General features: G+C 49.4%; 60 protein-coding genes, 2 tRNA genes and 3 pseudogenes (1 of these 65 running past the window's edge). 22 read left to right on the forward strand and 43 right to left on the reverse strand.

Annotated features, from left to right (window positions below):
* The 3 genes from topB to N7E69_RS21740 form a co-directional block, all read right to left on the reverse strand.
* Positions 1-532, reverse strand: the 5' portion of a protein-coding gene (gene topB / locus N7E69_RS21730; protein ID WP_001235866.1) for a DNA topoisomerase III. 1,418 nt of this gene lie to the left of the window's left edge; the window shows 532 of its 1,950 coding nt (coding positions 1-532); the start codon lies at positions 530-532; its stop codon lies off the left edge, out of view.
* A 4-nt stretch (positions 533-536) separates the two neighbouring features.
* A complete protein-coding gene (gene selD / locus N7E69_RS21735) occupies positions 537-1,580 on the reverse strand; it encodes a selenide, water dikinase SelD (RefSeq protein ID WP_001294900.1) in 1,044 nt (347 codons plus the stop codon).
* A 117-nt stretch (positions 1,581-1,697) separates the two neighbouring features.
* Positions 1,698-2,249, reverse strand: a complete 552-nt coding sequence (locus tag N7E69_RS21740; RefSeq protein WP_000339313.1) for an NAD(P)H nitroreductase — start codon at positions 2,247-2,249, stop codon at positions 1,698-1,700.
* A gap of 173 nt (positions 2,250-2,422) precedes the next feature.
* Here N7E69_RS21740 and sppA point away from each other — a divergent pair, with 173 nt between their 5' ends.
* The 3 genes from sppA (at position 2,423) to pncA (ending at position 6,074) form a co-directional block, all read left to right on the forward strand.
* Entirely contained in the window at positions 2,423-4,279 is a 1,857-nt protein-coding gene (sppA, locus tag N7E69_RS21745; protein WP_001259860.1) for a signal peptide peptidase SppA, read from the forward strand.
* 95 nt (positions 4,280-4,374) lie between these two features.
* Positions 4,375-5,391 carry an asparaginase gene (gene ansA, locus N7E69_RS21750; RefSeq protein WP_001170141.1) on the forward strand — a complete coding sequence of 339 codons (1,017 nt, stop codon included), beginning with the start codon at positions 4,375-4,377 and terminating at the stop codon, positions 5,389-5,391.
* Positions 5,392-5,417: 26 nt separating this feature from the next.
* The gene (gene pncA, locus N7E69_RS21755; RefSeq protein ID WP_000184708.1) at positions 5,418-6,074 is read left to right on the forward strand and encodes a bifunctional nicotinamidase/pyrazinamidase; all 657 of its coding nucleotides are present in this window, start codon (positions 5,418-5,420) and stop codon (positions 6,072-6,074) included.
* A gap of 102 nt (positions 6,075-6,176) precedes the next feature.
* Here pncA and N7E69_RS21760 read toward each other — a convergent pair whose 3' ends face one another.
* The 8 genes from N7E69_RS21760 to N7E69_RS21795 form a co-directional block, all read right to left on the reverse strand.
* The gene (locus tag N7E69_RS21760; protein WP_000389924.1) at positions 6,177-7,535 is read right to left on the reverse strand and encodes an MFS transporter; all 1,359 of its coding nucleotides are present in this window, start codon (positions 7,533-7,535) and stop codon (positions 6,177-6,179) included.
* Positions 7,536-7,670: 135 nt separating this feature from the next.
* A complete protein-coding gene (locus N7E69_RS21765; RefSeq protein ID WP_000719104.1) occupies positions 7,671-8,429 on the reverse strand; it encodes a DeoR/GlpR family DNA-binding transcription regulator in 759 nt (252 codons plus the stop codon).
* A gap of 129 nt (positions 8,430-8,558) precedes the next feature.
* Complete coding sequence (locus N7E69_RS21770; protein ID WP_000782139.1) at positions 8,559-9,542, reverse strand: aldo/keto reductase; 984 nt, start codon at positions 9,540-9,542, stop codon at positions 8,559-8,561.
* Between the two features lie 9 nt (positions 9,543-9,551).
* The gene (locus N7E69_RS21775; protein ID WP_000343334.1) at positions 9,552-10,499 is read right to left on the reverse strand and encodes a sugar kinase; all 948 of its coding nucleotides are present in this window, start codon (positions 10,497-10,499) and stop codon (positions 9,552-9,554) included.
* A 4-nt stretch (positions 10,500-10,503) separates the two neighbouring features.
* Positions 10,504-11,340 carry a ketose-bisphosphate aldolase gene (locus N7E69_RS21780; RefSeq protein ID WP_000878874.1) on the reverse strand — a complete coding sequence of 279 codons (837 nt, stop codon included), beginning with the start codon at positions 11,338-11,340 and terminating at the stop codon, positions 10,504-10,506.
* Between the two features lie 21 nt (positions 11,341-11,361).
* Complete coding sequence (locus N7E69_RS21785) at positions 11,362-12,405, reverse strand: NAD(P)-dependent alcohol dehydrogenase (protein WP_000798080.1); 1,044 nt, start codon at positions 12,403-12,405, stop codon at positions 11,362-11,364.
* A 10-nt stretch (positions 12,406-12,415) separates the two neighbouring features.
* Positions 12,416-13,795, reverse strand: a complete 1,380-nt coding sequence (locus N7E69_RS21790) for an MFS transporter (protein WP_000435324.1) — start codon at positions 13,793-13,795, stop codon at positions 12,416-12,418.
* 26 nt (positions 13,796-13,821) lie between these two features.
* Positions 13,822-14,898, reverse strand: coding sequence for a zinc-binding dehydrogenase (locus N7E69_RS21795; protein ID WP_000645184.1), 1,077 nt, complete (start codon positions 14,896-14,898; stop codon positions 13,822-13,824).
* Between the two features lie 295 nt (positions 14,899-15,193).
* On the opposite strand from N7E69_RS21795, the pseudogene N7E69_RS21800 reads away from it, so the two are divergent.
* A pseudogene (locus N7E69_RS21800) lies at positions 15,194-15,616 on the forward strand (glycosyl hydrolase family 18 protein); the annotation flags it as partial.
* A gap of 175 nt (positions 15,617-15,791) precedes the next feature.
* Here the strand turns inward: N7E69_RS21800 and N7E69_RS21805 are convergent.
* Together N7E69_RS21805 and msrB are read right to left on the reverse strand one after the other, a co-directional pair.
* On the reverse strand, positions 15,792-16,070 hold the full coding sequence (locus N7E69_RS21805; protein WP_001046864.1) for a YeaC family protein: 279 nt from the start codon (positions 16,068-16,070) through the stop codon (positions 15,792-15,794).
* Positions 16,071-16,111: 41 nt separating this feature from the next.
* Positions 16,112-16,525, reverse strand: a complete 414-nt coding sequence (msrB, locus tag N7E69_RS21810; protein ID WP_001519539.1) for a peptide-methionine (R)-S-oxide reductase MsrB — start codon at positions 16,523-16,525, stop codon at positions 16,112-16,114.
* Between the two features lie 341 nt (positions 16,526-16,866).
* Here msrB and gapA point away from each other — a divergent pair, with 341 nt between their 5' ends.
* Both gapA and N7E69_RS21820 read left to right on the forward strand, forming a co-directional pair.
* Positions 16,867-17,862 carry a glyceraldehyde-3-phosphate dehydrogenase gene (gene gapA, locus N7E69_RS21815; RefSeq protein ID WP_000153505.1) on the forward strand — a complete coding sequence of 332 codons (996 nt, stop codon included), beginning with the start codon at positions 16,867-16,869 and terminating at the stop codon, positions 17,860-17,862.
* A gap of 328 nt (positions 17,863-18,190) precedes the next feature.
* Complete coding sequence (locus tag N7E69_RS21820; RefSeq protein WP_000608660.1) at positions 18,191-19,075, forward strand: D-hexose-6-phosphate mutarotase; 885 nt, start codon at positions 18,191-18,193, stop codon at positions 19,073-19,075.
* Positions 19,076-19,173: 98 nt separating this feature from the next.
* Here the strand turns inward: N7E69_RS21820 and N7E69_RS21825 are convergent, their stop codons facing one another.
* From N7E69_RS21825 to N7E69_RS21835, 3 genes are all read right to left on the reverse strand, one after another.
* A complete protein-coding gene (locus N7E69_RS21825) occupies positions 19,174-20,031 on the reverse strand; it encodes an aldo/keto reductase (protein ID WP_000843751.1) in 858 nt (285 codons plus the stop codon).
* A 96-nt stretch (positions 20,032-20,127) separates the two neighbouring features.
* Positions 20,128-21,324 carry an anaerobic sulfatase maturase gene (locus N7E69_RS21830; protein ID WP_000029247.1) on the reverse strand — a complete coding sequence of 399 codons (1,197 nt, stop codon included), beginning with the start codon at positions 21,322-21,324 and terminating at the stop codon, positions 20,128-20,130.
* 289 nt (positions 21,325-21,613) lie between these two features.
* Positions 21,614-22,360, reverse strand: a complete 747-nt coding sequence (locus N7E69_RS21835; RefSeq protein ID WP_000163762.1) for a MipA/OmpV family protein — start codon at positions 22,358-22,360, stop codon at positions 21,614-21,616.
* 426 nt (positions 22,361-22,786) lie between these two features.
* Here N7E69_RS21835 and yeaG point away from each other — a divergent pair, with 426 nt between their 5' ends.
* Together yeaG and N7E69_RS21845 are read left to right on the forward strand one after the other, a co-directional pair.
* Positions 22,787-24,721, forward strand: a complete 1,935-nt coding sequence (gene yeaG, locus N7E69_RS21840) for a protein kinase YeaG (RefSeq protein ID WP_001518010.1) — start codon at positions 22,787-22,789, stop codon at positions 24,719-24,721.
* A 122-nt stretch (positions 24,722-24,843) separates the two neighbouring features.
* Positions 24,844-26,130 (forward strand): YeaH/YhbH family protein, encoded by a 1,287-nt coding sequence (locus N7E69_RS21845; protein ID WP_000219715.1) that lies wholly within the window; start codon positions 24,844-24,846, stop codon positions 26,128-26,130.
* A 144-nt stretch (positions 26,131-26,274) separates the two neighbouring features.
* Here N7E69_RS21845 and N7E69_RS21850 read toward each other — a convergent pair whose 3' ends face one another.
* A complete protein-coding gene (locus tag N7E69_RS21850; RefSeq protein ID WP_016705258.1) occupies positions 26,275-26,475 on the reverse strand; it encodes a hypothetical protein in 201 nt (66 codons plus the stop codon).
* Positions 26,476-26,769: 294 nt separating this feature from the next.
* Here N7E69_RS21850 and dgcJ point away from each other — a divergent pair, with 294 nt between their 5' ends.
* Positions 26,770-28,263, forward strand: a complete 1,494-nt coding sequence (gene dgcJ / locus N7E69_RS21855) for a diguanylate cyclase DgcJ (RefSeq protein ID WP_001751652.1) — start codon at positions 26,770-26,772, stop codon at positions 28,261-28,263.
* Positions 28,264-28,312: 49 nt separating this feature from the next.
* Positions 28,313-28,831 (forward strand): YbaK/prolyl-tRNA synthetase associated domain-containing protein, encoded by a 519-nt coding sequence (locus N7E69_RS21860; protein WP_162138165.1) that lies wholly within the window; start codon positions 28,313-28,315, stop codon positions 28,829-28,831.
* Here the strand turns inward: N7E69_RS21860 and yoaI are convergent.
* Positions 28,828-28,935 (reverse strand): small membrane protein YoaI, encoded by a 108-nt coding sequence (gene yoaI, locus N7E69_RS21865; protein ID WP_000272244.1) that lies wholly within the window; start codon positions 28,933-28,935, stop codon positions 28,828-28,830. The genes N7E69_RS21860 and yoaI overlap by 4 nt on opposite strands.
* Positions 28,936-29,140: 205 nt before the next feature.
* On the opposite strand from yoaI, the gene N7E69_RS21870 reads away from it, so the two are divergent.
* Positions 29,141-29,587 carry a DUF441 domain-containing protein gene (locus N7E69_RS21870; RefSeq protein ID WP_000460698.1) on the forward strand — a complete coding sequence of 149 codons (447 nt, stop codon included), beginning with the start codon at positions 29,141-29,143 and terminating at the stop codon, positions 29,585-29,587.
* On the opposite strand, the gene N7E69_RS21875 is transcribed toward N7E69_RS21870, so the two are convergent.
* Entirely contained in the window at positions 29,567-30,361 is a 795-nt protein-coding gene (locus N7E69_RS21875; protein WP_000579790.1) for an AraC family transcriptional regulator, read from the reverse strand. The genes N7E69_RS21870 and N7E69_RS21875 overlap by 21 nt on opposite strands.
* 100 nt (positions 30,362-30,461) lie before the next feature.
* On the opposite strand from N7E69_RS21875, the gene N7E69_RS21880 reads away from it, so the two are divergent.
* Positions 30,462-31,646, forward strand: a complete 1,185-nt coding sequence (locus tag N7E69_RS21880) for a CynX/NimT family MFS transporter (protein ID WP_000205346.1) — start codon at positions 30,462-30,464, stop codon at positions 31,644-31,646.
* Between the two features lie 118 nt (positions 31,647-31,764).
* Positions 31,765-32,112, forward strand: a complete 348-nt coding sequence (locus N7E69_RS21885; RefSeq protein WP_001222530.1) for a DUF488 domain-containing protein — start codon at positions 31,765-31,767, stop codon at positions 32,110-32,112.
* Here the strand turns inward: N7E69_RS21885 and N7E69_RS21890 are convergent.
* Together N7E69_RS21890 and N7E69_RS21895 are read right to left on the reverse strand one after the other, a co-directional pair.
* Positions 32,098-32,409 (reverse strand): hypothetical protein, encoded by a 312-nt coding sequence (locus tag N7E69_RS21890; RefSeq protein ID WP_000487129.1) that lies wholly within the window; start codon positions 32,407-32,409, stop codon positions 32,098-32,100. The genes N7E69_RS21885 and N7E69_RS21890 overlap by 15 nt on opposite strands.
* A gap of 68 nt (positions 32,410-32,477) precedes the next feature.
* Positions 32,478-32,729, reverse strand: a complete 252-nt coding sequence (locus tag N7E69_RS21895; RefSeq protein ID WP_000673491.1) for a DUF333 domain-containing protein — start codon at positions 32,727-32,729, stop codon at positions 32,478-32,480.
* Between the two features lie 195 nt (positions 32,730-32,924).
* Here N7E69_RS21895 and N7E69_RS21900 point away from each other — a divergent pair, with 195 nt between their 5' ends.
* Positions 32,925-33,023 (forward strand): YoaK family small membrane protein, encoded by a 99-nt coding sequence (locus tag N7E69_RS21900; RefSeq protein ID WP_001589065.1) that lies wholly within the window; start codon positions 32,925-32,927, stop codon positions 33,021-33,023.
* 138 nt (positions 33,024-33,161) lie between these two features.
* On the opposite strand, the gene N7E69_RS21905 is transcribed toward N7E69_RS21900, so the two are convergent.
* From N7E69_RS21905 to N7E69_RS21930, 6 genes are all read right to left on the reverse strand, one after another.
* Positions 33,162-33,410: a GlsB/YeaQ/YmgE family stress response membrane protein gene (locus tag N7E69_RS21905; RefSeq protein ID WP_000512149.1), complete on the reverse strand. Its 249-nt coding sequence runs from the start codon at positions 33,408-33,410 to the stop codon at positions 33,162-33,164.
* Positions 33,411-33,723: 313 nt separating this feature from the next.
* The gene (locus tag N7E69_RS21910; protein ID WP_039507104.1) at positions 33,724-34,365 is read right to left on the reverse strand and encodes a hypothetical protein; all 642 of its coding nucleotides are present in this window, start codon (positions 34,363-34,365) and stop codon (positions 33,724-33,726) included.
* A 229-nt stretch (positions 34,366-34,594) separates the two neighbouring features.
* Positions 34,595-34,777, reverse strand: coding sequence for a DUF1869 domain-containing protein (locus tag N7E69_RS21915; protein WP_000513733.1), 183 nt, complete (start codon positions 34,775-34,777; stop codon positions 34,595-34,597).
* A gap of 2 nt (positions 34,778-34,779) precedes the next feature.
* Positions 34,780-35,142 carry a DUF1971 domain-containing protein YeaR gene (yeaR, locus tag N7E69_RS21920; RefSeq protein ID WP_001248993.1) on the reverse strand — a complete coding sequence of 121 codons (363 nt, stop codon included), beginning with the start codon at positions 35,140-35,142 and terminating at the stop codon, positions 34,780-34,782.
* A gap of 173 nt (positions 35,143-35,315) precedes the next feature.
* Positions 35,316-35,954, reverse strand: a complete 639-nt coding sequence (gene leuE / locus N7E69_RS21925; RefSeq protein WP_000457190.1) for a leucine efflux protein LeuE — start codon at positions 35,952-35,954, stop codon at positions 35,316-35,318.
* Positions 35,955-36,150: 196 nt separating this feature from the next.
* Positions 36,151-36,696: a chorismate mutase gene (locus tag N7E69_RS21930; RefSeq protein WP_000617985.1), complete on the reverse strand. Its 546-nt coding sequence runs from the start codon at positions 36,694-36,696 to the stop codon at positions 36,151-36,153.
* 82 nt (positions 36,697-36,778) lie between these two features.
* Here N7E69_RS21930 and N7E69_RS21935 point away from each other — a divergent pair.
* Together N7E69_RS21935 and N7E69_RS21940 are read left to right on the forward strand one after the other, a co-directional pair.
* A pseudogene (locus N7E69_RS21935) lies at positions 36,779-36,933 on the forward strand (hypothetical protein).
* Between the two features lie 78 nt (positions 36,934-37,011).
* Positions 37,012-37,260, forward strand: coding sequence for a biofilm/acid-resistance regulator YmgB/AriR (locus N7E69_RS21940; RefSeq protein ID WP_000208086.1), 249 nt, complete (start codon positions 37,012-37,014; stop codon positions 37,258-37,260).
* Positions 37,261-37,513: 253 nt separating this feature from the next.
* Here N7E69_RS21940 and N7E69_RS21945 read toward each other — a convergent pair whose 3' ends face one another.
* The 6 genes from N7E69_RS21945 to N7E69_RS21970 all read right to left on the reverse strand — a co-directional run bounded on the left by N7E69_RS21945 (position 37,514) and on the right by N7E69_RS21970 (position 41,236).
* Complete coding sequence (locus N7E69_RS21945; RefSeq protein ID WP_000190259.1) at positions 37,514-38,362, reverse strand: MerR family transcriptional regulator; 849 nt, start codon at positions 38,360-38,362, stop codon at positions 37,514-37,516.
* Between the two features lie 68 nt (positions 38,363-38,430).
* Entirely contained in the window at positions 38,431-39,024 is a 594-nt protein-coding gene (locus N7E69_RS21950; protein ID WP_001675568.1) for a helix-turn-helix domain-containing protein, read from the reverse strand.
* 144 nt (positions 39,025-39,168) lie between these two features.
* Positions 39,169-39,957 carry a cryptic aminoglycoside nucleotidyltransferase ANT(3'')/ANT(9) gene (aadA, locus tag N7E69_RS21955; protein WP_000175795.1) on the reverse strand — a complete coding sequence of 263 codons (789 nt, stop codon included), beginning with the start codon at positions 39,955-39,957 and terminating at the stop codon, positions 39,169-39,171.
* A gap of 108 nt (positions 39,958-40,065) precedes the next feature.
* Positions 40,066-40,713: a metal-binding protein ZinT gene (gene zinT, locus N7E69_RS21960; RefSeq protein ID WP_001574476.1), complete on the reverse strand. Its 648-nt coding sequence runs from the start codon at positions 40,711-40,713 to the stop codon at positions 40,066-40,068.
* A 111-nt stretch (positions 40,714-40,824) separates the two neighbouring features.
* Positions 40,825-40,901: transfer RNA gene (locus N7E69_RS21965), tRNA-Arg, on the reverse strand.
* Between the two features lie 8 nt (positions 40,902-40,909).
* The gene (locus tag N7E69_RS21970; protein WP_001183699.1) at positions 40,910-41,236 is read right to left on the reverse strand and encodes a four-helix bundle copper-binding protein; all 327 of its coding nucleotides are present in this window, start codon (positions 41,234-41,236) and stop codon (positions 40,910-40,912) included.
* Between the two features lie 193 nt (positions 41,237-41,429).
* Here N7E69_RS21970 and N7E69_RS21975 point away from each other — a divergent pair, with 193 nt between their 5' ends.
* Positions 41,430-42,563: a mechanosensitive ion channel family protein gene (locus tag N7E69_RS21975; RefSeq protein ID WP_000456072.1), complete on the forward strand. Its 1,134-nt coding sequence runs from the start codon at positions 41,430-41,432 to the stop codon at positions 42,561-42,563.
* Positions 42,564-42,644: 81 nt separating this feature from the next.
* Here N7E69_RS21975 and N7E69_RS21980 read toward each other — a convergent pair whose 3' ends face one another.
* From N7E69_RS21980 to N7E69_RS22000, 5 genes are read right to left on the reverse strand one after another with little or no spacing between them, the layout of a single operon-like run.
* Positions 42,645-43,235: an ATP-binding cassette domain-containing protein gene (locus tag N7E69_RS21980; RefSeq protein ID WP_000947460.1), complete on the reverse strand. Its 591-nt coding sequence runs from the start codon at positions 43,233-43,235 to the stop codon at positions 42,645-42,647.
* Positions 43,229-44,026: an ATP-binding cassette domain-containing protein gene (locus N7E69_RS21985; RefSeq protein ID WP_000950212.1), complete on the reverse strand. Its 798-nt coding sequence runs from the start codon at positions 44,024-44,026 to the stop codon at positions 43,229-43,231. Before N7E69_RS21985 ends, N7E69_RS21980 begins: the two co-directional genes overlap by 7 nt.
* A complete protein-coding gene (locus N7E69_RS21990; protein WP_000966641.1) occupies positions 44,020-44,832 on the reverse strand; it encodes an ABC transporter permease in 813 nt (270 codons plus the stop codon). Before N7E69_RS21990 ends, N7E69_RS21985 begins: the two co-directional genes overlap by 7 nt.
* Positions 44,822-45,796, reverse strand: coding sequence for an ABC transporter permease (locus tag N7E69_RS21995; RefSeq protein ID WP_001520270.1), 975 nt, complete (start codon positions 45,794-45,796; stop codon positions 44,822-44,824). Before N7E69_RS21995 ends, N7E69_RS21990 begins: the two co-directional genes overlap by 11 nt.
* The gene (locus tag N7E69_RS22000) at positions 45,796-47,430 is read right to left on the reverse strand and encodes an ABC transporter substrate-binding protein (RefSeq protein WP_000946094.1); all 1,635 of its coding nucleotides are present in this window, start codon (positions 47,428-47,430) and stop codon (positions 45,796-45,798) included. The genes N7E69_RS21995 and N7E69_RS22000 overlap by 1 nt, the downstream gene beginning before the upstream one ends.
* Before the next feature lie 681 nt (positions 47,431-48,111).
* On the opposite strand from N7E69_RS22000, the gene N7E69_RS22005 reads away from it, so the two are divergent.
* Together N7E69_RS22005 and N7E69_RS22010 are read left to right on the forward strand one after the other, a co-directional pair.
* Entirely contained in the window at positions 48,112-48,426 is a 315-nt protein-coding gene (locus tag N7E69_RS22005) for a TRL-like family protein (protein ID WP_000182479.1), read from the forward strand.
* A gap of 148 nt (positions 48,427-48,574) precedes the next feature.
* Positions 48,575-49,105, forward strand: a complete 531-nt coding sequence (locus tag N7E69_RS22010) for a cytochrome b (RefSeq protein ID WP_000929980.1) — start codon at positions 48,575-48,577, stop codon at positions 49,103-49,105.
* Positions 49,106-49,187: 82 nt separating this feature from the next.
* Here N7E69_RS22010 and N7E69_RS22015 read toward each other — a convergent pair.
* The 3 genes and pseudogenes from N7E69_RS22015 to N7E69_RS22025 form a co-directional block, all read right to left on the reverse strand.
* Positions 49,188-50,232: pseudogene (locus N7E69_RS22015) on the reverse strand (sialidase family protein).
* Between the two features lie 338 nt (positions 50,233-50,570).
* On the reverse strand, positions 50,571-51,038 hold the full coding sequence (locus tag N7E69_RS22020) for an Hsp20 family protein (RefSeq protein WP_001218120.1): 468 nt from the start codon (positions 51,036-51,038) through the stop codon (positions 50,571-50,573).
* A gap of 152 nt (positions 51,039-51,190) precedes the next feature.
* Positions 51,191-51,463 (reverse strand): hypothetical protein, encoded by a 273-nt coding sequence (locus N7E69_RS22025; protein ID WP_000927827.1) that lies wholly within the window; start codon positions 51,461-51,463, stop codon positions 51,191-51,193.
* 702 nt (positions 51,464-52,165) lie between these two features.
* Here N7E69_RS22025 and N7E69_RS22030 point away from each other — a divergent pair.
* Positions 52,166-52,510, forward strand: a complete 345-nt coding sequence (locus N7E69_RS22030; protein WP_000977725.1) for a c-type lysozyme inhibitor — start codon at positions 52,166-52,168, stop codon at positions 52,508-52,510.
* 754 nt (positions 52,511-53,264) lie between these two features.
* On the opposite strand, the gene N7E69_RS22035 is transcribed toward N7E69_RS22030, so the two are convergent.
* Both N7E69_RS22035 and pagC read right to left on the reverse strand, forming a co-directional pair.
* Positions 53,265-53,341: transfer RNA gene (locus N7E69_RS22035), tRNA-Arg, on the reverse strand.
* A gap of 390 nt (positions 53,342-53,731) precedes the next feature.
* On the reverse strand, positions 53,732-54,289 hold the full coding sequence (gene pagC / locus N7E69_RS22040; RefSeq protein WP_000789466.1) for a virulence membrane protein PagC: 558 nt from the start codon (positions 54,287-54,289) through the stop codon (positions 53,732-53,734).
* Between the two features lie 811 nt (positions 54,290-55,100).
* On the opposite strand from pagC, the gene pagD reads away from it, so the two are divergent.
* Positions 55,101-55,364, forward strand: a complete 264-nt coding sequence (gene pagD / locus N7E69_RS22045; RefSeq protein WP_001535993.1) for a virulence protein PagD — start codon at positions 55,101-55,103, stop codon at positions 55,362-55,364.
* A gap of 131 nt (positions 55,365-55,495) precedes the next feature.
* The gene (gene cspF, locus N7E69_RS22050; RefSeq protein WP_001537306.1) at positions 55,496-55,708 is read left to right on the forward strand and encodes a cold shock-like protein CspF; all 213 of its coding nucleotides are present in this window, start codon (positions 55,496-55,498) and stop codon (positions 55,706-55,708) included.
* Positions 55,709-55,995: the final 287 nt, after the last annotated feature.

Raw genomic sequence — 55,995 nt, forward strand, 5'->3', positions numbered from 1 at the left:
GGGTCATATTAATGCCATACAGCCAGTCCGCTCGCGCTCGCGCCAGCGCGGAGACGCACAGCGGCACGAAGTCGCTGTTCGCCCGCAGCCTGTCAATAGCACGCTCGACCGCCTGCGGGTTAAGGTCGTTTATCAGACAACGCCGCACCTGCTGGCGCTTTTCGGCAGGAAGCTGGAGATAATCCAGCACTTCATCAACCAGAAGCTGCCCTTCGCGATCCGGGTCGCCGGCGTGAATAATTTCACCGGCTTGATGCAAAAAGCGCTTAATCACATTGAGCTGTTTGGTGACGGAAGGACGAGGCTGAAGCTGCCATTTTTCCGGCACAATAGGCAGGTCAGCCAGATTCCAGCGCGCATAACGGCTGTCATACGCATCCGGCTGCGCCTGTTCCAGCAAATGACCAATACACCAGGTGACGACCTGCCCGTTTCCGCACTCAATAAAACCATCGCCTTTACGGTGCGGTTTTGGCAGCACATCCGCAATGGCGCGCCCCAGACTCGGTTTTTCGGCAATAAACAACCGCATCAGGTTAACGAATCTCAACCATAGCGCGACCGCCGCGGGCCTCGACCAGTTCGCCAATCGCGGTCAGATCGATACCAAATTCCGCCGCGGTGGCTTTAACATCGTCTTCGGCGTCCGGCGTTACCGCCAACAACAGACCGCCTGACGTTTGCGGATCGCACAGCAGGCTACGAACTTCACGCGACATGTCGCCCATCAGATGACCATAGCTGGCGAAGTTGCGCTCTGTGCCGCCCGGTACGGCGCCCAGAGCAATATACTCTTCCACGCCCGGCAGTTTAGGGATGTCCTGATAGCAAAGCAGCGCCTGCACGCCTGCGCCCTGGCACATCTCGCTCAGGTGCCCCAGCAGGCCAAAACCGGTAACGTCAGTCATAGCTTTTACGCCGTCGATATTGGCAAACGCCGCGCCAGCAACGTTCATCCGACACATGACTTCCGTCGCCAGCCCCTGATGTTCAGGTTTAAGCAGCGATTTTTTCTCGGCGGTGGTCAACACGCCAATCCCCAACGGTTTGGTCAGAAAGAGTTTGCATCCCGCCTGCGCGGTACTGTTTTTCTTCACCCGTTCGGTCGGCACTACGCCTGTGACCGCGAGACCAAAGATCGGCTCCGGGGCGTCAATAGAGTGTCCGCCCGCCAGCGCGATACCGGCCTGACGGCAGGCAAAGCGCCCCCCCTCGGTCACTTCACGCGCAATATCGGGCGACAGGGTGTTAATCGGCCAGCCAAGGATCGCGATCGCCATAATCGGTTTGCCGCCCATCGCAAAAATATCGCTGATGGCGTTTGTTGCCGCAATGCGGCCAAAATCAAACGGGTTGTCGACTATCGGCATAAAGAAGTCGGTGGTGCTGATGATACTGGTGCCATTACCCAGATCGTAAACCGCCGCATCATCGCGGGTTTCATTACCCACCAGCAGGTTCGGGTCGACGAACTTCGCCTGCTCGCTATGCAGGATAGTCTCCAGCACTTTAGGGGAAATTTTACAACCGCAACCAGCGCCGTGGCTGTATTGCGTTAAACGAATGGCTTGCTCGCTCATGGACATCTCCTGTCATTGCATTCGCGCTATGGTAGCGCTCATTCCCTGATGTGGTAAGTATCACTGTCTGAATTACCGCGCCTTTGCTCAGAATCCAGACAGTTTTATCCCTCAGCGTCAGAAATAACGCACAAACGGCGTGGGGTCGGGGGTACTGATCGTCGTTGACGCTTTGAGCTGCGGCGTGCCGAGATAGAGAAAACCAACAATTTTATCCTGCGGGCGGCACTCAAAGGCTTCCCGCACGATAGCGCTCTCCGTTAATGCGCCGCTACGCCAGATACCATTAAACCCTTGCGCAATCGCCGCCATTTGCATCGCCATCACCGCGCATCCGGCAGACATCTCCTGTTCCCACACCGGAACCTTATGGTTTTCTTCGCATTTCGCCACCACGGTAATGATCAGCGGCGCGCGAAACGGCGCATTACGCGCTTTTTCGATCGCTTTCTCATCGCCCCCGGCAGCGACAGCGCCTTGTTCAAGCACGGCGCTGAAGCGGTCGCGCCCCTCTCCTTCAATCACAAAAAAACGCCACGGCTGTAGAGATTTATGATCGGGAACACGCATTCCCGCCCGCAGAATGTTCTGTAATTGCTCTCCGACAGGCGCCGGTTCTGCGAGACGAGAGGCGCTACGACGGTTGACCAGCAGTTCTAGTGCATCCATTTGATTAACTCCAGCAATGATATTTATTCACAAAATTAACACGGGAGCGGATTTTGTTACAGCGCAGGCAGTGATTCCTGCTGACAACTGCCTGATGGGTCATTACGATAGCCACATCTTAATGCTTTATCCTCACCAAGGTATAAGCGTTGTTACTCAGATAGGGAGAATACATGCGAACCCTGTGGCGATTTATTGCCGGATTTTTTAAATGGACGTGGCGAGTGTTGAACTTCGTCCGTGAAATGGTACTCAACCTGTTCTTTATTTTTCTGGTCCTGGTGGGCGTTGGGATCTGGATGCAGATCGGTAACGGCAACAACAGTGAGCAAACGGCGCGCGGCGCTCTGCTGCTGGATATTTCCGGCGTCATTGTGGATAAACCCTCCACCAATCACCGTCTGGGCGCGCTGGGTCGCCAGTTATTTGGCGCCAGCTCCGACCGTCTGCAGGAAAACTCCCTGTTTGACATCGTCAACGCTATTCGTCAGGCGAAAGATGACCGTAACATCACGGGTATCGTTCTGGATCTGAAAAACTTCACCGGCGCCGATCAGCCGTCAATGCGCTATATCGGTAAAGCGCTGCGCGAATTCCGCGACAGCGGCAAACCGGTTTTCGCCGTGGGTGAAAACTACAGCCAGGGTCAGTATTACCTCGCCAGTTTCGCCAATAAAATTTGGCTTTCCCCACAGGGTCAGGTAGATCTTCACGGCTTCGCTACGAATGGCCTGTACTACAAAACGCTGCTGGATAAGCTGAAAGTCTCTACCCACGTTTTCCGGGTCGGCACCTATAAATCCGCCGTCGAGCCGTTTATCCGCGACGATATGTCGCCCGCCGCCCGCGAGGCCGACAGCCGCTGGATAGGCGAACTGTGGCAGAACTACCTGCATACCGTTTCCGCCAATCGCCAGATTTCGCCGCAACAACTCTTCCCCGGCGCGCAGGCTATTATCGACGGGTTAACTAGCGTGGGCGGCGACACCGCCAAATATGCGCTCGACCATAAACTGGTGGACGCCCTCGCCTCCAGCGCAGATGTTGAAAAAGCGCTGACGAAGCAGTTTGGCTGGAGCAAAACCGAAAATAACTATCGCGCGATCAGTTATTACGATTATTCGCTGAAAACGCCTGCGGATACCGGCGGTACTATTGCGGTTATTTTCGCCAATGGCGCGATTATGGATGGCGAAGAAACACCAGGGAATGTCGGCGGCGACACTACGGCATCGCAGATCCGCGACGCACGCCTTGATCCTAAAGTGAAAGCGATTGTGCTGCGCATCAATAGCCCAGGCGGTAGCGTCAACGCCTCCGAAGTTATCCGCGCCGAACTGGCGGCGGCAAGAGCGGCTGGCAAACCGGTGGTGGTCTCAATGGGCGGTATGGCGGCCTCCGGCGGTTACTGGATCTCTACGCCGGCAAACTATATCGTGGCCAGCCCCAGCACGCTGACGGGTTCAATTGGCATCTTCGGCGTCATCAATACGGTAGAAAACAGCCTGTCGTCGATTGGCGTACACAGCGACGGCGTTTCCACCTCGCCGCTGGCGGATATTTCGATGACCAAAGCGCTGTCACCGGAAGTGCAGCAGATGATGCAACTCAGTATTGAGTACGGCTACAAACGCTTTATCACGCTGGTGGCAGACGCGCGTAAGCGTACGCCGGAGCAGATTGATAAAATCGCGCAAGGCCATGTCTGGACCGGAGAAGACGCGAAAGCCAATGGTCTGGTGGACAGTCTCGGCGACTTTGACGACGCCGTCGCCAAAGCGGCGGAGCTGGCGAAACTGAAACAGTGGCATCTTGATTACTATCAGGACGAACCGACGGTCCTTGATATGGTCATGGACAGTATGACCGGATCAGTACGCGCCATGCTGCCGGAGGCCATTCAGGCGATGCTCCCGGCGCCGCTCGTTTCCGCCGCCAATACGGTGAAGGCCGAGGGGGATAAACTGGCGGCATTTAACGATCCGCAAAACCGTTATGCGTTCTGTTTGACTTGCGCGAACGTTCGCTAATGCTTCATCAATAGCCATACCGGATGGCGGCGTCTGCTCATAGCCGCCATCCGATAATCATTAATACGTCCTTCGCGACACGACTGAACATTATCATGCAAAAGAAATCAATTTACGTTGCCTATACCGGCGGTACTATCGGTATGCAGCGCTCAGATAAAGGGTATATCCCGGTGTCCGGGCACCTTCAGCGCCAGCTGGCGCTGATGCCGGAATTCCACCGCCCGGAGATGCCGGATTTTACCATCCATGAATATGCCCCGCTGATGGATTCATCAGATATGACGCCGGAAGACTGGCAGCATATCGCTGAAGATATCAAAGCGCACTACGATGAGTATGACGGTTTTGTTATTCTGCACGGCACCGACACGATGGCGTATACCGCATCGGCGCTCTCTTTCATGCTGGAAAATCTGGGTAAACCGGTTATTGTGACAGGGTCACAAATTCCGCTGGCTGAGCTGCGCTCCGACGGGCAAATTAATTTGCTGAATGCGCTTTATGTCGCCGCCAACTATCCTGTTAATGAAGTAACGCTGTTTTTTAATAATCGTCTGTTCCGCGGCAATCGCACGACCAAAGCCCATGCGGATGGTTTTGACGCTTTTGCCTCTCCTAATCTGCCGCCCTTGCTGGAAGCAGGAATTCACATTCGCCGTTTAAATACGCCTCCCGCGCCCTACGGTTCTGGTGAATTAATCGTTCACCCTATTACGCCGCAGCCGATAGGCGTAGTGACGATTTATCCGGGGATTTCCGCCGAGGTAGTACGTAACTTTCTGCGTCAGCCGGTAAAAGCGCTGATTCTGCGCTCTTATGGCGTAGGCAACGCGCCGCAAAATAAAGCGTTTTTACAGGAGCTGAAAGAGGCCAGTTCGCGCGGCATCGTGGTGGTTAACCTGACGCAATGCATGTCAGGGCGAGTCAATATGGGCGGGTACGCTACCGGTAATGCGCTGGCGCACGCTGGCGTGATTGGCGGTGCCGATATGACCGTCGAAGCCACCTTAACCAAACTGCATTATTTGTTAAGCCAGGGTCTGGACACTCAGGCGATTCGTAGCGCGATGGCGCAAAACTTGCGTGGTGAATTGACGCCGGATGATTAAAAAATCCCGACGACAAGGAGAAGATAATGACAAACCGGGCCTTATTACTGGTCGACTTGCAAAATGACTTTTGCGCCGGCGGCGCGCTGGCTGTAGCGGAAGGCGACAGCACCATCGACATCGCCAACGCTCTTATTGACTGGTGCCAGCCCCGGCAGATTCCGGTGCTGGCCAGCCAGGACTGGCATCCCGCGCAGCATGGCAGCTTCGCCAGCCAGCATCAGGCGGAACCCTATAGTCAGGGAAAGCTGGACGGGCTGCCGCAAACGCTCTGGCCGGATCACTGCGTTCAACATACCGACGGCGCGGCGTTACATCCCCTGCTTAACCAACATGCGATTGACGCCTGTATCTATAAGGGTGAAAACCCGCTGATTGATAGCTACAGCGCGTTTTTTGACAACGAACATCGGCAGAAAACTACCCTTGATACCTGGCTTCGCGAGCATGACGTTACCGAGCTTATCGTGATGGGGTTGGCGACCGATTACTGCGTAAAATTTACGGTGCTGGATGCGCTAGAGTTGGGCTATGCCGTTAACGTTATCACCGATGGCTGTCGCGGCGTGAATATTCACCCGCAGGATAGCGCACACGCGTTTATGGAGATGGCGTCGGCAGGCGCGACGCTGTATACGCTGGCAGACTGGGAAGAGACGCAGGGCCAGGCTGTCGCCAGGTAGCGGAGCAGGTATCGTATCCGGTCAATACATCACGCAACGGTGAGACCATTGCATAGATCTTTGGGCCGGATACGTCACGTCAGCGCCGCTACCAGGCAAAGCTCAACGCAGGCTGGAGAGCGCTTCTAACGAAACTCTTCTCGTTTCAATGCCAAAACAAAATAATATCAGCGCGCACGCCGCCAGCAGCATACCCAGCACAACAAAAACGGTGACAGATCCATACCGGGTCAGTAAAACCGCCACGCCGTAGGGGGTAAAGACAGCGACGATCCGCCCTACCGCATTCACAAAACCCGATCCACGTAGTCTAAGGTGCGTAGGCCATAATTCGGGAACGTAAACCGCCGAGGCGAAGCAGACGTACATATACAGAAAGGAAATCATGACTAGTCCATAAACTAGAATGGCCCATTCCTCAGTCTGTATTGAGTAAAAATATCCTACTACCGCAATAACGATAAGCAACAGCGAACCAAATAACCGTCTGGGGAAATGATCAATAATGAGCGCGGCGATAAATATGCCCACCGGCGCGCCAATCATAATGATGGCGGTCATGAAAATGGATTTTGTAACATCAATTCCTGAATTAACAAAAATTGTCGGGATCCATACCGTAATGGTATAAAGCGAAATGTTCATCGCAATCAATACAGTGATCGCCACTAACGTGCGCCGCAACATTTGTCCTTTGAATAAGAGCCAGAATGTACCGTTTTCAAAGCGCGATTCCGTGGATTTATTGCTTTCCTGATGCGGCGGCAAAACAATACTTTTTTCTTTTTCTATTTGCGATTCAATCATGAGAAGCTGCTGTTCAGCCTCGCGTTGCCGCCCTTTACCTGCTAACCACCTGGGCGATTCGATAAAGTACTTCCCCGAAAGAGACCACGCCAGCAGCATCCCTATCCCACCAAGAAGAAACATCATCCGCCAGCTTAAAAACGCAATGACCACTACGCCAATTCCCGCAGACAGCATCGGTGACCAGTTCCCTACAAAAGAGAGACGCGCGGACCATTTTCCTCGTACAATGGGAGGGATAAACTCGGTAAAAGAAGCATATCCAACCATAATCAATGCCCCCATGCCTGTCCCCATCAGACAACGAAAGAAAATCAGCCAGTACATATTGGGAACAAATGCGGCAGCCGTTGCGGAGATGCCCACAAGCAACAAATTAATGCGAAACGCTTTTCGACGCCCCAGGTAATCCCCAATAAAACCGCCGGTAAGCGAACCAATAAAATAGCCAAGCATCAGTGCCGATGTGAACGCGGCATTAAGATAATTATTCGACCAGCCATTGTTTATCAATTTGGCCAGAACCACATTTCCTGAATAACTCAAAAACCCCGTTAATAGCAGGCCAAAACTAATTATTCCAAAAATACGAAAATGAAACCGGGATAACGGTAAGCGGTCTAGTCTGGCGCCGATATGATCATTGTCTTCCATCTGGATGGCCTCTAACGCAGCAAAATAATAAATTATTGTCTCGCGGCAAAGGGGTATTTGCCGCACTTGCTATCATCTGCCGTTTTTTTTGGCATAATCCAGGCGAAAACAATCCAGGCAAGGATAATCTATCGATTAATAGACAAGCTGGATATTATTTTTATCGCAAAATGCGATCCATTCATCACCTGGCGTTTTATTCGTTATCAGGTAATGGATATGACTAAAATCGACCAACCGCACGAACGCTTTACGATCAAATTTTGAGTGGTCCACCAATAACGCCACCTCTGTGGCCTGGCGAATCATCGTTTTTTTGATTTCAGCTTCCGCCTCGTTAGAATCAAGCGCCCCGCTCGCCATATCCAGCCCTTTACAACTCATTACCATAATATCAACATGATAACGGCTGATTATTTCTTTAGTGATACGCCCCTGCAGCGATAGCGTATTTTTATTTAACTCACCGCCCGTAGAAACAAGATTAATGTCCGATTGCGCCAGTTCATGGAAAGCTTCCGCTGAGTTAGTTAACAAAGTAAGATCGTTTCGGTCTTTCAGGAGTTTTAGCAATTCCATTACCGTACTGCTGGAGTCGGCGGCCATCGTTGTTTTGTTTTTAATAAACGGAAGCGTATTACGGGCTATAATTTGCTTCTCTTCATAGAACGATTTTGCACGCTTATAAAAATGGATATTGTCAGCCAGCACCGCCGAATTTAATACCGCACCGCCATAAGTTCGAGTCAAAAAGCCTTCATCTTCGAGTTTTTCCAGATCGCGTCGAATTGTCTCTTCGGTTACCTGAAAAATTGAACTCAAGTTAGAGACTGTTACTTTTTTATCATTAGCGACCATTTGTTTGATCGCCTGAATCCTGTCTTTCGCCGCCACGATTACACCTCTGTTTTCGACGTCATGATAAACGTTGAGTATCTCACAGACTATGTTTACTTTCAAAATAAGCCGTTCGAATAACAGATTTTATCTGCATTTCGCCAAAAAAGAGGTGTAATGTATTGCTTATGGATTGTCCAGCGCTTCCGCCATTTGTCTCATCAATAACGCATCGTCATCCGTTAAGGTGATGGACAGCGCAGCGATATTCTCTCGTACCTGCTCCGGCGACGTGGCGCCGCTCAGTATCGAAATCAGCTCGCTTTGTCGCAATATCCACGCCAGCGCCAGCGTCGGGACGGCGCAATGGTATTTGTCGCACAATGGCTGCCACTGCTCCAGCATATCAATAACCCGCAACATATTCTCACGCTGGAACCAGAGTTTATTCGCGCGCGCCCCGCCGGGAACATAGTCACGGGTAATGGTGCCGGTTAACAATCCCTGCTCCAGTGGCGAATAAACCTGTACCACGATGCCGTGCTCGCGGCATAGCGGCAGCAGCTCCGTTTCCAGCGCCCGGTCAAGAATGCTGTATTTCGCCTGTATGATGTCCAGCTCGCCATGTTTAAGGTATTCGCGGATATGGCTGACATCTACATTCGCCGCCCCGATAGAACGGATTTTCCCCTCTGCTTTCAGAGCATTGAGCACGCCAACGGTTTCCGCAATCGGCGTAAAAAACGGCGGTACCGACTGCCAGTGGGTCATATAGATATCGATATAATCAATCCCTAGTCGCTGGAGACTGGCATCGACTTCTTTACGAATAGAGTCCGGAGAAAGATTTTTATAGAGCTGGCGATCGCCGACTTTATTGAACAGACTCCCTTCCCGCTCCCAGACGATCCCGCATTTGGTCTCCACCACCATCTCGTTACGCGGTAATTTTTTCAGCGCCTGGCCGACAATCACTTCGCTATTGCCAAAGTTATAGCCCGGCGCCGTATCAATCAGGTTAATACCACAACGGTGCGCCTCAACGATAGTATCGATGCAGACCTGCATATCGAGGTTGCCATTCCATGCCGGACCGCCGCCGATAGCCCAGGTGCCGAGTCCCATACGGGAAAGCGCTATATCTGTATTACCTAAAGGTATCATTTTCATCTGCCGCTATTACCCTTCGTATTCATTCAGGAGTTGTTCCACTAGCATTCTGTTTTTCACGCCCGTTGTGGCGCCCACGCTGAGTACCGATATCGCGGCCGTCGCATTGGCGAACCGTGCGCATTCACGCAGCGTTTTTCCCTCCAGTAGCGCGGCGATAAATCCCGATGCAAAATTATCACCAGCGCCAATAGTGTCGATGGCGGTAATGCCTGACACCGCAGGCACCTCCATTTTTATATCGGCGCTTTTGATAAAGCAGCCTTTCTTGCCAGTTTTAATCACCACTGTTTTTACGCCACATTGCAAAAAACAATCGGCAATATCATCCAGCGTCTCTTTCCCGGTCAGCTTTTTGGCTTCATCAATATTAGGAAACAGATAATCGACAAAACTTAGCGCTTCGCGAATATCGTCCAGAGTTTCATTCAGCCGCGGTTTGATCATGTCAGCGCAGATAACCAGTTGATGCGCTTTCGCCTGCGTAAAAATAGCCGTTAATGCTTTGCCATCCAGCAGCGGGCTGTTAAAGATACTTGCCAGTGATAACAGCCTGACCTGAGAAAAACGGTCAAAATCGACATCGTTAATATTTAGCTTCCACAGGCTGCCGTTACGGTTAGTGACAAAGGTGCGCTCACCATCATCAGTCACCAGCCCAACATTAATTGAGGTATCAATATCCGCATCCTGCTTCAGGCTCTGAATATCGATATTCTCCTTCCGACAGTGGTCGAGAATAAAATATCCTGCCGCATCGTCGCCAACGCGACTCATTAGCGCAGTGCGATGCCCGAGACGCGAAATAATCGTGGCTTCATTAATCGCATCTCCCCCTGTGGTCATGGCAATTCGTTCTAATGGATACGAATCGACATCAAAGATATTTTTACTAACCGGTTGCAAAGGAATGTCGACAATGGCCGCCCCTATGCAAAGAACTTCGATTTCGTCCATATCATCATTCCGCTTTACCATCTGAACCAAACAGTTTGATTTTTTCCAGCGCACGGGCTTTTACCGCTTTGCGTACTTCGCGTTCCAGATGCAGGAACGGCTGATCCTGATTCTCTTTTACCGCTACCATCGCGGCCTGACACAGTTCGGTGTGGATATTGATTTTCGAGATGCCCAGCGAAATGGCTTTTTTGATATCCGCGTCGCTAATACCGGAAGCGCCGTGTAACACTAGCGGTACGGAAACTGCCTGGCGCACGCGCTCCACGACCTCAAAATTCAGTTTTGGTTTAGAGGTATACACGCCATGCTGGTTGCCGATGGCGACCGCCAGCGAGTCACAACCGGTGCGCGCTACAAATTCCGCCGCCTGATCCGGGTCGGTATAGTGATACCCCGCCAACGCCTCTTCATACACCGTTTCGTTCCCTACGTGTCCTAACTCCGCCTCTACCGGAATACCCAGCGGATGGAAGAAATCCACGGCTTCTTTGGTCAGGCGAATATTTTCTTCAAAATCAAAGGAAGAAGCGTCACGCATCAGCGAGTTCATGCCGTGCGTCCAGGCATTATGGATAATGTCCATGCTACGTCCATGATCCCAGTGGGTAATTACCGGCACAGTGGCTTTTTTAGCCATGGAAACCATCATATGAGAGAAGTCTTCAAATGAAGTATTGCCCACAAATCCGGTACCAAAGGAGATAATAACCGGCGAATTTGCCTCTTCCGCCGCATCAATCACTCCCATCAACATTTCCGCATTCCACACATTAAAGTGCGCAATCGCGTAATGTTTATTTTGTGCATCATTTTCCCAATATTTTATATCTGCCAACATCGCTGTTTCTCCCGTTTTTCATTAATCGCAAACTTTAATAACGCCTTTAATAATGTCGCGTTTGTTATTCACCGACTCTTCAAATGCACGTTGTACGTCTTTGTAATCGTAAATATGCGTCACCATTGATTTCACATCGAAACGCCCGGAGGAGATGGCATCAATAGTCACCGGATAGCGGTTGGCATAGCGGAATACCGTCTGGATGGAGACTTCACGGTTAATTTTGAGGAAATTAATCGCTGAATCTCCTGCGACAGTGCCAACAATCATGATCTTCCCGCCGCGCATGACCAGATACGGCGCTTGCTGAGTTGTGACGGCGGAACCGGCGGTTTCAAACACAATATCGGCGCCCATATCGTCGGTGAACTGCTGGCAGAGCGCGACAGTATCTTCTTTCGCCCCATTGATAACGGTTGTCGCGCCCAGTCGTTCAGCCATTGCCAGCCGTTTTTCCAGCACATCCACTACCGCGATATTGGTCGCCCCCAGACACTTACACGCTTGCAGGGTCATTAAACCAATGCAGCCCGCGCCGAGAATGACGATTTTCTTACCCGGTTTAACATCCGCCAGCATTGCCGCGTGCATTCCAACAGCAGCAGGTTCCACCAGCGCACCTTCCATAGTGTCCATATTGTCCGGAAGCTTGTACGTAAAACTTTCCGGATGGCACAGATAGTGCGTTAAGGCCCCGCGATAATTCGGCTGCGTCGCCATAAAATCAACATCCGGACAAATATTGTATTTTCCTTCCAGACAATAGCGGCAGTGGCCGCACGGCACGCCCGGCTCGATATTAACCCGATCGCCTGGCTTAAATTTGCTTACCCGATTGCCGACCGCAACGACCGTACCAGCACACTCATGACCGAGACCAATTTCCTGATTTGGATCCTTCGGCGGAATGAATGGCCCGGATTCAAAACCGTGAACATCTGAACCGCAAATACCGACATATTCCACTTTGATCAATACTTCGTTTTCTTTTGGTACTGGAATATCAGCCGCTATAATTGTCATGGTGCCCGGCGTTTTTAGTATCGCTTTTGAATTTTTCATTTTTATTCCTTTATTTACTCGTGACCTTATCAATGCTCAGACTTTCAACCGAAACACCCTTGGTCTCGATTCCGATAGTCGCTATTGCGACGGCGACGATAATCGAGACAGCGCCCAGCAGGACGAAAACGCCCGTCACGCCATAACCGTTGAGTAATACCGCCACCGCATAGGGGGCAGCGATACCGCTGATTCTGCCGACAGCGTTCGCCAGGCCGGAACCGCGAAGTTTCGCTTCTGTTGGCCAGATCTCCGGCACATAGACCGCCGAGGCATAACAGACATACATATAGACAAAGGTAATCAGGAAAAAGCCAATTAAGGTGATAAGCAACATGCTGGTTTGCAGCGAATAAATATATCCCAGCACGGCAATCAGAATTAATAAACCGACACCCATGGTTTTGCGCGGAATTTTATCCATTACCAGCATAGCGATAAATATGCCAAACGGTGCGCCGAACATACTCATGGTATTTAAAACGATCGAATCTTTGAGGTTGATGCCCTGTGTCATAAAGATGGTGGGCAGCCAGTTAATTAACGTGTATTGCACAACGTTCATGGCAATCAGCACGCAGGAACCCAAAATAACGCGTTTCAGTAATACGCCAGTGAGCAACGCTGAATACGGTACGGAACGCGGCGGCTTGCCGCTGTTTTCAATAACAACCGGCGGCAGCGGTTTTCCTGTCTGACGTTCGATGCCTGCTTCAATGGCCTGCATAACCTTTTCGGCTTCCTGATAACGCCCGCGCGATTCCAGCCAGCGGGGAGATTCAGGGAAGTATCGCCAGGCAAGCGCGGTAGCAATCAGCGACAGCACAGCCGGGATCAGTAACTGCACGCGCCAGTTCCATTCCGCGCTAATTAGCGGCGTCAGCCCCATTGCAATCAGGGAACACAATGGATATGACCAGTTGCCAATAAACGAAACGCGACTCGACCAGGTTCCCCGGTTTCTGCCGGGCATGTACTCGGTAAATCCGGCGAACAGCGTGACCAGTAGTGCCCCTAATCCCACGCCCATCACAAAACGACAGGCAATCAGGAACATCATATTCGGTGAAAATGCGCCCACGACCATCGAGGCAATGTGAATCGCTTCATAAAGAATAAAGGCGTTCCTGCGTCCGGTTTTATCGCCGATAATGCCGCCCACCAGCGCGCCGAGAAACATCCCCGCCGTGGTAATGGCGGAGAAGGTGGCTGTCGTGGAATTATCGGTCCAGCCTAACTCCTTGAGCTGGGCAAGAATTAATCCGCCGACGGCATTACTCCAGCAAACAAGCAGACCAAAGGCGACGACGGCAAACATTGATGAATGCCAGCGGCAATCCGGCAGGCGATCCAGCCGGGCGCCGCAGTGCGGTTTTGTTATCTGTTCCATGCGATAACGTTCCTTTAGCAGAAGGGTTATTCATCAAAGTCGTAGGTCATGATCACTTTAATGGCTGTTTTATCGACCATTGCGTCAAACCCTTCGCGCCACTGAGAAAGACCGATACGATGGGTGATCATCGGTTTTACTTTGATAGCGCCGCTGGCAAGCAGGCGAATCGCATTGCGCCAGGATGTGGAGTCATAGGCCATATGCCCAATGATGCTTTTGTTCCAGGAAGTAATGTCGTTAATGGAGAAATCGAGCGGCTTAAACCCCATACCGACGCGAACCACTTCACCATTTGGCCGCAGCATGTCGATGGCCTGTTTAAGCGCAATGTTGGCACCGGAGCATTCGATCACCAGACCGAGGTTGTCTTTGCCGCAAATCTCCCGGCAGCGTGCGACGACATCTTCCGTGGAGCCGTTAACAAACGCCGTCGCGCCGAGTTCTTTGGCCACAGGGAAACGGACAGGAACATCCTCATCCAGGCCAACCACCACGATATTTACCGCCCCCATAATGCGGGCCATTTGGACCGAAAACAGACCTAACGGACCGGTGCCGATGACTACCACGTCCTGGCCGGGTAAAAATTTGGATTGCTGGGCGATAGATTTATAGGCGTTGCAGATAGGGTCCAGTACTGCGGCTTCCTCGTAATCCACGCCTTCCGGGATCTCCCACAGGGCATGGCGATGGATTTTCAGGATTTCTCCCGGAACCAGGCAGTATTTGGAAAATCCACCGCCCCAGGTGTTGTTATCCAGACCCAGATTCACTTTTTCTGTACAACACAGAAAATCGCCTTGTTCACAGGCAGGGCAAACGCCGCAAACGTGTCCGCTGTTGTCAGAAACCACGCGCTGGCCGACTTTCCAGTCTTTCACTTTTTCGCCCACCCGCGCGATACGTCCGGCGAATTCATGACCGCGAACGGAGTTAAATTCGTCGGACCCGCTGTCAACGTTATAGTGCTTCATATCCGCGCCGCAGATCGCCGCCGCTTTGATTTCGATAATCACGTCTTCCGGACCGCATACCGGCTCCGGGACATCAATCATTTTGTAGCCGCCAAAGGCCTTGCCAAATCTCGCCAGTGCTTTCATTGCATCTTCCTTTGTGTTTGGTGTGCATCAATGCTCATCATACTTAACCATAAAATCTTTAAGGTCAACGATAAATCTTTAAAACACAGATAATGATCTGTATTTACCAACCAAGATCACAAACTCAACGAAACAAACGGCGATAAAACCAAAAAGATGGAAGCCGTATCGCGAAAGACGGCGTGAACGCCTGCGCAGGTTTCCATGGATGAAGATGCTAATCTGCTGCGGTTATTTTTTCGCCACTCCATTCTGTGGCGTGTTTCTGTTTTAGATGTCGAAGAGGATCGTTAAAGAAGCCTGTGCGGTGTTTATTCAACCGGCGCAGAAGATTGTCGACAAATATGGTCTCGATGGGATCGATCTTGACTGGGAATATTCGTTTAACGTCGCATTTAAAAGCGCTTCGTCAGCTAATGGGCCAATGGGTCACCCTCGTCGTCGGCGCGAATGCGGAAAGTCCGAAAAGCTGGCTGGACGTGAAAGCTATAGCCCCGTAGCTCGATTTTATCAATCTGATGACTTACGACATGGCCCTATGGCACACAGTATTTCAACGCCAATACGTATGACTCAAACGCCTGACCTGCTGCTGTCAGTGAAGTCTGCCGGAGGAAGGCACTGCTTGCCCTCTCTTATGAAAATCCGCGCTCGGTGGCGATCGATCAACGCGGACCAGATTAAAAAGCGCGGACTGGCCGGCGCAATGTTCTGGGAATAGGCCGCCGATGACAATAATCAGTTAGCGAAACAGTTGGCGGACTCGCTGGACATTAAGCGTTAATGGGTAAAAATATGGCGGGCCTGTGCCTGACAGCAATGAGCAGGCCCGGTAAGCACAACGCATTGGCAATGAAACCGCCGGATGGCGGCTACCTCTTATCCGGCTGCCGTTACTGCATTTTCAATGTCGCAATCGGCTTTGACGTAATACCGAAATCCGCTTTGAGCTGCTGCTTGCTTTTCATCACCATCTGACCGTGAGTATCGATCGTCATATGTTGCGCTTCGGTATTGTGCCGCGCCTGCCATAGCATCACCAGTTGCAGGCTGTTTTCTTTCTGTTCCGGCGTCAACGCCACGCCATCCGGCCATTTACCCAGCTCAACGGCGGTGGATAAACGTTGATACACTTCCGGCGTCATGCTGTTAATGATCTCATCAAGATTCATGATGTGTCCGCTCCTGTGGAATAATTTGCTGAATCGTTTTTTCAGCCTTTCAGTTGATCGCCGTTTTTCTCGTCAGAAAAGGCCAGCGAGGCCGAGTTAACGCAATAGCGCTCACCGGTTGGCTGCGGCCCGTCCGGGAAAACGTGTCCGAGATGCGCATCGCAGTTACCGCAACGAATTTCGACACGCTGCATGCCATGAGAAAAATCGTCTATGTAACGAATCGCCTCTTCGCTGACAGGCTGGTAAAAGCTAGGCCAGCCGCAGCCTGAATCGTATTTGGTGTGGGAGTGAAAAAGCGGCGTATCACAGACCAGGCAGTGATAAACCCCATCGCGTTTATTATGTAGCAGGCGTCCGGTAAATGGCGGTTCTGTGCCACGATCCTGCGTCACGTAGAATTGCATTTCGGACAATTTTTTCTTGAGTTCTTCTGCTGAAGGTTGGTTAGCCATTTGCTCACATCTCACTTTAAACGTGCTCACATTGCCTGACCGATTCTAACAAAACATTAACACCTCAGTACCAACTTTTGTTCTAAACTTGATCATTGCGAAATGGCGGCTCACGAATCGTGACTGATATCACATTATTATCTCGGTTGCCCTTTAAAATTCGGGGCGGCGCCCCCATGTGGTTTCAAGCCGAAAGGAAGAGTGAGGCGAATCAGCCGCGCAAAGGTTGTGCAGAGGATTGATTTGTCGCAATGATTGACACGATTCCGCTTGACGCTGCGTAAGGTTTTTGTAATTTTACAGGCAACCTTTTATTCACTAACAAATAGCTGGTGGAATATATGACTATCAAAGTAGGTATCAACGGTTTTGGCCGTATCGGTCGCATTGTTTTCCGTGCTGCTCAGAAACGTTCTGACATCGAGATCGTTGCAATCAACGACCTGTTAGACGCAGAGTACATGGCATACATGCTGAAATATGACTCCACTCACGGCCGTTTCGACGGTACTGTTGAAGTGAAAGACGGTCATCTGATCGTTAACGGTAAAAAAATCCGTGTTACCGCTGAACGCGATCCGGCTAACCTGAAATGGGACGAAGTTGGTGTTGACGTAGTGGCTGAAGCTACCGGTATCTTCCTGACTGACGAAACCGCGCGTAAACACATCACCGCTGGCGCGAAAAAAGTGGTTCTGACGGGTCCATCTAAAGACAACACCCCAATGTTTGTTAAAGGCGCTAACTTTGACAAATACGAAGGCCAGGACATCGTTTCCAACGCTTCCTGCACCACCAACTGCCTGGCGCCGCTGGCTAAAGTTATCAACGACAACTTCGGCATCATCGAAGGTCTGATGACTACTGTTCACGCGACTACCGCAACCCAGAAAACCGTTGACGGCCCGTCTCACAAAGACTGGCGCGGCGGCCGCGGCGCATCTCAGAACATCATCCCGTCCTCTACTGGCGCTGCTAAAGCGGTAGGTAAAGTACTGCCAGAACTGAATGGCAAACTGACTGGTATGGCGTTCCGCGTTCCGACTCCGAACGTATCCGTTGTTGACCTGACCGTTCGTCTGGAAAAAGCGGCTACCTACGAGCAGATCAAAGCTGCTGTTAAAGCTGCTGCCGAAGGCGAAATGAAAGGCGTTCTGGGTTACACCGAAGACGACGTTGTATCTACCGATTTCAACGGCGAAGTATGCACCTCCGTGTTCGATGCTAAAGCAGGCATCGCGCTGAACGACAACTTCGTGAAACTGGTCTCCTGGTACGATAACGAAACCGGTTACTCCAACAAAGTACTGGACCTGATTGCTCACATCTCCAAATAAGTTGAGATGACACAGTCATTGGTAAGAGCGACTCAGGTCGCTCTTTTTTTTGCTTAAAGATATACCCGTCATACTTCAAGTTGCAGGTGTGTTGGCTATGCTTTCTCACCCGAATCACTGACGGAAGTCGAACTTATCGGGATGAATCAGGGATGTCCCTGGCCGGAGGTTACCTACGGTTGTTCAAATTCGTTCCCGATGAATTTGTCGTTCACTTGCCGCGTTACTCGGCCTGCGGCCTCGCCTCTACGGGCCAGCGCAAGCACTGGTCAAGGCACAAGCGCCTTGTCATGCAACTCGAATTATTTAGGGTTAAGAGGATTGCGTAATGATTAATAAAATTTTTGCCCTCCCGGTTATCGAACAGCTTACCCCTGTCCTTTCCCGTCGTCAGCTTGATGACCTGGATCTGATCGTCGTTGACCATCCGCAGGTTAAAGCCTCTTTTGCATTACAGGGCGCGCACCTTCTCTCCTGGAAACCCGTTGGCGAGGAAGAGGTATTGTGGCTCAGTAATAATACGCCTTTCAAAACCGGCGTGGCGCTACGCGGCGGTGTACCGATCTGCTGGCCCTGGTTTGGACCTGCGGCTCAACAGGGTCTACCGTCACACGGCTTTGCGCGTAATCTACCGTGGGCGCTAAAAGCGCATAATGAAGATGATAATGGCGTAATGCTGACATTTGAGCTGCAAAGCAGTGAGGCCACCCGGAAATACTGGCCGCACGATTTCACGCTGCTGGCACGTTTTAAAGTGGGCAAAACCTGTGAAATTGAACTGGAAGCGCATGGCGAGTTTGCAACCACATCCGCGCTCCACAGCTATTTTAACGTTGGCGACATCGCCAACGTTAAGGTCAGCGGACTCGGCGATCGGTTTATTGATAAAGTTAACGACGCTAAAGAAGGTGTCCTGGCCGGCGGTATACAAACCTTTCCGGACCGTACCGATCGCGTTTACCTCAATCCTGAAGCATGTAGCGTGATCCACGATGCGACATTAAACCGCACGATTGATGTAGTTCACCACCATCACCTTAACGTCGTAGGCTGGAACCCTGGCCCGGCGTTGTCCGTCAGCATGGGCGACATGCCGGATGACGGCTATAAAACGTTTGTCTGCGTTGAAACGGTTTACGCTACTGCGCCGCAACAAGCCACAGAAGAAAAACCCTCTCGTCTGGCGCAGACTATCTGCGTCGCTAAACGCTAAAAGTGAATGGATAACGGCGTTGCTATAGGATCTGAAAGGCGTCAGCCGCCATCAGGCATGACCTGCCGGATGGCGGCGCTTACACATTTTATCCGGCGTCACACCATATCCAACGCGGTTTTCCCTTTTGGCGCAGGCCAGGCGTTGTCCAGTAAGGCAAGTTCGTTTGCTGACAAGGCGATCTCAAGCGCCGCCGCATTTTGCTTCACGTGTTCTGTACTTCCGGCTTTCGGGATCGCCATCACGCCCGGATGCGCAATCACCCACGTCAGTAAGATTTGCGCCGCCGTTGCGTTATGCGCTTGCGCAATTTCATTCACCACCGGATGATTCAGTAAACCGCTACGTAACCGGCCAGCCTGCGCCAGCGGGCTATAGGCCATCACTGGCATTCGCTGTTGTTGACACCACGGCAATAAATCATACTCAATACCGCGTGACGCCAGATGATAGAGCACCTGATTTGTCGCGCATTGCTGTCCCCCAGGGATGCGCCACAGCGCCTGCATATCGTCATAATCAAGATTAGAGACTCCCCAACGGCGAATTTTCCCCTGCGCGATTAGCCGCTCCATACCTTCAACGGTCTCTTCGAATGAAAAGCTTCCGGCCCAGTGCAATAGATAGAGATCGAGATAATCTGTTTTCAGACGACGCAGGCTTTCCTCACAGGCGGCAACTATCTTCTGGCCGCCAGCGTTCCACGGGTACACTTTTGACACCAGAAATGCCTCATCGCGTCGCCCTGCCAGCGCCTCGCCCACGACCTTTTCCGCCCCGCCGTCGGCATACATTTCCGCCGTATCAATAAGGCGTAACCCCAAATCCAGCCCCGCGCGCAGCGCCGAAACCTCGCGCTGACGTTGATCCGCGCGCTCGCCCATATACCATGTTCCCTGTCCGATGGCAGGAAGCGTCACCTGCCCGCAAAACGTTACGTTTTTCACTGATTTTATTTCCTTTTCAAGGTCACTCGACGGTAAAACAATACAGGACTCTTAGACCCTACGGTAATGTCCGGCATCATACCGCGCAAGGGGGCGATTTTCTTGTCACTGACGAACGTCATCCGCAATCATGTCGACGATGCGGGTAATATGCGCGGCGGGTCGCTGATTTAGTAATAATTGACGCATCACATTCATATAGGGCGTCACATGTTGAAAGAACTCCAGATATCCTTTACAGAGATAATTTTGCCGTTCGCCGCCGTCCATACAAATTCGATGTTTCGGACAACCGCCGTGACAGGCAAAGCGCCACGTACAGTTCTGGCAGCGTGAGGAAAGGTTTGCTTTAGCCGCGCCAAACTGCTGCTGAAAAGGAGAGGCCGCCATTTCTTCTAAAGAGTGTTGCTGCAGATTGCCCAGTTTATAGGCGGGAAAAACAAAATGGTCACAGCTAAACACGTCGCCATTCTGCTCCACCAGCAAACTTTGCCCGCAGGTCGACTGCATCGTACAAAGCGTGGCGGGCTCCCCCATCCAGACGCCAAGTAAGTTATCAAAAAGCTGTACGAATATGCGTCCGACATCGTGACGTATCCATTGATCAAAAACATCGCACATAAAGGCGCCCCACCCTTCAGGCGTGACGGAAAAGGGCATCAGCGAAGGCGAATCCTCATTGTCAGATAACGTCAAAGAACGCTGCGCTTTTTGCGCGAGCGGCTCAACAATGGGAATAAATTGCAGGTGTTTACTTTCCAGTTCCTGCGTCAAAAAATGATAAATAGCGTTGCCATGACGGCATGACGCATCATTCACGACAGTGAGCGTGTTGAACTCGACATCATTTGCCTGCAGAAGGCGGATAGCATTAACGACTCGGGAAAAAGACGCCCGCCCTGACGGCGTTTTCCGGTAATTATCATGAACGACTTGCGGCCCATCAATCGATATACCAATCAGGAACTGGTGCTGCGCAAAGAAAGCCGCCCACTCTTCATTGATTAATACGCCATTGGTTTGCAGACTGTTGTAGATAGTTTTGCCGTTGGCATAGCGTTGCTGCAAGCGCACCACTTTTTGGTAAAAAGAAAGACCGCATAGCGTCGGCTCTCCCCCCTGCCAGCAAAACGAGACCTCTGAGGATGGCGTATCATCAATTACCCGGCGGATATACGTCTCCAGCACATCGTCAGACATGACGCGCTGCCCCCGGGGTTTATCAAGATAGAAACAGTACTTGCAGGATAAGTTACACAGACTGCCGCTGGGCTTGGCTACGGTATTGAATACTATGCTCATTCGTCTTACTCACTGTGAAGAATGGGTATAGCATAAGCGGGACGTGACAGGGCGATATCAGCCAGCATTGCAACAATTATTACGCTAACTGTTAGCGCAGTTGTAATCACCTGGATTTTTCATATAAAAGGCTAGTTTTTTAAATTGATGTAACAAAGTATAAATCACGTAAGGCTGTACCATACCCGGTCAACAGCGCATTTATGCAAGCCGCCATGTTCGCGTTTCAGTTAGCACAAAGCCTGCATAACGCAGGCTTTGTCATGGTTTTTCCGGCAAATTCAATCAATCAGAATCTATAGGTCACGCCAGTAGAAAGGATACCGGTCCAGGATTTATCCACCATCGGGCTGTCGGTAATTTCATCCGACAGGCGGGTGTAGCGCGCAGTACCATATACGCTCCAGTTACCGGCGAAATTATAGTTAGCGCTAAGTTCAAGATACGGGTTCCAGCTATCGTTCGGGTTATAGCCGCGCAGGCCGCTACGCGAAGATTCTTTACGTGATACGCCGTAATAGTAATCGTTCTGGTTCTCGCTATTCCATTCAACCCCGATACCTGGCGTTAAGGTCAGCCCGCCATTGGTATACCGATACAGCCAGGCCAGATCCCAGACAATACCGTTACTGTTATCCAACGTATCCCCTGCCAGTGAGGTACGCAGGAATCCATACTGGGTGTGATGCGCGTAAGAAACGCCCGCCATCATAGTACTTTTACGCCTGTCCAGACGACGCAACTGATGGTCATCGCTGTCGCCCGGTTTGAAGTACATCGGGGACCAGTATGCCATGATTGACAACTTATCGGCATTGTCATTCCACAAGTAATACCCGCCGCCCAGACCACGGAACCAGAAGTTTTCGCTTTCATAAGCGATGACCGGTATCGGATAAACATCGCTATCGTAATCTTTATAAGGGTGTTCAACCACACCAACGCCTGCGCCCAACGTCAGGTTGCTTTCAGCGTGCGCGACGCTGGCGGATGTTGCAATAAACACGCCAAGAGCCAGAAGTTTAAGTTTGGTCACAATCCATAATTCCTTATTCAAATGTTCTGCGGCAAAAGTGTAACCGCCAATACCTGTAAGCCCAACTATTTTACACAATGTAACCGTTTAATATCACCATCACCGATTATTTTCAGATGATCGGCTGATGATCGTTATGTGACCGGGAACGCTTTTTCTGATATCCACCAGCCTTTTCTACCTGATGAGTTATTGATATGTCATCGAAATCCACTGACGCGTACAGGCAAGTTTTGCAAATGCCATCTACGCTTAATGTTAAGAAGGTGTATCACCGGACACGTTGATCTTCTGACCAATAAAATGGCATGAGAGTTGCTTTTTTTTCCTTAGCAGAGACGGCGTTCAGTCTACCTCTTCCGGGAGCCTCTACTATTCATATGAACGGCTCTTAACATGTGCGAAAAAACGAAAGGATGGCATATCATGAATATATTCGATCACTATCGCCAGCGTTACGAAGCTGCCAAGGACGAAGAGTTCACACTGCAGGATTTTCTTACCATTTGTCGGCAAGATCGCAGTGCTTATGCCAACGCGGCAGAGCGGCTATTAATGGCTATCGGCGAGCCTAATATGGTCGACACTGCCCAGGAACCCCGACTTTCCCGACTCTTCTCCAACCGGGTTATTGCTCGCTATCCTGCGTTTGAAGAGTTTTACGGCATGGAAGACGCGATTGAACAGATTGTCTCTTATCTGAAACATGCGGCGCAAGGGCTGGAAGAGAAGAAGCAAATTCTCTATTTGCTGGGACCTGTGGGGGGTGGCAAATCATCGCTCGCTGAACGGCTGAAATCGCTAATGCAGCGCGTGCCAATTTATGTTTTAAGCGCCAACGGCGAGCGTAGTCCGGTCAACGATCATCCGTTATGCCTGTTTAATCCGCAGGAAGACGCGCAGATTCTGGAAAAAGAGTACGGTATTCCGCGCCGCTATCTCGGTACGATTATGTCCCCGTGGGCGGCCAAACGCCTGCATGAGTTTGGCGGCGATATTACTAAATTCCGCGTGGTGAAAGTCTGGCCCTCCATTCTGGAGCAGATTGCCATCGCCAAAACGGAACCCGGCGATGAAAACAACCAGGATATTTCGGCGCTGGTCGGCAAGGTGGATATTCGTAAACTCGAACATCACGCCCAGAACGATCCGGATGCGTATGGTTACTCTGGCGCGCTGTGCCGCGCTAACCAGGGGATCATGGAGTTCGTCGAGATGTTTAAAGCGCCTATTAAGGTGCTGCACCCCTTGCTGACCGCAACTCAGGAAGGTAACTACAATGGTACGGAAGGTATTTCCGCCCTGCCCTTTAATGGCATCATACTTGCCCACTCAAACGAATCTGAATGGGTGACTTTCCGTAACAATAAAAATAACGAAGCGTTCCTCGACCGTGTCTATATCGTGAAGGTGCCTTATTGCCTGCGAATCTCCGAAGAGATCAAAATCTACGAGAAACTGCTTAATCATAGCGAGCTGGCTCATGCGCCCTGCGCGCCGGGCACGTTGGAAACGCTTTCGCGCTTCTCGATTCTTTCCCGCCTGAAAGAGCCGGAAAATTCCAGTATTTACTCGAAAATGCGCGTTTATGACGGTGAAAGCCTGAAAGATACCGACCCTAAAGCTAAATCGTACCAGGAGTATCGCGACTATGCGGGCGTGGACGAAGGGATGAACGGTCTCTCCACCCGATTCGCCTTTAAGATCCTCTCCCGCGTATTCAACTTCGACCATGCGGAAGTGGCGGCAAACCCGGTACATCTGTTCTACGTTCTGGAACAACAAATCGAGCGTGAACAGTTCCCGCAGGAGCAAGCTGAGCGTTATCTGGAGTTCCTGAAAGGCTACCTGATCCCGAAATACGCCGAATTTATCGGCAAGGAGATCCAGACGGCCTATCTCGAATCTTATTCTGAGTACGGGCAGAACATTTTTGATCGTTACGTGACTTATGCGGATTTCTGGATTCAGGATCAGGAGTATCGCGACCCGGATACCGGTCAACTGTTCGATCGCGAGTCGCTGAACGCCGAACTGGAAAAAATTGAAAAACCAGCGGGTATCAGTAACCCGAAAGATTTCCGTAATGAGATAGTAAACTTTGTCCTGCGCGCCAGAGCCAACAATAGCGGCCGTAATCCAAACTGGACCAGTTACGAGAAGCTGCGCACGGTGATTGAGAAAAAAATGTTCTCTAATACTGAAGAGCTGTTGCCGGTCATTTCTTTTAACGCCAAAACGTCGACTGACGAGCAGAAAAAGCATGACGACTTTGTCGATCGGATGATGGAGAAAGGATATACCCGTAAGCAGGTTCGTTTGCTGTGCGAGTGGTACCTGCGCGTGCGTAAATCGTCGTGATGTTAATGCCCGGTGGCGCTTGCGCTTACCGGGCCTACAAAGTAATGTTCTGTAGACTGGCTAAGCATTAGCGCTATCCGGCACTGACAGAACAGGCGCTCAGTTGGCAGTACGGGGGGCATATGACCTGGTTCATAGACCGACGTCTTAACGGCAAAAATAAAAGCACGGTGAATCGCCAGCGCTTTTTGCGCCGTTATAAAGCACAAATTAAGCAGTCAATTTCCGAAGCGATTAATAAACGCTCTGTGACCGATGTCGACAGCGGAGAGTCCGTCTCTATTCCAACCGATGATATTAGCGAACCGATGTTTCATCAGGGGCGCGGCGGTCTGCGCCATCGCGTCCATCCGGGTAACGATCACTTTATCCAGAATGATCGCATTGAGCGTCCGCAAGGCGGTGGCGGCGGCGGTTCCGGCAGCGGTCAAGGTCAGGCCAGCCAGGACGGCGAAGGCCAGGATGAGTTTGTTTTTCAGATTTCAAAAGATGAATATCTGGATCTGCTCTTTGAAGATTTAGCGCTGCCTAATCTGAAGAAAAACCAGCATCGCCAGCTTAACGAGTATAAAACTCACCGCGCCGGTTTCACCTCAAACGGCGTACCGGCCAATATCAGCGTGGTACGTTCGCTACAAAACTCTCTGGCGCGCCGTACAGCAATGACGGCAGGAAAACGCCGCGAACTGCACGCGCTGGAAACGGAACTGGAGACCATCAGCCATAGCGAACCAGCGCAACTGCTTGAAGAGGAGCGGTTACGTCGGGAAATTGCCGAACTACGGGCTAAAATCGAGCGAGTGCCGTTTATCGACACCTTTGATTTACGCTATAAAAATTATGAAAAACGGCCTGAGCCCTCCAGCCAGGCGGTGATGTTCTGTCTGATGGACGTCTCGGGTTCGATGGACCAGGCAACCAAAGATATGGCCAAGCGTTTTTACATTCTGCTCTATCTGTTTTTGAGCCGAACATATAAGAACGTAGAAGTGGTTTATATCCGCCACCATACCCAGGCGAAGGAAGTGGACGAACATGAGTTCTTTTATTCGCAAGAGACCGGGGGGACGATTGTCTCCAGCGCGCTTAAACTCATGGATGAAGTGGTTAAAGAGCGCTACGACCCGGGGCAGTGGAACATCTATGCGGCGCAAGCGTCAGACGGTGATAACTGGGCCGACGATTCACCGCTGTGTCATGAGATTCTGGCGAAAAAGCTGCTGCCGGTAGTGCGCTATTACAGCTATATCGAGATTACCCGCCGCGCCCACCAGACCTTATGGCGCGAGTATGAACATCTGCAGGCGACGTTCGATAACTTCGCCATGCAGCATATTCGCGATCAGGAGGATATTTATCCGGTATTCCGCGAATTGTTTCAGAAACAGAGCGCCAATCAAAGCGTATAAATAAATCCGCCCGTTCATATGTCGGGCGGATTTTAATAAACCTGGTGTTCGGTTTTTATGACTGAAGCAATTACCCGCGAATAGTCTGAATGAAGGTATTCCGGCATATCGGGTAATTTAACCCATTAATAGAATTCCATCATGTTAATAACACCAAGGCCAAGACCAAGGCCCCAAATGTCCTGGTTGCCCCACTCCAGGAGGAACAATGTGACAGGCAGGGACTTTATCAAAAACATGATCCAAAACATGTGAAAAAGGATCATCCGCCATCGCCGACGACGTAAAACCTGCTGCCAGTAATGCAAAAAATAAAATCACAGCCATCTCTTTAAATCGTTTCATAGAGCCTCAGAACGGAAGTAAATTATTATTCTTACCACTTCACACTCTTTTCATCATCATAATAAAGGTTATTTTCTTTTTGTCACAAATAGATCAGTATTGTTGGTTAAAAATTTAGTTTTTATCACAATAGTCACACATGAAAATATAAACACAGCGTATTAATTGGTTTATTAAATCGAGAATGATTTTTATTTCATAACATCAACACGTTTTATTTTTAAACAGTCTATTAGAGGAATTCTCATCGCTATGGTAAACTAACGCATCCGACTTTCAGGGCTGTAGTTCATCATGAATTTGCATCATAAAGCGCTCAGGCACTTTATCTCGGCAAGCGTCATCGTTTTGACATCGTCCTTCCTGATTTACGAACTTATTGCCAGCGACAGGGCAATGAATGCCTATATGCGTTATATCATGGAGAGAGCCGATTCGTCGTTTTTGTACGATAAGTACCAGAATCAGAGCATCGCCGCACATTTGATGCGAACTTTTGAAGCGCCGGGAGACCCCGTCACTGCAGAAAAACGCCGCGCGTTTTGCGACGCCTTTGAGGCTATTAACGGTACGCACGGCGTCAACCTGACCCGGCATAATTATCCGGGGCTACATGGCACCCTGCAAACCGCCGCTACACAGTGTACCGATAATCTTGATGACGCCCTTTTACTGCCTGCATTTGATCAGGCGGTAAGCATCAACCGTTCGCAGGACGGCCACAGTCACGGGCTGGGCACACTGGAGCTTAAATTCCGTTATTACGTTGATTTAAATAAACATTATGTCTATTTCTATGATTTAATCAACTCACGGCGCTTCGCCATGCATCGTTGGACTTTTTTACAAAAAGGCACAATGGGTATTAACAGAAAAGATATAGATAAACTTTTTACCGGCCGTACGGTTATTTCAAGTATTTACATGGATGATATTACCCAGGAAAACGTCATGAGCTTTTTAACGCCAGTCTATCTGGCGGGAACGTTAAAAGGTATCGTGATGGTGGATGTTAACCAGGATAATTTAAAAAATATTTTTTATACCCAGGACCGTCCGCTGGTTTGGCGTTATCTTAACGTAACACTAAAGGACATGGACTCCGGAAAAGAAATTATTATTAATCAAAGCAAAAATAATCTGTTTCAATATGTGAATTATAGCCATGATATCCCGGGTGGACTGCGCGTTTCGTTGTCCCTTGATTTAACCTATTTCCTTGTCTCGTCCTGGAAAGCGCTGGCCTTTTACTTACTGGCAACGGCGCTCCTGCTTAATATGGTACGGATGCACTTTCGGCTTTATCGCAACGTCACACGCGAAAATATTAGCGATGCCATGACCGGGCTTTACAACCGTAAAATATTAACACCGGAGCTGGAACAGCGACTGCAACGCCTGGTCAATGCCGGGACGCCGGTGACATTTGTCGCTATTGATTGCGACAGGTTAAAACTGATCAACGATACCCAGGGGCACCAGGAAGGCGACCGAATTATAACCCTGTTGGCGAAAGCGATTAAAACATCGATTCGTAAAAGCGATTATGCCATTCGCCTCGGCGGCGATGAGTTCTGTATTATTCTTGTTGATTATGCGGCGGATTTGGCTATCCATCTGCCGGAGCGTATTATTCGTAACCTGCAAATTATCGCACCGGATAAGACAGTCCATTTTTCCGCCGGGATTTATAATATGCAGCCCAATGATACGATTAATGATGCCTACCAGGCTTCCGATGCGCAGCTCTATCTGAACAAACAGCAAAAACAACATCGTTCATCATAGTGCTTCGCAGTAAATGTTCATATTGCACCAGGAGTAAGAAATGGCCGAAATGACTGAAGTCGCGAAGGGTGTCGCTACACACCAACGTTTAGTGGCTTTATTAACCCAGGAGAACGCGCGCTATCGTGTGGTGAGCCATGAAGCGGTAGGAAAATGCGAAGCGGTATCTGAAATACGCGGTACTGCGCTGGGCCAGGGCGCAAAAGCGCTGGTCTGTAAAGTCAAAGGCAACGGCGTCAACCAGCACGTTCTTGCTATTCTGGCGGCCGATCAGCAAGCCGACCTCTCTCAGCTTGCTTCACATCTGGGCGGCTTACGCGCTTCCCTTGCCAGCCCGGCGGAAGTCGATATGCTGACCGGCTGCGTTTTTGGCGCGATCCCGCCTTTCAGTTTTCACCCCAATCTGAAACTGGTCGCCGATCCGCTCCTGTTTGAGCGTTTCGATGAAATTGCCTTTAATGCCGGCCTGCTGGAAAAATCAGTCATTATGAATACACAGGACTATCTGCGCATCGCCCAACCAGAACTGGCAGTCTTCCGCCGCTTTCAGTCATCGTCAACGGCTTAGTCCCCTTCCCCTTCAAGGATCAATACAGACACAACGATAATGATAAAAATGGCGAAAAACGACGCCGTAATCATCAGCGCTTCAAGAAGCGGTGGATCGTACATAATTGTATCCTCAGGAAGACAACAATGACGGTTCACCGGTTAGCAATACGCGTCGTTGATGACAATTTAATGATAACGCCGTTTTTCACGTAGAAATTGTCTTTCAGGCAGTTGCCTGAAATCCGCATCAATCGTTAAAAAGGCCTGTGCGCTTTGCCGTTTGGGCGTAAAGTAGTCAGGCTTACTTTTTGGCAAGGAAACCATAATGTTTGATGTCACTCTGCTGATCCTGCTCGGACTGGCAGCTCTGGGATTTATCAGCCACAACACCACTGTCGCCGTTTCAATTCTGGTGCTGATTATTGTCCGCGTAACCCCGTTGAATACCTTTTTTCCCTGGATTGAAAAACAGGGACTCACCGTCGGGATTATCATTCTGACCATCGGCGTAATGGCTCCCATCGCCAGCGGAACCCTACCGCCCTCCACATTGATCCACTCTTTTGTGAACTGGAAATCGCTGGTCGCGATTGCCGTCGGCGTTTTCGTCTCCTGGCTGGGCGGTCGCGGCATTACGCTGATGGGAAACCAACCGCAGCTCGTCGCCGGGCTGCTGGTCGGTACGGTACTTGGCGTCGCGCTGTTTCGCGGCGTGCCGGTCGGCCCACTGATTGCGGCGGGGTTGGTCTCTTTAATTGTGGGGAAACAGTAACTCGCCCGTCAGATACTGGCCTGGCGTCTGCCCCAGGCCTTTTTTAAACATGGTAATGAATGCCGTGGTGGAATCATAACCCAGCATTTGCGCCGTCTGCTGTACATTACGTCCCGCGATCAGCGCTTGTAGCGCCAGAATTAATTGCAACTGATGACGCCAGCGACGAAAGCTTAGCCCCGTCTCTTTGACGACCAACCGGGCAAGGTTACGCTCGCTCATCGCGAATACGCTGGCCCACTGCCCTAACGTATTCCATCGCGCGGGCTCCTGCGCCATTGTCTCAACCATTTGGCGAATTTTCGGATGCCCCGATACCGGTAATTGCAATTGTCCCTGCGGCTGCTGCGGCAGTTCATCAAACAACACCTGAATAAGGCGCTGCGTTGGCATTTGCGCTCTTTCGGGATCGGCTCTGCGCGCCAGCGACAAAATCAACTCCCGGCATAACGGCGAAATTTTCAGCGTGCAGCAACGCTCCGGCATGACGACCGCTGCAGGTTCAATAAATAAAAAGCACAGCTCCGCCCCTGCGGTCACATGGTTACTGTGCGGCAGCGAGCCGGGGAGCCAGACGGCATACTGGGGCGGAACCATCCACATCGCATTTTCCACCTCACAGGTGATCGCGCCGTGCAGAGCGAGGATCAACTGTCCCTTGCGATGCTGATGGCGAGGGCTAAACAGTTCATCATCCCTGGCGCGAATACAAAAGGCCACAGCGGCATCGTGGTGAAGGTCGGGATCGTAACCGTCCAGTCTCAGGCCAATCATTATATTGTCCGATTTTAGCGATAAATTGTCATTTTAGCTTGATTCATCCAAACAGTAAAAACTGTTAAGGTATCGCCTCGCCTGACGAGATGAGAAAACGATGACGACAGCCCTTTCACCACGCGGCAAACAGGGCGCTTTACTGATTGCCGGTATTTTGATGATAGCCACTACGCTGCGCGTAACATTTACCGGCGCTGCGCCGTTGCTGGAGACAATCCGTTCGGATTACGGTCTTTCCACCGCCCAGACGGGCCTGCTAACAACCTTGCCGCTTCTGGCGTTTGCGCTGGTTTCGCCGCTGGCGGCCGGTATTGCCCGCCGGTTTGGGATGGAACGCAGTCTGTTTGCCGCAATGCTGCTGATTTGCGCGGGTATTGCCCTCCGCTCCCTGCCCTCCGCTGCATTGTTGTTTGCCGGAACTGCCATTATTGGGTGCGGGATAGCGCTGGGTAATGTGCTGCTACCAGGATTGATTAAGCGCGATTTTTCACAACATGTCGCCAGGCTGACGGGCGCGTATTCATTGACGATGGGCGCCGCCGCCGCGTTGGGGTCTGCGCTAGTGGTTCCGCTGGCGTTGCACGGTTTTGGCTGGCGCGGCGCGCTGTTAATGCTGATGCTGTTTCCGCTGTTGGCGTTTCTTATCTGGTTGCCGCAGTGGCGCACTACCCGCTCAGCTAACCTGAGTAGCTCCCGGGCATTACATGAACGCGGTATCTGGCGTTCGCCTTTAGCCTGGCAAGTTACGTTGTTTTTGGGACTTAACTCACTGATTTATTATGTAATTATCGGCTGGTTACCAACAATACTCATCAGCCACGGTTACAGCGAAGCACAGGCAGGATCGCTACATGGCCTGCTGCAACTGGCGACCGCGGCGCCTGGGTTAGCCATTCCGCTTATTTTGCCTCGCTTTAACGATCAACGCTGGATTGCCGCGCTGGTCTCACTCTTGTGCGCAGTGGGCGCGGCGGGGCTTTGGTTTGTGCCGGGCCAGGCGATCATCTGGACGCTACTGTTCGGCTTCGGTACAGGCGCGACGATGATCCTCGGCCTGACGTTTATCGGCCTGCGCGCCAGTTCGGCGCATCAGGCGGCGGCGCTTTCCGGCATGGCGCAGTCGGTCGGGTATTTACTGGCGGCATGTGGGCCGCCCGTCATGGGAAAACTTCATGATGCCAGCGGTAGCTGGTATCTGCCGCTATCGGGCGTAACGGTTCTGGCTATCATCATGGCGATTTTAGGCCTCTACGCCGGACGCGATCGAGAGATAGCGTCATAAATAAACCTGATACCCACTTGAATGCCTGATGACGCTTCGTTTATCAGGCCTGATCCATTAAAATCATTACCGCTATCCGACAAAAGTACCGTAAGCGACACCATCACAGGAGGGAAAAATGCGAATCCAGTGTAAGCGCGTCTATTTCCCGGCGGAAAAAGACGATGGTTATCGGGTATTGGTTGACAGGCTATGGCCACGCGGCATTAAAAAATCGGCGCTGGTCTATGATGAATGGAATAAGGCCATTACGCCCTCCACCGAATTGCGCAAAGCCTTTCATAGCGAACTGATTGATTTTAACCACTTCGCGCAGCAATACCGGGCAGAACTTGCGCAACAGCATCACGAAGGCAAACGGCTGGCGGATATTGCCCGACACCAGCCGCTAACGTTGCTATACGCCGCTAAAGATACTCGCCAGAACCATGCCATTGTGCTGGCAGAGTGGCTACGAGAGCTGTGATTGTCGTGCCGCCGCCTGGCCTGGTTGTCTGTCCGGGGACAACGGCATCAAATGTTCTGCTCGCACCCAGGCAAAACCGTGCTGACCATCGGCGGAGGCTACGTCGCCCGTAACCAGCCACAGCGCCCGAGGCGCTTCTTTCGGCAGTAAGGTGACGTGTCCATTTACCGGATTAATGAATTCATCTCCGGGTTGGCACAGGCAAAATAGCTCAACCGATTTACCAATATTCCGCCGTCCGGCGGGTGTCTTAGCGCCAATAACTATTGCCAACGCGCCCGGCTTTAACTGAAACATATTTTCTTGCGCCGCATGAAACTCATTATCAGATTGTTCTTAATCATATCCCGTCGGACCGCAGGTTGTCACTTTTTCGTATCAGGGTGCTCTCTGCGCCATAATGCCCACTCATCAATGATTTCGCCATTGGGCAATTTGCAATCGGAACGCACGCCTTGTGGGGTCTGCACCGGCATCAGCGTACCGCCCTGTTGCTCACAGTAGACGGCTGCCGGATTAGGCATCCCAATGCGCGGCGGCCGGGGGGCGTTGGGTTGCGACGATGAACAAGCGCTCAGCAGCAATACGCCTGGCAACGCAATCCACGTAAATTTCATAACGACTCCTTAAAGCGATATTTTGTCCAGGATAACCTGGCGGGTACGCTATTTCCATACTTTCTGTCAGCGCTTTAGTGGGTGTTTATCCCGGGTTAAGTCAGTAATAGCCACGCCCTGTCACAAAGCAACCGACCTTTTGTCGCTGAGAAAACCCTGCTATTCTGGCGCCCCCTGAACAGTGAAGGTAATAGCATGAGAGTGGGTATCCTCTTCCCTGTCGTCATTTTCATTACGGCAATATTATTTTTGGCATGGTTTTTTATTGGCGGTTACGCCGCGCCGGGAGCATAACCATGAGGAAAACAACGATGGTGTTGATGGGCATCGCGCTAATTGCGGCGGCGGGTACCGAACTGGGCTGGTGGTAAATTCATTTTGAATAATAAAGGCTACCTGTCGTAGCCTTTATTATCTCTGAAAGTTCTGCGTTTAGCTTTTGATTTTTCTGTAGATTAACAGCACTACAATCGCACCGATCACCGCGACTGCAAAGCTGCCGAAGTTGAAACCATCCACTTTGCCAAAGCCAAAGAACGTACTGATCCATCCTCCGACTACCGCACCAACGATCCCCAGAATGATCGTCATAAAGAATCCGCCGCCATCTTTACCTGGCATGATCCACTTAGCCAAAATACCCGCAATAAGTCCAAAAATAATCCATGAAAGAATGCCCATTTTTTCCTCACTTATGTCTTAACGTTAGCGGTTTATTTGCCGTTAAAAAGAATAGCACATCGTCAGGAAAGTGAAGTTTGTGATATCCATCACCTTTTAGCGTCGTGGATAAAAGCGCATAAATATCAGGGTTGCAATCATTAATGATAACGATTATCTTTATCAACACCGAGTAGTTGAGTTTATAACCCACCTGTTCGGTACGACATTGCTCACATTGCTTCCAGTATTATTTGCCCGCCTCACCGAGTGCGGGCTTTTTTTGCTAACCGCTATCTATCCCATGTCGAATTCATGGTCTTTTTCAGCCGCGCTATTTTGCGTGATACGGGGTCATCTCCAGCGCCGTACATTCATCCTGCTTGTCCTGCTGCATAAACACCACGGTCACCATAAACAAACCGATCATAAATGGCACTTCATAAAGCTCTTCAATCAAATCTGTGTAACGAGCGTTATGCAGGAATATCAGCGACAACCACCGATGATGCTCGACAGTGTCGGAAATCAGATATGAACATGCCGTCACGGTAAACAGCCACAATGGCAGAGGAGCGTCCCGTAGGCGACGAACAATCTCCTTACGGAGCCCGGCAGAAAACAGGACTGGCAAGACTAACGCAGCAATTAATAGCACTGAAATCGTTCTGAACAGCATACGCGGCTCGTCAGGGATATAGTCACGCCCCCAACTGGTGCTTCTACCCAATAGCACCACCCACCAGACAACAGCCCATAGCCAAAACTGCTTTGCCCCTTCGGGACGGGAAAGTGGCCGTATATACCAGGCGGTAAATAGCGCCCCAAACAGTAACCATAACGCTTGTCCGTTTTCAATCCATCGGACCACCACGCCGTTAAGCAAAGGCAATTGCCAGTCCGCCGTAAACGGGATGACCACAGCGGCAAGCGCAAGAGTAAGTGCTGACGAAGTTAATCGGGTATCGAGTTTCATGATTATAAGACTCTTCTGGTTTTTAATACCCAATCATAAGTTTTATGAATACGCTCTCATTAGCAAACAATGCGATATTCTTAATGTTTTCTTAATGTTTCTTTTCAACCCATGTCTGATGTAAATAAACAGCGCTTTTCAATACGCAAAAACCGCATCACGCTGGCGACGCGCGATGCGGCTTCTGATTTAAAAAATCACTTTATATCAAATAGATACTACAAGATCCTTACCAACCGCAAACGTCGTGTTCGTTTTCGGTATCGTAGGAACGCACGGTATTGACCAAATCCTTCACAACTTCTGCTGCAACTTCAGGTACCAGCAACGTCATCGGTGCTTCCGTTTCATAGTCCACAGAGACGCCGTTGCTATTATTCGTGACCGTGACGGTATAAGTGGCCTTTCCCATTATTATTCTCTCCCGGCATGAATGACTTTTCGTGAGGTCGCCCCTTCCATCAGTACTTCCGGCGCGACAAAAAAGTCGATGTTAAAATAGGTATCATCCGTCATGACCTCAATATTGTGCCACTTTTCCGGAGGAAACACGCCAAACTCGCCGGCATTGATCACCATGATCTCTTCCGGCTCAGAGCAATGTTCATCAGCGTATCCGAGATATTTGACCGCCCCCTGCATCACCGAGAGACGAGGATAAACGCCGGGTCGCGTTCCCTTATCAAGGTGGCGTTCGAAAATTCCGGCTGGCGCCGTCTCTTTGTTCCAGAAGGGCGTGGAACGTGTATGGATATGATTTTGTGGAATTTGCCGCATTTGCTTCCCTCTTCCCGCAGGTTACTCAGCGATAATCTCATCGCTGTCGTAAAAAGGTTACGCTCCAAAAACAGCATTTTAAATACCATTTATTGGTTACTATTTTGCTGTTTTCCACGCAATAACACCGAAAGGAGAGCAATGACCCGCCGTTGACGACGGGTCCGGGAGGGTTAAGACTGGAGCGTTGCCAGGCGGGCGGCAAACCCGACGAAAAGAAGGCCAATCAAAGAATTGCCCACTTTTGCCAGTTTCTTTTTGGTACCAATATAGTGGGTTACAAAAGCGCCAGAAAGAATTAAAAAGCTCAGATAGCAAAAACTGACAATTTCAAGGGTGGTGGCCAAAATAAAAAATGACACGCCAGTATGCGGCGCAGTAACATCAATAAATTGCACAAAAAAGGAAACATAAAAAAGTATGGCTTTAGGATTCGTCAGGCTAAGAATTAAAGCACGCTTAAAAATAGCGCCAAAAGGAACTACCGTTTCCGTCGCCGCACGCCCTTTTGAGGTCAGAGTGGCGTAAAGGATTTTTGCGCCAAGGTAGAGCAGATAAAACGCGCCGAGATAGCGAACAATGTTAAACAGAACCGGCGTTGTTTTGATCAGCGTCGCCACGCCCGCATACGCCAGAAACATTAATATCGCATCGCCGATAAACACGCCGCATGCGGCAAGATATCCTCCTTTAACCCCGCGTCCCACGCTATTTTTAAGCACAAAAAGCGTATTCGGCCCCGGTACCAGAACGATAAAAATCGCCCCGACCAGGTACGTCCAATAATTCAGAACACCATACTCCGCGAACACATTAACCTCTTCCTGAAAACATTTACGCTTAGCTGCGAAACAGTATGCTAACGAATGCACCGGAAGATGGGAAGCGAAACCACGTCTCTCCAGCCGCTATTCCGCCACGCTTATATCCAAATCACCTAAAAGCGTTCTTTTATCGCTACCTCCGCAGGCAATCACCAGGTATTGGCCCACCTCTCCTCATGTGGAGTTAACGCGCGCGTCGCACCAAAGATAAGGCTGCCAACACATTACTGATATCGCTCTCATTCAGATTCGGCGCATTAAACTGCGCTCTCAGCCACACCATATCGTCGTGGCTGAAAGCGCCGACCATCAAGCGCTGGCTGATAATGATCAACATTTGATTATCAAGTTGTCGAATACGTTGCCGGGTGACCGACAAGGTTTGTATCGGAAAGGAGGGTTCTGAGCCGGTTCGCCACTGCGCTAAATAGCGGTACTGTATCGCTTTACTGGCATCCATTAGCGAACGAATAAAAGGGGTTATCGAATGCGGGTCCAGACCGTTATTTTTCGCTTCTTCTTCAGCCTCGGCAAAAACATTTTGTTCACGTGTGAAATCCTCTATCGGCAGATGGTGCTTCATTTTATAAGCAGCCACATCTTTCATTAATAACATGCGTTCATTGAGCGCGGTTAAGAGCGCGCCAAGCGATACCGACGTTACCGAATCGGCAAAAGTGGTGCTGCACATCAATAAAGAACAAAGAAAAATGGCGATATGACGAATCATTAATCAACCTCCTTTTACGGAGGCTTGACAGTAATTTACCTTTATTAAGATAACATTAAGTAATTATTACAGATGGGTATTAATGCTTATTCGTTTAAACTGGAGTGATAGAAAGAACAGGCCGTTGATTCTGCGGAATCTTCACCTTCATTTAAAGTGTATAAAATATACAACAAATCACACAAATGTGATGCATATCACGTTTTTATGATTTTTTATTACAGTTTTATGATATAGGTCTAACTTTAATAGGTCACTAATTTCTCTCCCCCGCTCAGGGAGATCGGCTTCAATTTACATCGAATATGGTGAAATATGACTACCATTACACTAGTCAACGAACAAAATAGTACTGGCAATCCTTTTTCTGCACATATGTTATGTGAACAGCGAGCTATTCAGGAAATTACTTACGAACTATTGCAATCGCAGCAGCATGTCTCAAATAAGGATATCATCGCCAAACTTATTGAAAAACTGGAAACAGAAAAAGACGTAGTGCAGCTTGATATTTACCGTAATGCCTTAGAAGCCGTTTTGTTTCAGACACCTGACGACATCTAATATATACCCAAAATAATTCGAGTTGCTTAAAGGCGGCAAGGGAGTGAGTCCCCAGGAGCATAGATAACTATGTGACTGGGGTGAACGACAAATCTGCCGGGAGCAGATTTGAACGTCGCTTGCGACGGCCCGTCAGGGCGAGGCCTATGGATGGGCCGAGTAATCCGTAGCCAACACATAAGCAACTTGAAGTATGAAGGGTATAAACAAGGGAGGGGTTACTCCTCCCCTGTTCGTTAATAATGCAGATGCCTCAACGTGCGGTGCCTGATTTTTCGTAGCCGTTTGCATGGATTTGCGGTGCAACATGCTGCATGCTTTCGGGCATCTCATGCTGCCGGTATACGGCTGGCAGTAATGTTAAGCCTGAGCCATTTTTCACATGAAGACTAAATTTACCCGACTCTTTTAAAGCCTGAATAAGATTTTCCTGCGCGGGAGTTAATGTCTCATCATGCCACAGAACAATATGCTCGAAAGACGTTGATAAAAGATCGGGCATCGGCGCCTGCCAGGGGATGACTTCAACTCGCATACCTTCACTACAATATTTAATCGTTTCCAGCCATAGCTCAATGGGGTCGTTCAGCGAAAACGCAGCAATAAGCATTGTGCCTGCTGGCGCCTTTCGTACGCTACTTAGCTGGAACGTGGCGTATTCAATAATCGCAGTATCCAGTAATGCCTTTTCAAATCGGCGTGCATCATCATCGCCTGCGGACAACCACAGCCGTAAAGGACGCAGTATTGACTCAATTACGATACACGGCGGAATTTCCCGACCATAACGCCAGAGTAATTTTCGCAATTTGGCGGGTTCGAATTTTCTACACTGCGCTAAAATCTCTTCCTGGTAGAATAACCATCCCGAGCGGCAATGCGTTTCTTCACCATAGAGGGCAGGTTTAATCTCTTTTAATGAGAAGCCTTTACTTAACGCGTCGATAATATGCTGTATTCTGATAGCATCTTCTATGCAATAAAAACGATTGCCAGCTTCATCTTTGATAGGTTGGAGCAGGCCATAGCGTTCCCAGGACCTGATATTTGCTGTTGTGACACCACACTGCGCCGCCATTGCGCTAATACTAAAAGTAGCCATGCCTGTCTGGCCTCATGATGATGTAAGAAAGCATAGTGAACCTAAACGCCATCAGAAGCAAATTATTATTAAGCAATGACCTTACTATTTACACGGGGAATTACATTATCAACATTATTTATTGTAAGCCAGTGCGTAAAGGCTTTAGAAACGGACAGTATTTGATAGTCCAGAACTGTTCTACAACCTAATTTAGTCAGAACATGGTAGCGTACTGAGTAAATAGTTTTTAAATGTACATTCAGCTCACAGCTTATTTGTCGGATATCCATTCCTTTAACAAGCATCGCCAAAGCATTTCTTTCATTCGCCGTTAATCTGACTTTCTCTGACCTGGGAAAAAATTGACCAGCAGCGGCCAAAATTAGTAATTCGCGCCACTCAGCAATAGAGGCATCGACCTTTATTCGATATATAGCATGATGTTCATCAATAAAGTTATATTCATTATGGGTAACAATTCCAATGAGTACCGCTTTAAATGTGGAAGTAATATACTGCTGTACGGTGTAGTAATCGTCGATATCAAAAATAATATAATTTACGTTGCCAGCTATTATTGCGACGTCCTTAAATAAGGACTCCAGACCATAATTAAGAAACAGGTTTTCGCTCAATAGTCTTGTATCTGTCTTTAAAACAGATGATGCGGAACCAGTCATATCCACCTCAACAAAACGAGAGCCATGTGGGAATATCCATTCGATGGCCCGCATAAGATCATCTGCTTACTTCAGCGATGAGAACCTATTAAGTAGTAGTTGAGGAACGCCGTTTGCGCAACCTGACAGACGTCCTGGGGCATCTTATGTGAACTGCGTGGGGATGTGCGCTTTGGCAAAATCCACAAAGCGTACGACCGCAGGCAGCAAAATATGCCAGTCCTGTTGCTCCAGACCTAAATATTCACGCTGCGCCGCACGCAACGTGGCAGCATAATCTTCTGGCAACTGAGGTAACAGCCAGTCAGCCGCCGCATCCTTAGAGGTAAATCTCCCGGTAGAAAGGGTATACCAGATACGCGCCAGGGTTAAAACGATATGATACTCATCTCCCTGCACATCTGCCGTGGATTGCCAAAGGTCGAGGGGATAACGCAAGGCCTTCAGCAACTGCGCCGCAGGGGCTGGCGTGAACAGCCGTTCCGCGCGTTCTCCCTTTAGCGGTATACTGGTTTCCAGAATTTGGGTTATCAGTAACACAATGTCCCAGTCCTGCTGCGCTGGTTCATAAATCCCCTGACAAATGTCCTCTCTTAGCCACTCGCCAAATTGCATTTCCCGGGCAGGTGGAAAACACCAGGGAACCAGCTGCGAATAAAGCACGACAGTGACCTCCAGAGCGCGTTTTTCTGCCGACGCCCCCGGCGGCGATGAAAGCGCCAGCAATTCCTGCATCAGCGTTGCGCGTTGGGCCTCCGTCAGCGGCTGGCATATTGTCACCAGTAGATCAATGTCGCTGTTTGGCTTCAGACCGCCCGCGACAGCGGAACCATATAAATGAATAGCACGCAACGTATCGCCTGTGACACGAGTAATCAGGCGACACGCCGCTTCCGTTTGGCATTGAATCGAGGGCGGTATGGACAGCGTCATCGTTGCTCCGGGGGCGCAGGTATTTTTTATATTGATTGCCAGAAATATGGCATAACGGCAGAAAAAAAGCCCGCTATTCATAGCGAGCTTTTAACATTGCAATCAGACTTAATGATGTAGCATTTCGTCAACGACCTCATTCGCCTTTAACTGATAAGGATAATAGGTAGGCCAGTTTTCCATCTCTTGCAACAATGCCTGCTGCGAGGTATTTCCCATAAAGATATGGAAGTGCGCCGATTTGCGCGGGGCAATGATATGATCGCTAAACTGAACATATTTAGGCGCTTTGCTATTCGCATCTTTACATTCGAACAGGTAGCGCACCCCTTTTTTACCCGATGCGTAAGTCAGAATTTTATAGCCGGCATAATTGTATTTACAGGATGCAACGTTATTGTCGCGATGGAATTCTATAACGCCATTTTCAATGCCGATCGTCTCAACATTCGTCACGTATCCTTTGCGATAATACGCTTTAATATCCTCAAACGTTTTCTCCGGGTCTTTCTTCGCCTTTTGTCTGAAGACAGGGTCCAGCTCGCCGCTGACCAGATAAGGATAGACGGATTGCCACATACCATCCCAGTCGGTGAGCGCGCGATCGCGTACATTCGCGTCATCAAACACGCCCGCTGCCGCTTTTTGCTCAACCTCCGTCATCGGCGCGCCATGAGCATGATGACCATGCGCGAAGGCAGGACTATTGACCAACAGCATTCCCAGAAGCATTGTCAGTTTTTTTAAATGAATCACCAAAACGTTACCCTCATCTTTCTTAGAAAGATGATTGTTATATTATAACATTGCACTTATTTCAACAGAAACTCAGCGGCCACCGCGCAGGTGGCCTTTTTTGATATCAACTGGTCCGCCATCGAGGAATTGAACCCCGAACCTTAGAGGTAGAAGCTCTATGCTCTATCCGGTTGAGCTAATGGCGGAAGAAAAATTACGCGGCCATTTTAAGGCAGGCGTCTGCGCATTGGCTGCATGCCCGCGCGCAATTCTGGCAATGGTCGTGATCGTGCCTTGCACACTCTTCGGCGCAGGCTTTGCAGATATCCGCGCACAGGCGGCATAATTTTTGTGAGTACTCGCTTTCCAATGCCATAAATTGCGCCGCCAGGCGACAAATGGCCGCACATTGCATATCTAACTGGATGCAGTGCTTCATCATTTCGACGTTATCTTCACGCAGACAAGAAGAGGCGCAGATATCACACGCCGCCGCGCATTCATAACACTGCTCAATACACTCACGATGTTCTTGTTGCATAAATGACTCCTTATTTTATTAAGAGGAGTAGATAAGTCTGCACAGAAACGCCGGGATAGCCAAACGGCTACCCCTCTTTTTCATACTTTTTGAACAAAAGTGCTGAATAAAACAGCAATAGTAAAGCCGGAAATCGGCCTCCGTGATGTGACGTCTATACTGTAATGTTCATCTGCTTTTCATCGGAGGTAAAATGGAGTATTTAGCACGACTAAATATCGTTGCGATGCTGATGTCAACGACGTTCTGGATCAATCTGGCGGTCGTTTTTTTCGTCACCCTCATTACTTACTGGCTCATCAACTGGCTACTTAATGTGGTCTATAAAGCGCTACAACGCCCGGATAAAAAGAATGATGCTCATGGGCGGCTGCGGCCTATTGTTTTCGAGATGCTGAAAAAGACCAGTAAGATGCTAATCTTTTTTGCCGCATTTCTCTTTAGCCTGCGCTTTGTCGCCCTGCCCGACCGGTTATTCTCTACCCTCTCTCACGCCTGGTTTTTAGTGGTTGCGATTCAAATGGCGATTTGGCTTGATCAGGGCGTACAGTCATGGATGCGTCATTTACTGTATGCCCCAGGCTCCAATAAAAACCCGGTGACGTTAGTCATTCTTGGTATGATTTTGCGCGTGCTCGTCTGGTCTATGATGTTGCTCTCCATCCTGGCGAACGTCGGCGTGGATATTACCGCACTGGTAGCCAGCCTCGGCGTGGGCGGTATTGCTATTGCCCTGGCGGTACAAACCGTTCTGAGCGATGTCTTCGCTTCGCTGTCGATTGGTTTCGATAAGCCCTTCGAGATCGGCGATTTCGTCGTCTTTAATGATGTAGCCGGTACGATTGAACATATCGGTTTGAAAACCACTCGCATCCGTAGCCTCAGCGGCGAACAGATCGTTTGTGCGAACGCGCAGTTGTTGCAGCAAACCATACACAACTATAAGCGGATGCAAACGCGTCGTATCGTGTTTACTTTTGGCGTCGCCACTGCGACACCGCCGGAAAAGTTACGCCTCATCGGCGATATGGTGAAAAAGATTATTACCGATGTCGGCGAAACACAATTCGACCGCGCCCATCTACTGGCCTTTGGTCAGGATCGGCTGACCTATGAGGTGGTGCATATCGTCAATACCGCGGATTACAATAAATACATGGATATTCAGCAAGAGATAAATATCCGTATTATTGAAAAACTCATTGAGAATGATATCGAACTGGCGCTGCCTGGTCTGGTTGTCAGAGCCCCTGTACAGGTTGAAGAGACCAGGGACTACAGTAATACCGCTGATGCAAAAAACGCAGATAAACGCGTCATGCAGTAAAATCTCTGCCGACAATACCGGGAACCCATGGGTTCCCGGTGCGTTAACGGCGACACGGCAATGCGGAGAAACGACTTGCGGCTATTCCACCTGTAAATGGCGGGTACAGACTTGATCAAGTAGCGCAGACTGATGACTAATCACCAACATCCCTAATGAACGGCTGCGGCACACCTCAAGCACGTATACCCATATCGCTTTTTGAATAGACGGATCGAGTTGCGCCGTCATTTCGTCGGCAATCAGAAAACGCGTTCGTGGGTCAAGCGCGCGCAGTATCGCAATACGCGCCAACTCCCCGCCTGAGAGCTGCATTGGCCGACGCGTCAGCCACTCGGGCTGCACATGCAAACGCCTCATCGTTTCCGGGTCAGGCTGCCAGGCATCACGTACAGCGTCTCCGGCGCTTCGCCAGGGATTAAACGTCAGTTCAGGATGCTGGGGGACAAGCTGTACCGGACAATACTGATGCAGGGGTAACGGGCTGCCGTCCAGCAGAACGTCGCCCGCCGTCGGCTTTTGCCATCCGGCCAGGACGCGCCCCAACGTTGTTTTCCCCGTTCCGCTTGGCGCATGAATTCCTACCCGTTCACCGGCAGAAATCGTAAACGTCAGGTTCTGCCATAAGACTTTCCCGCCCTGACGAATAACGAGGTCGCGGCAGCTCAGCATTCTATTCCCTCTCCGGTCGGCATAAATAACGGGTTTAGTTCAGGCAATGCTTGCCATTGCCGTTTTAACGGCTCACTCATCTCTTCCGGCTGTAACTGCTCGCAGCGGATATTGTCCGTGATATAACCCTGATGCAGCGCCACAATGCGATCGGCATACCGCGCCGCCAGCAGCAGGTCATGAGTCACCCACAGCACGCCGCATCCCCGCTCGCAGAGACCTCGCAAGTGCTCAAGCAACTGGTTTGCCAGTGCGGTATCAAGCCAGGCGGTGATCTCATCCGCGAGGATATAACGAGCCTGGCTGAGCGAGGCGTGGCACGCCAGAATTCGTTTAGCCATCCCGCCAGAGAGCTGGCGGGGAAAGCGTTCCAGGACTGTCGGTTCAAGATCGCTTTGCTGTAATAGCTGTACCATCTGCGTCTCATCCCAGGCGCGTCCGGTCAGATGACATGCTCTGTTCAAATGTTTTCTGATATTCAGCATGGGATTAAGCGCCTGTACCCCCTGCGGCACGTAGCTAAACGTATTGCCCCTAAGCTGCCTGATGGTATGTCTGTCCAGCCGGTTGCCATCAAGCGTAATCTCCCCCCGAAAGCGTAAGTTTTCCGGCAGCAGATCGAGCAGGCATTGCAGCAGCAGACTTTTTCCCTCCCCGCTGCCGCCAACCAATGCCACCATTTCGCCGGGTGCGATATCAAAAGAGACATTCTGTAATAACGGCGACCAGCGTCTCGTGCCATACCAGCGATAACGCGCGCTTTCCAGCGTAACCTGTTGTAAACTTAGCATACGTCACTCCTTAGCCACAGCCGCTGAATGGCGCGCGCAAACTGATCGAAGAGCATCACCAGCGTGAATAACATTAGGCCGGGAAACAGCACCAGCCACCAGTTACCATGGCTAATAAACCGTAACGCATCCGCCAGCAACAGCCCCAGCGAAGGCTCATGCGGCGCCAGCCCAAACCCCAGAAAACTTAATGCCGCGCTGTGCAATACCGCATGAGGAAACATCAATAACGTTCCCGTCAACCATTGCGGCAATAGCGCCGGAAAATAGTGATATCGCCAGCAATAAAGGTGTCCATGCCCCAGACGATAGGTCAATGTCAGGTAGTCACTCTGCGCTACCCGCTCCGCGTCGGCGCGCAGAATCAGCGCCAGACGGGGCCAGTGCGTTAACGCCACGGCCGCAATGACGCCGCTTTTACCGCCGCCGAGCGTAAAACAGATAAGGATCAGCAAAAGTAAATGCGGCATGGCGAGCATAGCATCGGTTATCAACCGCATCAGGAGGTCCAGCCGGGGATGAATGCGCACCACTGCCGCCATCACTAGCGCGATAACGCCGCTGCACAGCGCGGCGCCAACGCCAATTTGTAAACTGGTGAAGGCCCCCTGAAAGCAACGAAGCCATACATCGCGCCCCAGATTATCGGTGCCAAACCAGTGCTGGATATCAGGCGACAGATGCCGGGCAAGCAGATTAACCTCTGGCGGCTGGCTCAACGTGGCATAACCGTATCCGGCAATAAACAGCAGACAGGTAACGGAGAGGATCAGACGAAACAACGTCGGGGCAGGATTATAGAGCATCGGGACGCTCCAGCGATCGATTAAGCACCACCACAAGCCAGGCTGAAATCGTATTTCCGGCAAACACTAATAGTGTACAGAATAAAACGATCCCCATGAGTAGCGGGACATCGCCACGCAGGCCGGCATCGATAGTGGCCTGTCCCAGCCCCGGATACGCAAAGACTTTTTCTGCCAGTAACGCTCCCCCCATCAGTTCGCCCAGAGAAGCAAACTGTAAACAGAGTGCTGGGGTAATCGCATGACGTAACACCTGGTGACGTAACAGCGACCATCCTTTATCCCCCTGAGCGCGCGCAAAACGAATAAATTCGCTCTTCATTACGCTGGCTATTTTTTCTCGCGTATGCAGCGCAATTTGCCCCATGCCCAATAGACTTAACGCACATACCGGCAACACAAGATGGCGTAAACGTTCCGATAAAAGAGCTGTTCCTGCATTATTTCCGGGGTCCCAGGCGCAACAAACAGGTAATACCGGCCAGCGGACGGCAAATAGCGCCAGCAACAGCATTGCTATCCAGAAAGTGGGCAACGATGACAATAAGTAGCTGATACGGCAAATCATCTTATCCGGCCAACGGTGGAGAAAACGTCCGGCCAGAAAACCCAATGTCACGCCCAGCACACCAGACAATAGCCAGGCGCCCGCCAGCAGCGCGAATGACGTCGCAAAACGTTCCCGGATCACGCTGGCGACAGGCATGTTGAACAGCATGGAATACCCCATGTCACCCTGGAGCAGACGCCAAAACCAGTGACCGAAACGCTCCCACAGCGGCTGGTCGAGCCCCCAGCGCGCCGCAATCCGCGCATATTGTTCTGGCGGAACATGGAGCAGATCGTTGCCAATATAAGCACGGATAGGATCAACGGGCGAAAAGCTAAGCAAAATGAAGGTGCCGGCAGCCACCAGCACCAACAGAATAATCAGCCGCAAAAAATGACTGAAGAACAATTTCATCACCGACAGGTCCAGGTCCAGTCATCAAGATTGTTTAACACCGACCAGCTACCGTGGATTTCTGGCGCGCCTTTTCCCAGATCAATACAGGGGTTGGCCAGATAGGTATGCTGAATATTAAGCAGCCATGCCCATGCCGCATCGCCCTGGACGCCCGCGCCCTGCTTCCCATCCCACTCAACCTGCTGCCAGAAAGGAATCGCCTTTTGCCAGTCAGGCGCATCTATAGCCTGTTTCAGATGTGCTTCTACCGCAGGGTTGCTGTAATAGCCCGGGTTATAATATTCCACACCAGCGGCTTTCCCACTGTAGTGATGGAAGAGTTCCATCGGGTCCAGACTTCCCCAGCCAAACAGCGTAGGGTTAGCGTGCATATGGCGCTCTACAGTTTCCCAGCTTCCCGATTGCAACGAGACGACAATGCCTAAAGGCTGCAACATGGCGCGCACCGCCTCGGCCAGATCCCGTCGGGTGCTGTCGCCACTGGCATACCATAAGGTCAGACGCGCTTCTTTACCCGCTTTTTCACGCACGCCCGCACGGTTTATCTTCCAGCCAGCCTCTTCCAGGATGGCGCGCGCTTTTGCAATATCGCCATCGCTGAATATCACTGAAGGATTTTGCCACGGCAATCCCTGCACCGCGCTATAGGCGGGTATCGCATGGCCTTCCATCACCTGTTCCGCCAGTTGCTTACGATTAATGGCATAGTTAATTGCGCGTCTGATAGCGACATCAGCGGTCACATCGTTGCCGACAGGATAACCGTTAGCATCCTTTTTACCGGCAGGCACCATCGGGAAGACAATGCCCCGGTTTTCAACGCTATCGCGTACCCAGAGTTTAAGATTATCCTGCTGCGGGGCCACCGCCATAGAAGGGGCAATGCGCACCAGTCCCAACTGTCCGCTGCGCGCGGCGGCATAAGCATTATCTTCATCCAGAAAGACAAAAACCAGCCGGTTAAAGTCATTCTTTTTACCCGCATACCAGGGATTAGCTTCAACGATCAGTTGCTGACCCGGCTGAAAGCTGACCAGTCGGTACGGACCGGCGCCTATCGGTTCGCGGGCGAACGTTTTTTCATCATAACGGCTGGCCGGAACAATCCCTAACGACCCGAGTACATTCACAAAGGTGCTCTGCGGATGGCTCAGCGTCATCTCAATTCGGCGTGCGTCCAGCGCTCGCGCATGGCTAAAATTGCCCATGTCAATTTTACCGCCGCTCTTCGCCGCTTTATTGTATGTAAAAACGACATCTTCGGCAGTTAATGGCGAGCCATCGGAGAATTTCAGCCCGGGCTTTAAGGTTAGCGTCCAGATTTTACCGACGGGGCTGGTATCCACTTTTTCCGTCAGTAAATTACCCCAACTCATGTCGGCGTTTTGCTTAAGCAACGGCGCATGAAGCAATAAGTAGCTGCCGTGGCTCCAGCCCAGCATAGGATCAAAGCCTTCCGTTGGCTCAGGGCCAATGGCCAGCTTCAGGGTACGACCGTCTGCCGTGTCCGACGCGGCGAAAAGCGACGAAGTGAATACCAGAGTCAGCGCGCACGTCACGAGCGCCAGTTTGCCTTTAATCATCAATTTGTCCCAGATTATGCGTTGTTTTTGTTTCTCCCGGCGCAGCATAAACGTCGGGAGACCTCCTGAGGACGGCATTATGGCGAGCATTTGTAATGAAAAAATTGACGCAGAACAGAAAGTATGACGATCTTTTAAAAACATCATACGCACAAACGTCGGGAGCGCCAACGTGAGCTAAAGGCCGCTTTTGACGGGGATAAAACGCAAGGGAAATGACGCCAGGAATACCGGGTTAATTAACGCCATCTTATTCTCTTATTTCCTTTCTATTCTGTATTGCGTCTTCCCACCCGACGCTGTTCATTTTCTCAACATTATTAGTCAGTACTGAAACGTAAGAAGGTATCGTAATTAGCGCCTCCTGGCTTTAAACCTAAACCAATATTAAACGAACCGGGCGTTAATGAAACTTACCAGCAGAACGCCAGTCATATGGCAACCCGATGAAATGACATGCTATGGAGTCCAACCGAAAAATGTTAACGCCGCCAGGGCTCGTGATGATTTTTTTAGCCGTACTGTTCTCATTGCTGACAGGATGCACAAGTTATAAAAACACGGCATGGGGAATATATCCGGCTTCAACGGATATTTGTCCGTCAGGTACGACATCAACAGGAGGGTGCAAAGAGTAATATCGCATATTTAATATACACCACTTTTTTAATGACTGTCCGGACATTTTCGGACGGTAAGTTTTCTATTAATTTATAATGGACTAATCCCATGACAAATAAAAAACACATTTTTTCAATTATCTTTATTGGTTCTCTTTTAACGGGGTGTGCTACAGGACCATCACCGACAGGGATTGGCTTATATACGGATGTTAAAGGGCCAATTACTGCCACGAGTCTCCCGGCAACCAAAACCGGTAAAGCGTGTGCGCAAACGGTATTGGGTATTGTAAATACCGGCGACGCATCTATTGATTCAGCGAAAAAAGCGGGCGATATTTCTTTAGTGTCGAGTGTTGATTATGAAACTACAGGTTCATATCCGTTTTATGGTAAAACCTGTGTTGTCGTAAGAGGACAATAACAACAGTAAGCCGGCGATGCCGCCGGCTTTTTATCCCATTTTACGTGCCGCTATCTCTGTCTGTTCCTTGCGACTCAGCCCCCGCTTTAAGGTTCTGTTAAGATTTTACGCATACTCTACAAGCAGTTGTTAATAAAGGATAATAATAATGGCACATTTCTCAAGACTGCAAATAACGCTTCACTGGTTAACACTGCTCCTGACAGGCATCGCATATGCTGCTATTGAGTTACGGGGGTGGGCGCCAAAAGGCTCCAGCGTTTACCTGTTTATGAAAGACACGCACTATGATATGGGCGTTCTGGTCTGGGCGCTGATGTTTTTACGGTTATATCTTAAACACAAATACCCGGATCCGGTCATTACGCCTCCCCCTCCTCACTGGCAGCACGTAGCCGCTAAATTAATGCATATCGCGCTTTATCTCACTTTTCTCGCCTTACCGCTGCTGGGCGTCGCGATGATGGCATCAGGCGGGAAAAGCTGGAGCTTTTTTGGTTTTACTGTACCGGTATTTTTGACGCCAGATAGCGCCCTAAAATCGGATATAAAGCGTATTCATGAAATGCTGGCCAATATCGGCTATTTCCTGATTGCCATGCATGCAGCAGCGGCGTTGTTTCACCATTACATACAAAAAGATGATACATTTTCAAGGATGTTACCCGGTAAATCATGACTATTTCGGCCATCCCGGCGTGAGAGAGCACGCCGGGCAAGGCATTATTATTCCAGCGCTATCGGTTTCGACTGATAGCGCCTTACACCGTTTGTAATCGACAATATACGATATTTTTCCGGTTCCACGTGTAGGTGATATGTACGACGCCGCCCTCGCTAATAATAGCGGGATAAGAATACTCACAGTGGTCACTTTCCAGGTCCAGTAGCGGTAGCCATGATTCGCCATTATCTTGGGAAGCAATCAGTGAAAGCGGATAGCGCTTTCCCCAGTTGCCGTTGACCAGATTTAACGCAAGAATCAGCGTACCGTCCTGCATACTAACCAGATCGATACCACTATTATTATTCGGTAAAGATGTCGCGCGGGCAACAGACCAGGTAGCGCCATAGTCGATTGAATCACTGCGAAAAATTGCCCCGCGTGTGCTTCGTAACAACATATGGATATGCCCCGGAGAAGACTCCCACAGCGTAGGCTGAATAACGCCATCCCAGCGCAGGAGGTTTTCCAGACAACATTCCCACAACATCCCCTTTTTTACACCATCCCACAACGCTACGTTTGTCCCGGAAATAGCGTTATCAGGCTCCAGCGGAACAAAAGAGATATTCCAGTGTTTTCCTTCGTCAGAGGATCGATCCACAAATGCCCTCCACCGTTCAGGACTTTCAATCGACCCTGGCGCAATCCAGGCGCCATTTGATGCCAGCAGGAGTTTATTTTTTACGGGACCGCGCGGCAAAATATCATCGTTAACCAACGGAGCTGGCGTACTCCAGGTAAATCCTCGATCGCTGGAGGTGATAAACCAGGTTTTCCACACGTGTACGTCGCTGCCTACTTTATAAAATAACCACAATTTAATCCGACGGGTAAAATAACACCGGATTCCAGTGCGCTTCCCCCTCGCGTGCCGCCACTCGCTGCGGTGTTGTCCAGATATTATGTTCATAGCGAGATAGCCAGATGGCTGTATCTTCGCTTCCTTCGCGCAACCCCGCGAACCATGCGGCCACGAGCGTACCGCACGGTAAGCGAACAAGCGTAGAGGCATGGCACTGGAAGGACTCGGTTCCGCTTTCCGGTAAAATGACCTGCCGATTGACGAGCACTAATTTCATACCTGCCTCTATTAAATAAGGTAAAAAGCATCAGCTTTTTTACGTATGAAAGTAGTGTTAGCAGAAATAGCATCAACGCGGTGAAAACGATCAACCGCTATACGAATTTATATTCAGGTATCGCGCCCATAACAGGCAGAATGTCGAGAGTGGACAAAAATTGGACTGACCTCGCGGATAATTCCAACTTACCACCGTCCAATGGCGACGAGGTCAGTGGCACGGGATAATATAGAGGTCAGGGCTATAATATTTAGCGATCTGTGCCTACAAGCATGACGGGATACTTTTCGCTACAGGCAATGAAGGCCCGTCTAAACGGGCCTTCATTAACGCGATTATGATTTGTGTTCAATCGCCTTTGGTTTGCTTTCTATGGCAATTTTTTTCGGTTTCTCGCTTTCAGGGATCTCCTGGTAAATCTCGACCAACAAGAGGCCCTGTTCCAGTTTCGCATTATTCACCTTAGCATGTTCAGGCAAAGAAAAACTCAACTGGAAATCCGCCTTACGAATACCACGATAAATCCAGTGCGTCTGATCCTCTACCGTCTCTTCAGTGTGTTTACCCGTAATATTCAGGTTGCCGCCAACCGTTTCAATTTCAAGCTCTTCCTCTTTCCAGCCAGGAACGCTCACGGTAAGCAGATAGTTATTCGCATCGCGCTTTTGCAGATCGTAAGCTGGCGTCGCAGTGACTGGCGTATCTCCTGTTAATTGACTGAAAAGTCTATCAATACGGTTGAAACGGTCAGAGAAAAGAGAATCAGCGAACACGGGAAGTGCTGACAAGGTTCTGAGTGCCATCATTAACCTCCTGAATCACTATTCAAAAGTTCAACATCAAGGCAAGCATTGCTTGTCCACTGACTACATAGGGACGGGAAAAACATTTTCAAGTCTATAAAAGCCTTTTTTTAGTCACGAATTTAAGTGGTTAACGAAAAATCTCATCCCGTTCATTGCCATTTCCTCTGTCCCTTCATCTTTACAATTTTTCTCCACCAGTACAATTGATAATGATTATCAATTGCATTAATGTATACAGGTTGGTTATGGCAGTGACCAACGCCCTTCTCCATTATCAAACCCAGCGCCGCCTTCGGGCGGCCTTTTGGGAGGAAATATGGTCGCCAAAAATAAAATTCACGGTCGTCGTATTCGTCAGTCTCTGCAACAGTTACATCATCGTTGTCTTTTTCAGCAACTGGCGGTAAGCCCACCAGGAGCAAAATATGTTTCAGTCACCGCTGAAACAAAAAACTGGCTTATTCATCTTGTGACTTCAGAGGGCCGTTAGCACGCGGTAGTGACTGTCCATGTTGTCGCTAAAATTTTAATGAAATGACATTTATACACCTACAATTTGCGCCCGGCGGCTCCGGGCGCCATACCTAAAGATATGACACCCGTTGCCAACTCACAGGAATTTTAGCTATCGTCTCCGACGTAGAAAAATTCTATATCTTTATTAAACCATTTATCAATGTTGTGCCACATCAGACAACCGGTCAGAAAACTTGCGATCAATATCCCTCCTATAAGCCACTTTTTCACATATACTCCTGAATAACCCCTGTTGATGCCATTATCTGATCGATAATAAAAAGACCATCATTTGAAGAAATAGTTTCACTGACAGATACCGTATGAAACGAGACAGTGAACAGTACCGTTTTCTTCGGTTTTTATGCCATAGTATTGAGCAGTGGTGACAATCATTTTCTATCGCACCATAATGATTTGCAGCCTATAGTTTATGATTTTAAGATTTGTCTACTCATCACATATGTCAGTGATGGATAAATTATAATACGCTTTTCTGGCGCACTTTTCGTCAGTAAACAGGAATACTACAGCATTCATCGTATTGATGCCGCTTTATCTCCCGTTCTTCAGGGAATTAACGACAATTTTATGCACAAAGGATACTAATGATGAAACGTAAATTGATCCCATTTACCCTCTTTCTCGCTGCGCTTAGCGCCAGTACCACCTCTATAGCAGCTTCGCAGGAGATTTCTAAATCTATATACACCTGTAATGATAACCAGGTTATGGAGGTGATTTACGTCAACACCGAGGCTGGAAACGCCTATGCGATTATCAGTCAGGTAAACGAGATGATCCCGATGCGGTTAATGAAAATGGCCTCCGGAGCAAATTACGAAGCCATAGACAAAAATTATACTTATAAACTTTATACCAAAGGCAAAACGGCTGAACTGGTGGAAGGTGATGATAAACCTGTTCTCAGTAACTGTTCCTTAGCTAACTAACCTTAAGAAATGCCTGAAGACTCATCAGGCATTTCCACTTCAACCTTCCTGTAACGTAACGTTAAAGAATATGTGAATCACTACCGTAGTATAATGGCTAATTAGTAACCACTTTTAAGCATGGTTAATCCTATTTTTAAAGAAAAGTTCGAACTGTCTGAATTGTCGTTGTTGAGCGTTTAAATGTTTTGCTTTATTAAGTGACCCAGGTAGAATTCGCAGCGGCTGGTAACCATTCATATTCGCACTATTGAACGATCACCAGCCAACCGCGCCAGGGTCTTGCATACGCTCTGGCGCGGTTAAATCCCCAGGCCATAAACGAAATCACTGGTTTCTGCTATTGATCATATCTTTCAAGTTAACCTGCATTATGCTTGCCCACCTGATGTAAAAAGACACCGCTCTGAACCATAGGGTGTGAATTTCATTTTATAAAAAATTGCGGTGCCGGGTGCCTCCCGGTGAACCATACCACAGTCAATATGGTTCGCGAGGAACATTAACTATTTGACTGGACGCCCCGCCGCAAAGGGGGATTCACCGCATAAGAAAAATCTACAACTCACAAGTAATAAAAGACAATAACATTTTTGTGCATTTTTTATAAATGACTATCTTGTCACGTAATAAATGAAATTATTCTGTAACAGGATTGCAAGACAATACTTATTCAAAACTGAAGTGGTCAGTGGGAGTCGAACCCACATCATCAGCCTGACACTGAGGTAATAACATTATACGATAACCACATTGGACCGCCACCGAGGCCTCGAACCTCGCACCATCAACTTAGGAGGTTGATGCTCTATCCAGCTGAGCTAGTGGCGGCTGGGGACTTCTGCCAGGCGCAAAAAAGGCGCTCTCCTGGATAAAATACATACCTTGCTACTTTTCAGTAGTCGTTCAACGGCAGGTACAATATGCGAAGGCGGTCACAAAATCTTGATGACATTGTGATTAATTCCAGGAAAATTTTTCAGAGTGAATCTTGTGAGATCAGGCGTTATTTACACCAGATTTTCCTTCCTGCTTATCACCTACCTGAGCAACCTTGATTGCTTACCACAACCCCTTATCTGTGCTTATGCTGGTGAGATGTTATGTACAGCGTCACTATGACGAAGAGAGAAAAGACAGGCAGGTACGTGTTACTGGTAAAGAAGCCCTGTTTTGTGACTGGCGGTGCGGAAGGCGAACCTTCCGCATAGCTTATGCTTTTCAGAAACGGTATCCAACCCCGACGTTGAAGCCGTTTATTTTTGTAGAGGAGATGTTGCTTCCTTCATACCCAACATCGACGACGATATTCTCCAGCGGATTCATCTGTACACCCGCGCCCCAGGCAAATCCCGTTTTCCTTGAGGAAATTTTGTTAGAAAAAGAATCGCCATCCTGAGTGGAATGTTCTTTAAATGTCGCCTTTACCGTGCCGACACCCGCCAGCGCGTATAACGAAAAATTGTCAGACAATCGATAGGCTGGCCCAACCATTAAAGAACCGTACTTCACCTCAAACTTGTCATGGTAATGAATACCTTCAGGCTCAACAGACCCGGAAGCCTGTCTGTCTCCATATAAGTAACTTAGCGAGGAAATAAAACTTACCGGAGAGTCATCCTCATAACGGTATTTCACATTTACCCCTCGGATATTTTTGAAATCCTGAACTTTACTTTGTGCATACCCCACGGAAAAGGCGTTAGTATCGGCCTGTGCAACATTTACAACCAAAACGCTTGTAGTAATAAATAAAGTGGATAAAATAATATTTTTCATAACAACTCCTTAATACTACTTATTATTTACGGTGTGTTTAAACACCTGCAGTACCGATCCGGCATTCAGTTATCGCCACTATGCCGAATCGACAAAACCACGAATAATTCACCGCTATCGCTCCTGATGTGTTTACTTCCTGAAAGATATTTTTACTACCGAAGCACTCTATCGCTCATTTAGGTAACCGGTTCTACAATGTCATCTAACTTTTATAGATTTGAATGCTAATTTTTCTCACGCATATATATTTAACAGAAACCATAAAGTGTTTAGCCACTATAGAACAACAAACCCACCATGCAACATTTTGATATTTAAAGAGAAAATCTCACAACCACATTAAGAAACCTGACACCGATCGGCTAAAAACATGTCATTAAGCAAACTCGCCATATAACCAGAACATATCGCATTGTGCTTCACAGTCCTCACGTGACGCTCCAGCCGCAATACGGTTATATGCCATCGCAGGCGCTGTAATTATATTCACGATGATGCTTAGCACGCTTTATTCCCGCTCCGATTTAATCTTTTAATATATCTATCAGTTACAACATTTCTTGTTATATTATAAGAATAGAATCAACACCACAATTCCAACATAAATATCACCTGTGTTTAGAGAGAATTTACATTCCAAAAAAATAATAACTAACGCAAATATTGAACACGCGATAAAAAAGTCTATTTCGCTATAAAACCCATTATTATTAAGAGTGGTTAACTCTTCGTTGAATAAAAAATGTCAATGACGTTCCATAATTCAGGAGATGAACTTCACAAGTCATTATATATAACAGGAGGTGCTATGAAACATCATGCTTTTATGCTTTGGTCATTACTTATTTTTTCATTCCATGTTTTGGCCAGTTCAGGCCATTGTTCTGGTTTACAACAGGCATCATGGGATATTTTTATCTACGATTTTGGTAGTAAAACCCCGCAACCACCTACAAATACTGATAAAAAGCAAGCCAGGCAGATTAGTTCACCGTCCTGCCCGACGACAAAACCCATGATGTCCGCACCAGTCAATGACGCCAGGAAAGGGAATACTTTCTCCAGAACATAATGTTATTTATCTACAATGGTGCCGAACGACTACTTTTAGCCATCCGGAAATCTTGATTGCCATCAAATATAGCTGGCATTATTTTTCCTGACGTGTATAGTGCGCCTCGTTATCCCCATTAAGGAATTTGTTTGTCTCGTAAAATGACAGGAATTGTCAAAACCTTTGATTGTAAGAGCGGTAAAGGTCTCATCACCCCCTCCGATGGACGCAAAGATGTTCAGGTCCACATTTCAGCATGTCGCCAACACGAAACAGAAGCGCTTATCCCCGGTATACGCGTTGAGTTTTGTCGTATTAATGGCCTCCGCGGACCTACCGCCGCCAACGTTTATCTTTCATAATTCGTCACCCGGCATTTTTTCAGAAAAATTTAGCGAGTACGTCTACCTCCGCAGCCTGCTATGAGGCTTTGCCTGAAAGGCTGCAGAATGTTTTCAGTGGCGAAAATCTAAAAGATTTATTTTGCTAATGACTCCTGTGACCTCTTTTATCATATATCGGGTGCCCCCCCTTCTCACTTTGTTTAACGTGAAGAAATGTACAGCCGTTTTTCACTGTGATAGCATCTAATATTGCAAAAGTATTTAACGCTATATACCCATCGTCACAGGAGTGGCTGGCTGCGCGC

Origin of the sequence: Salmonella sp. 3C, from assembly GCF_025426275.1 — a bacterium.
Taxonomy (GTDB): Bacteria; Pseudomonadota; Gammaproteobacteria; order Enterobacterales; family Enterobacteriaceae; genus Salmonella; species Salmonella enterica.

What these genes read in the sequence shown, in the direction of transcription:
- N7E69_RS21875 (WP_000579790.1), bottom strand. Translation starts at nt 30,361, where the DNA reads ATGATTGGCCTGAGACTGGACGGTTACGATCCCGACCTTCACCACGAT.
- pagC (WP_000789466.1), bottom strand. Translation starts at nt 54,289, where the DNA reads ATGAAAAATATTATTTTATCCACTTTATTTATTACTACAAGCGTTTTG.
- N7E69_RS21970 (WP_001183699.1), bottom strand. Translation starts at nt 41,236, where the DNA reads ATGCAACAAGAACATCGTGAGTGTATTGAGCAGTGTTATGAATGCGCG.
- yeaG (WP_001518010.1), top strand. Translation starts at nt 22,787, where the DNA reads ATGAATATATTCGATCACTATCGCCAGCGTTACGAAGCTGCCAAGGAC.
- pncA (WP_000184708.1), top strand. Translation starts at nt 5,418, where the DNA reads ATGACAAACCGGGCCTTATTACTGGTCGACTTGCAAAATGACTTTTGC.
- N7E69_RS22000 (WP_000946094.1), bottom strand. Translation starts at nt 47,430, where the DNA reads ATGCTGCGCCGGGAGAAACAAAAACAACGCATAATCTGGGACAAATTG.
- selD (WP_001294900.1), bottom strand. Translation starts at nt 1,580, where the DNA reads ATGAGCGAGCAAGCCATTCGTTTAACGCAATACAGCCACGGCGCTGGT.
- N7E69_RS21985 (WP_000950212.1), bottom strand. Translation starts at nt 44,026, where the DNA reads ATGCTAAGTTTACAACAGGTTACGCTGGAAAGCGCGCGTTATCGCTGG.
- N7E69_RS21760 (WP_000389924.1), bottom strand. Translation starts at nt 7,535, where the DNA reads ATGGAAGACAATGATCATATCGGCGCCAGACTAGACCGCTTACCGTTA.
- N7E69_RS21820 (WP_000608660.1), top strand. Translation starts at nt 18,191, where the DNA reads ATGATTAATAAAATTTTTGCCCTCCCGGTTATCGAACAGCTTACCCCT.
- N7E69_RS21950 (WP_001675568.1), bottom strand. Translation starts at nt 39,024, where the DNA reads ATGACTGGTTCCGCATCATCTGTTTTAAAGACAGATACAAGACTATTG.
- N7E69_RS21870 (WP_000460698.1), top strand. Translation starts at nt 29,141, where the DNA reads ATGTTTGATGTCACTCTGCTGATCCTGCTCGGACTGGCAGCTCTGGGA.
- N7E69_RS21915 (WP_000513733.1), bottom strand. Translation starts at nt 34,777, where the DNA reads ATGGGAAAGGCCACTTATACCGTCACGGTCACGAATAATAGCAACGGC.
- N7E69_RS21945 (WP_000190259.1), bottom strand. Translation starts at nt 38,362, where the DNA reads ATGGCTACTTTTAGTATTAGCGCAATGGCGGCGCAGTGTGGTGTCACA.
- N7E69_RS21845 (WP_000219715.1), top strand. Translation starts at nt 24,844, where the DNA reads ATGACCTGGTTCATAGACCGACGTCTTAACGGCAAAAATAAAAGCACG.
- N7E69_RS22020 (WP_001218120.1), bottom strand. Translation starts at nt 51,038, where the DNA reads ATGGCACTCAGAACCTTGTCAGCACTTCCCGTGTTCGCTGATTCTCTT.
- N7E69_RS21880 (WP_000205346.1), top strand. Translation starts at nt 30,462, where the DNA reads ATGACGACAGCCCTTTCACCACGCGGCAAACAGGGCGCTTTACTGATT.
- N7E69_RS21910 (WP_039507104.1), bottom strand. Translation starts at nt 34,365, where the DNA reads ATGAAACTCGATACCCGATTAACTTCGTCAGCACTTACTCTTGCGCTT.
- gapA (WP_000153505.1), top strand. Translation starts at nt 16,867, where the DNA reads ATGACTATCAAAGTAGGTATCAACGGTTTTGGCCGTATCGGTCGCATT.
- N7E69_RS22010 (WP_000929980.1), top strand. Translation starts at nt 48,575, where the DNA reads ATGGCACATTTCTCAAGACTGCAAATAACGCTTCACTGGTTAACACTG.
- aadA (WP_000175795.1), bottom strand. Translation starts at nt 39,957, where the DNA reads ATGACGCTGTCCATACCGCCCTCGATTCAATGCCAAACGGAAGCGGCG.
- N7E69_RS21780 (WP_000878874.1), bottom strand. Translation starts at nt 11,340, where the DNA reads ATGTTGGCAGATATAAAATATTGGGAAAATGATGCACAAAATAAACAT.
- N7E69_RS21975 (WP_000456072.1), top strand. Translation starts at nt 41,430, where the DNA reads ATGGAGTATTTAGCACGACTAAATATCGTTGCGATGCTGATGTCAACG.
- N7E69_RS21785 (WP_000798080.1), bottom strand. Translation starts at nt 12,405, where the DNA reads ATGAAAAATTCAAAAGCGATACTAAAAACGCCGGGCACCATGACAATT.
- N7E69_RS21790 (WP_000435324.1), bottom strand. Translation starts at nt 13,795, where the DNA reads ATGGAACAGATAACAAAACCGCACTGCGGCGCCCGGCTGGATCGCCTG.
- N7E69_RS21980 (WP_000947460.1), bottom strand. Translation starts at nt 43,235, where the DNA reads ATGCTGAGCTGCCGCGACCTCGTTATTCGTCAGGGCGGGAAAGTCTTA.
- N7E69_RS21775 (WP_000343334.1), bottom strand. Translation starts at nt 10,499, where the DNA reads ATGGACGAAATCGAAGTTCTTTGCATAGGGGCGGCCATTGTCGACATT.
- dgcJ (WP_001751652.1), top strand. Translation starts at nt 26,770, where the DNA reads ATGAATTTGCATCATAAAGCGCTCAGGCACTTTATCTCGGCAAGCGTC.
- N7E69_RS21940 (WP_000208086.1), top strand. Translation starts at nt 37,012, where the DNA reads ATGACTACCATTACACTAGTCAACGAACAAAATAGTACTGGCAATCCT.
- N7E69_RS21995 (WP_001520270.1), bottom strand. Translation starts at nt 45,796, where the DNA reads ATGAAATTGTTCTTCAGTCATTTTTTGCGGCTGATTATTCTGTTGGTG.
- N7E69_RS22005 (WP_000182479.1), top strand. Translation starts at nt 48,112, where the DNA reads ATGACAAATAAAAAACACATTTTTTCAATTATCTTTATTGGTTCTCTT.
- N7E69_RS21795 (WP_000645184.1), bottom strand. Translation starts at nt 14,898, where the DNA reads ATGAAAGCACTGGCGAGATTTGGCAAGGCCTTTGGCGGCTACAAAATG.
- N7E69_RS22030 (WP_000977725.1), top strand. Translation starts at nt 52,166, where the DNA reads ATGATGAAACGTAAATTGATCCCATTTACCCTCTTTCTCGCTGCGCTT.
- N7E69_RS21905 (WP_000512149.1), bottom strand. Translation starts at nt 33,410, where the DNA reads ATGGGCATTCTTTCATGGATTATTTTTGGACTTATTGCGGGTATTTTG.
- N7E69_RS21885 (WP_001222530.1), top strand. Translation starts at nt 31,765, where the DNA reads ATGCGAATCCAGTGTAAGCGCGTCTATTTCCCGGCGGAAAAAGACGAT.
- N7E69_RS21830 (WP_000029247.1), bottom strand. Translation starts at nt 21,324, where the DNA reads ATGAGCATAGTATTCAATACCGTAGCCAAGCCCAGCGGCAGTCTGTGT.
- msrB (WP_001519539.1), bottom strand. Translation starts at nt 16,525, where the DNA reads ATGGCTAACCAACCTTCAGCAGAAGAACTCAAGAAAAAATTGTCCGAA.
- N7E69_RS21890 (WP_000487129.1), bottom strand. Translation starts at nt 32,409, where the DNA reads ATGTTTCAGTTAAAGCCGGGCGCGTTGGCAATAGTTATTGGCGCTAAG.
- N7E69_RS21895 (WP_000673491.1), bottom strand. Translation starts at nt 32,729, where the DNA reads ATGAAATTTACGTGGATTGCGTTGCCAGGCGTATTGCTGCTGAGCGCT.
- yoaI (WP_000272244.1), bottom strand. Translation starts at nt 28,935, where the DNA reads ATGTACGATCCACCGCTTCTTGAAGCGCTGATGATTACGGCGTCGTTT.
- ansA (WP_001170141.1), top strand. Translation starts at nt 4,375, where the DNA reads ATGCAAAAGAAATCAATTTACGTTGCCTATACCGGCGGTACTATCGGT.
- pagD (WP_001535993.1), top strand. Translation starts at nt 55,101, where the DNA reads ATGAAACATCATGCTTTTATGCTTTGGTCATTACTTATTTTTTCATTC.
- N7E69_RS21900 (WP_001589065.1), top strand. Translation starts at nt 32,925, where the DNA reads ATGAGAGTGGGTATCCTCTTCCCTGTCGTCATTTTCATTACGGCAATA.
- sppA (WP_001259860.1), top strand. Translation starts at nt 2,423, where the DNA reads ATGCGAACCCTGTGGCGATTTATTGCCGGATTTTTTAAATGGACGTGG.
- N7E69_RS21740 (WP_000339313.1), bottom strand. Translation starts at nt 2,249, where the DNA reads ATGGATGCACTAGAACTGCTGGTCAACCGTCGTAGCGCCTCTCGTCTC.
- N7E69_RS21860 (WP_162138165.1), top strand. Translation starts at nt 28,313, where the DNA reads ATGACTGAAGTCGCGAAGGGTGTCGCTACACACCAACGTTTAGTGGCT.
- N7E69_RS21770 (WP_000782139.1), bottom strand. Translation starts at nt 9,542, where the DNA reads ATGAAAATGATACCTTTAGGTAATACAGATATAGCGCTTTCCCGTATG.
- N7E69_RS21930 (WP_000617985.1), bottom strand. Translation starts at nt 36,696, where the DNA reads ATGATTCGTCATATCGCCATTTTTCTTTGTTCTTTATTGATGTGCAGC.
- N7E69_RS21990 (WP_000966641.1), bottom strand. Translation starts at nt 44,832, where the DNA reads ATGCTCTATAATCCTGCCCCGACGTTGTTTCGTCTGATCCTCTCCGTT.
- N7E69_RS21805 (WP_001046864.1), bottom strand. Translation starts at nt 16,070, where the DNA reads ATGAATCTTGATGAGATCATTAACAGCATGACGCCGGAAGTGTATCAA.
- yeaR (WP_001248993.1), bottom strand. Translation starts at nt 35,142, where the DNA reads ATGCGGCAAATTCCACAAAATCATATCCATACACGTTCCACGCCCTTC.
- N7E69_RS21850 (WP_016705258.1), bottom strand. Translation starts at nt 26,475, where the DNA reads ATGAAACGATTTAAAGAGATGGCTGTGATTTTATTTTTTGCATTACTG.